We start from the raw sequence: 57,671 nt of genomic DNA, 5'->3' as shown, positions 1-57,671 counted from the left end.
TCGGCGCCCTCGTCGGCATCGGCGCCACGCGGCTGTGGTCCGTGCGCGAGCACACCGCGGCCCGCGTCACCCTCGCGCTGACCCTCGCCGGCAGCGCGCTGTGGGCCGTCGTGCTGCTCACCCGCTCGGCCGACTGGATGCCGTGGCTGCGCTACGTCGTGCTCGCCCTCGGCGTCGGCGGCGCCCTCGCGGTGCTGGCCGTCGACCGCCTCTCGCGGCGGGCCGCGGCCGCGGTCGCCGGCACCGGGCTCGTGGCCGTGCTGCTCGCGCCGGCGGCGTACTCGGTGCAGACCGCGGCGACGCCGCACTCGGGCTCGCTGCCCTCGGCCGGCCCCGCCGTCGCCGGCTCCCGCGGCTTCGGCCCGGGCGGCGCGGGCGGTCCCGGACGCGGCGGGTTCGGCGGCGGGTTCGGCGGGTTCCCCGGCGGTCCCGGGGCCCAGACCGGCACCGGCACGGCGCAGGGCCTGCCCGGCGGCGGGCCCGGCGCCACCGGCCAGGGCGGTACGGGCACGACCGGCCAGGGCATCCCGGGCGGGGGCCGTGCGGGCGGGCCGGGCGGCGGTGGGGGCGGGCTGCTCGAGGCGAGCACGCCCGGCGCGCAGATCACCGCGATGCTGCAGGCCGACGCCGGCTCCTACACCTGGGTCGCGGCGGCGGTCGGCGCCCAGACCGCGGCGGGCTACCAGCTCGCCTCGGGCGAGCCGGTGATGGCGCTCGGCGGCTTCAACGGCAGCGACCCGTCGCTGAGCCTGGCCGGGTTCCAGCAGTACGTCGCCGAGGGCCGGATCCACTACTTCATCGGCGGCGGGGGCTTCGGCGGCCAGAACGGCGGCTCGTCGGACTCCAGCCAGATCGCGAGCTGGGTGGCGGCGAACTTCACCGCCACGACCGTCGACGGGGTGACCGTGTACGACCTCACCTCACCGGTGACGGGGACCGGCGGCTGACCGGCTCCCCACGCGTCGCGGGGCGGACCGTCTCCCTCGGGTCCGCCCCGCGGTGCGCCGCGGGCCAGGCGCGATACTGCACGCCATGAACCGCCGCCGCGCCCGCGCCGCCGCCGCTCTCCTCGGCGTCGCGACGATGCTCGCGACGGCCGGGTGCGCCCCGTCCGGTCCCTCGGCCGCGACGCAGACGCCGATCCCGACGGCCTCGGCGTGGTGGCCGGCGCTGTTCGCGCAGGGCCATCCGGCCCAGGGGCTCGGCCCCGCGGCGGCGGCCTCGGCGTCCCCCTCGGCGACGGACCCGGCGGCCACCGACGCGGTGCAGAGGGCCCTGGCCCGCGTGGGCCTGCGGGCCGCCGACTTCGGCGACGGCGTGACCGTGGTGCTCGCGCAGGACGGTGCCTCCCTCTCCCAGCACTCGCTGGCCTACTGCTCGGCCACGTACCCCAGCGAGGACCAGCGGGTGGCGCGGCGCAAGGTCGAGGTGCGCACCAGCGACGGCCAGCGGGTGGGGGTGACGAGCGAGGTCGTGCTCTACCGCACGCCCGCGGAGGCCGCGGCGGCGCTGCACGAGCTCGAGCAGGCGGCGGCCTCCTGCCCCTCGCCCCGCACGGTCACGGTGTCCGGCGACCCGCTCACCGTGCGCCAGGTGCCGGCCACCGACGTGCCGGTGGAGGGCCTGGTGCCCTCCGACCGCCGCACCCTCGTGTCCAACTCCGTCACCGACCCGAAGGCCAACGCGACCTACCGCGTGGTGGGCGTCTACCAGGTGCGCGGCCGGGTGCTCGCCGACCTCATCGCCACGAGCGCGGGCACCGACTTCACCAGCGCCGAGCTCACCACGCTCGACGCGCTGGCGGCGGCGGTCGCCGGGCGGCTCGCCGCGCTCGGCAGCACCCTGACGGGCGCATCCTGACGCCTTCGTCGCGCCGGCCTCACGCTGCGTGACCGGCGTCCCACCCACACGGCGCAATCGCAGCCTCGCGGGATGACGCTCTGCGTGATCAGCCCGCACAATCAGGACGTGCGAGACACGGCCCCGGGCTGGCTGACGACCGTCGCGGAGCAGTACTCCGCGCGCGGTGCCGTCGACGACGCCCTGGTGCGCGCCGCGACCGCGGTCGAAGTGGGCGTCGTGAGCGTGTCGGCCGACGGCGGGGTCTGGTGGAGCGACGAGGCCTACCGCCTGCACGGGCGGCCCCGCTGGCGCCGGGTGCGACTGCTCGACGACGTCACGCTCGGCGTCGACCCCGCGTCCGCCGTCGACCTGCTCCAGGCCTACGCCGCGACGCTGACCGACCCCGACACCGACCTGCGCTACACCGTGACCGGTGCCCAGGGCGAGCGCCGCGAGCTCGTGCTGCGCGCCATCGGCGAGGGCGTGGCCCTGGTGCACCGCGCCGGCCGCGAAGCCCGGCCGGCGTCGGTCGTCGACGTGCGCGACGGCCGCCGAGGCCCGGCCGCACCGCCGGCCACCCCGGCACGCGCCTCCGAGGCCGCCCGCACCGGCCGGCCCACGCCGGAGCCCGCAGCCGGCAGGCCCACGGCCGCCGAGCCCGCCGTCGAGCCGACCGTCGCCGAGCCCACCGCCGTCGAGCCCACCGTCGCCGAGCCGTCCGGTGAGGTCGCGCCCGAGCCGGTCGCGCCCGACGCCGACGGGACCGCTGCGGGCGAGCCCGCCGTCGCCGAGGGCGAGCCGGACGCGGCGGACCTCGACCTGGCCGCGGCGGTGCTCTCGGCCACGCCGGACCTCGTGCTGCTCTACGACGTGGCCGCCCAGCAGCTGGTGAGCATGGCCGGCAACGACGACGACGCGCGGGCGCTCATCGAGCGGCTGCGCCACGGGGGCCACCTGTCCGACGACGTCCACCCCGACGACGTCGCGACGCTGGCCGCGTGGCGCGACGCGCTGGGCAGCCTGGAGCCCGACGAGGTGCGCCACGTCGACGTGCGCCTGCGCCACCCGGACGGCTGGCGCTGGACCGAGGTGCGCGGCTCGGAGTTCCGCCGCGACGCCGACGACCGTGCGACCGAGGTCGTCCTCATCGTGCGCGACGTGCACGAGCGGGTCTCGGCCGCCCACCGCGTCGCGGCCAGCGAACGCGCGTTCCGCGAGCTGTTCGCGTCGAGCCCGGTCGGGCTCGCCGTGCTCGACGAGTCGGGCCGCTTCACCGACGTCAACGACGCGTTCTGCGGGCTGGTGGGCCGCCCGCGCGACGCCGTGCTGGCCACGGTGTTCGAGGCGCTGCTGCACCCGGAGGACCGTGCCGCGGCGGTGATCTCGCGCGCGCGGCGCGTCACGGAGGGCGCCACCACGTCCTCCGCCGAGCGACGGCTGACCAAGGCCGACGGGTCCACGATCTGGGTGCGGCTGCGCACGACCGACCTCGACACCGACGACGAGCCGCGCACGCTGGTCTCGCTCGAGGACGTCACCGCGGCGAAGGACACCGAGGCGCGACTGCGCCACGACGCCCTTCACGACGAGCTCACCGGCCTGCCCAACCGGCGGCTCATCACCGACCGCCTCGAGCTCGCGCTCACGCGCGCCCGCCGCGCCCGCAGCCGCGTCGCCGTGTTCTTCATCGACCTCGACGACCTCAAGCGGGTCAACGACACCCACCCCTGGCAGCACCGCGCCGGCGACCTGCTCATCACCTCCGTCGCGTCGCGCCTGCGCGAGACGCTGCGCGAGGCCGACACCCTCGGTCGCCTCGGCGGCGACGAGTTCGTGGCGGTCTGCGAGGACGTCGGCGACGACGACGCCATCCGCGAGATCGGCGACCGCCTGCTCGCCGCGGTGTGCCGGCCGCTGTCCATCGGCACGGAGACCGTCCCGGTCGGGGTGAGCGTCGGCGTCGCCGTGACCGACGACGACGACGAGGCCGCCGAGCACCTGCTGCGCCGGGCCGACGCCGCGATGTACATGGCCAAGGCGGCCGGTGGGTCACGCGTCTCCCGTGCGGACGCCGGGCCGATCGACGTGCCGCAGCACCTCGACCTCGTCGGGGCGCTCGCCCGTCGCGAGCTGCGGCTGCACTACCAGCCTGTGGTGTCCTTGGGCTCCGGCGCCGTGCTCGGGCTCTCGGCCGCGCTGCGCTGGGACGACCCCGACCGCGGCCTCGTGCCCGCGCACGAGCTGCGCTCCGCCCTGGGCGCCGGCGCGAGCGCCCTGCCCGTCGTCCACTGGGCCATCGACACCGCCGTCACCGACGTGCGCACCGTCGCGCCGACCCGGGCCGAGCACGTGTCGATCTGGCTGTCGGTCCCCGGGCGCGCGGCCCTGGCAGCGAGCACCCGCGACGCCATCGCCGCCGCCATCGCGGGCGCGGACGGCTCGCGCACCGCCGACACCGCACCCTCGCTGGTGCTCGACGTGCACGAGGTGGACGTCGCGTCCCTGACCCGCCGGCAGGCCCTGCACCGCCATCTCGACGACCTGCTCGAGGTAGGCCCGCTCGCCCTCGGCGTCGAGCACTTCACCGCCGACCTCGTCCCCGTCGGCATGCTCCAGCTGCTCTCCGCGGCGTCGGTCACCTTCGACCCGGACCTGCTCGGCTCGGCCGGCGAGAACCACGCCACCGAGGAGCTGGTCCGCGCCCTGGTGTCCGCGGCCTCCGCCCTCGGCGTCATCACGATCGCGGCGGACGTCGACTCCCCCGAGCAGCTGGCGCTGGCCCGGTCCCTGGGGATCCACGCGGCGTTCGGCGACATCGCCGGGCCGGCGGCCCCGATGGACACCTACGCGGACCTGCTGCACGGCGGCCGTTGCGAGCTGCCCGGCGCGGAGCCGGCACCGGCCCGCGACGTCGTCGACGACGTGGCCGCCGGGTCCGCCGCCCGGTCCGCCGCCGGGTCCGCCGCCCGGCCGGCGCCGGGGACCGAGCTGCGGCCCGGGCCGGACGAGGGCCCCAGCGACGAGGACATCTGGGCCGCCCTGTTCGACGTGCGGCGCACCAGCGCGCCGGACGAGCCCACCGCGCCCGCCGCGGGCGAGGAGCCGCACGACGAGCCGGTCGTCGCCCTCGAGCCCTACCCGGACATCCCGCCGGAGCCCCGGGCGCCGCACGACGCCGACGCTCCCCTGCCGCCCGCGCCGCCGCTGTGGCCCACCGCCGAGGCCGAGCCGGCACCGCTCGCCGAGGCCGGCTCCGCGCCGGCCGCCGAGGCGGTCGCGCTCTCCGAGCTGCCGCCCGTCGCGGACCTCGACGACGACGTCGCGCCCGGGACGCCCGACCAGCCCGAGGCACCCGAGGCGCCCGAGGCGGTCGAGCAGCAGGAGCAGCCCGGACCGGTCGACCGGGCGGGGCCGGTGCCGCTGCTCGAGATCGACCTGCGCGAGGGGTCCGTGCGCGTGGCGGGCACCGACGAGCCGGTGACCCCGCCCGCGGCCCCGGCGTCCGGCGGCCCCATCGGCGACTCCCTGGCGCGCGAGCTCGGGATCGACGTCGGCCCGGTCGACCGTCCGTCGATCGCCGACGACGTGGCCCGCGAGCTCGGCGTGTGGCTGCCCCCGCCGCGCTCGCTGGCCGAGCAGGTGGCCCGCGAGCTCGACATCGAGCTCCCCGACGACGAGTGACGACGGGCGCTCAGTCGTAGCCGAGCTCGTGCAGGCGGTCGTCGTCGATGCCGAAGTGGTGGGCGATCTCGTGCACCACGGTCACGTGCACCTCGTCGACCACGTCGTCCTCCGTGTCGCACAGCGCCAGGATGGGGAGCCGGTAGATCGAGATCCGGTCCGGGAGGGCGCCGGCGTACCAGCTCCCGCGCTCGGTGAGCGGGATGCCCTCGTAGAGCCCGAGCAGGTCGCCGCCGGGCGAGTCGTCCTCCACGACGAACACCACGTTGTCGACGAGGCGGGCCAGCTCGTCGGGGATCTCGTCGAGGGCCTGCGCGACGAGGTCCTCGAACTGCTCCCGCGGGATGTCGAGCACGGTGGCATCCTGGCAGGAGCACCACCCGAGCAGCGGGCGGCGTCCGGCGCCGTTTTGTTGCCGGGGCCGGACGTCCCGTATGCTCTCCCGGTCCCCCGACGGGCGACGTCGGACAGGCCTGCACGACCGGCCCCCATCGTCTAGTGGCCCAGGACACCGCCCTTTCACGGCGGCAGCACGGGTTCGAATCCCGTTGGGGGTACGCACGACAGCACCACGCAAGGCCCCGTAGCGCAGTTGGTTAGCGCGCCGCCCTGTCACGGCGGAGGTCGCCGGTTCGAGCCCGGTCGGGGTCGCTCGCACGAAGGGGCGCCGCTCTCGCGGCGCCCCTTCGTCGTTGCCGGGCACCCGAGGGAGGTCGGTGCCCGGAGCCTGTGCCCGGCGGCTGAGCCGGGCGCCGGGTCATCCCGGGGACGCGTCGCGCAGCACGGCGTAGGCCTCGCGCACCTGCGGGGTCGGCTCGGCCCGCACCCACGTGCCCGCCGTGGCCGGCCAGGCCGGCGCCTCGCCGTGGCGGGCGAGCAGCGTCTGCGCGGCCTGACGGGCCGCGCCGTCGGCGACGTACTCGCCGGGCTCGGCGACGAGCACGGGACGGCCGAGCACCGCGGGTGCCACGGCGGCCACCGCCGCCGAGCGCGCCGCGCCGCCGATGAGGATCACGCGCTCCACCGGGACGTCCTGGGCCACCAGCGCGTCGACGGCGTCGGCGAGCCCGCAGAGCATCCCCTCCACCGCCGCCCGGGCCAGGTTCTCCGGCGTCCCGTTCGACACGGTGAGCCCGGCCAGGACCCCCGTGGCGTCCGGGCGGTTCGGCGTCCGCTCCCCGGCCAGGTACGGCAGCAGGGTGAGCCCGCCCGCGCCCGGCTCGGCCGCGAGCGCGAGGGCGTCGAAGGCCTCGGTGCCGGTCCCGGTCATCCGCCGGGCGACGTCGAGCACCTGGGCGGCGTTGAGCGTGCACACGAGCGGCAGGAACCGTCCAGTCGCGTCGGCGAAGCCGGCGACGAGCCCCGAGGCGTCGTGCGTGGCGACGTCCGACACCGCGAACGCCGTGCCTGAGGTGCCCAGGGACACCACGACGTCGCCGGGGCGGGCGTCGAGGCCGAGCGCAGCGGCCATGTTGTCGCCCGTGCCCGGGGCGAGCAGCGCGTCCGGCGCGGCACCCCAGTGCGGGGCGACCTGCCCGACCTCCTCCGTCGGCCCGGCGACCCGCGGGACCCCCAGGGTGCGGCCGAAGGCGCGCACCAGCAGGTCGTCCTGGTAGGCGCCCGACGTCGGCGACCAGTAGCCCGTGCCGCTGGCGTCGCCCCGGTCCGTGGTCAGCTCGTCGCCGCCGCGCAGCAGCCGGGTGAGCCAGTCGTGCGGCAGGCACACCGACGCCGCCCGCTCGGCTCCGTGCGCGTCGTGCTCGGCGACCCAGCGCAGCTTCGACACGGTGATCGCCGCGACCGGCACCGTGCCGGTGACGCGGGCCCACGTGTCGGCACCGAGCTCGGTCACGAGGTCGGCGGCGGCGCCGGCCGAGCGGGTGTCGTTCCACAGCAGCGCCGGGCGCACGACGGCGCCGAACTCGTCGAGCAGCACCATCCCGTGCTGCTGCCCGCCGACCGCGAGCGCGGCGACGTCCTCGAGGCCGCCGGCGTCGGCGAGCGCCGCGCGCAGCGCGTGCGCCCACGCGGCGGGGTCCACCTCGGTGCCGTCCGGGTGCGGCGCCCGGCCGGAGCGCACCAGCTCCCCCGTACGCGCGTCGCGGACGACCACCTTGCACGACTGGGTCGAGGAGTCGACCCCGGCGACGAGCAGGCGCGCCACGGTCAGGCCGTGCCGAGCAGGTGCTCGAGCGCGAGCTGGTCGAGCTGGGCGTAGTGGTAGCCGCGCTGCCCGGCGGCCTCGACGTCGAACGTCGCGTCGACGTCGGCAGCGAGGTCGTCGTAGGTCTCGCCCTCGGCGAGGGTGGCCACGCCGGTGCCGGGCACGCGCGAGGCCTCCAGTGCGTCCTGCACGCGCGGGTCGGCGCGGAAGGCCTTCGCCCGCTCGCGCAGCACGATGTAGGTGCGCATGTTCGCCGCGGCCGACGCCCACACGCCGGTGATGTCCTCGGTGCGCATCGGCTTGTAGTCGAAGTGCCGCGGGCCCTCGTAGCCGGCGCTCTCGAGGAGGTCGACGAGGAAGAACGCGTTGATGAGGTCGCCGTGGCCGAAGACGAGGTCCTGGTCGTACTTCGGGCCGTGCTGGCCGTTGAGGTCGATGTGGAAGAGCTTGCCGTGCCACAGCGCCTGCGCGATGCCGTGCATGAAGTTGAGCCCGGCCATCTGCTCGTGGCCCACCTCGGGGTTGAGGCCCACCATCTCCGAGTGCTCGAGCTCGTTGATGAACGCCAGCGCGTGGCCGATCGTCGGCAGCAGGATGTCGCCGCGCGGCTCGTTGGGCTTGGGCTCGATGGCGAACCGGATGCCGTAGCCCTTGTCGATCACGTACTGGCAGAGGAGGTCGAGGCCCTCCTTGTAGCGGGAGAGCGCGTCGCGCACGTTCTTGCCGGCGTCGATCTCGGCGCCCTCGCGCCCGCCCCAGAACACGTAGGTGTGCGCACCGAGCTCGGCCGCGAGGTCGAGGTTGCGCATGATCTTGCGGACGGCGAAGCGCCGGATGTCGCGGTCGTTGCTGGTGAACGCGCCGTCCTTGAACACCGGGTGGGTGAAGGTGTTGGTGGTCATCATCGGCACCTGCATGCCGGTCTCGGCGAGCGCGTCCTTGAACCGCGCGATGACCTTCGCGCGCTCGTCGGCGTCGGCGCCGAACGGGATCAGGTCGTCGTCGTGGAAGGTGACGCCGTAGGCGCCGAGCTCGGCGAGCCGGTGCACCGACTCGACCGGGTCGAGCCAGGGCCGGGTGGCGTCGCCGAACGGGTCGCGGGCCTGCCAGCCCACGGTCCAGAGCCCGAAGGTGAACTTGTCGGCGGGTGACGGTGCCGGAAACGCGGTCATGGCGGGCTCCTGGTCCTCGATGCACTACTATTCGTTCAGCGCCCAAACATACTCGCCGGGGGTGGCCGTGTCGACAGGCTCCGGAGCCGCTCCGCTGCGTCCCGCGGGGCCGCTGCGCGACGAGCGCCCCCGTCCCACCGACCAGGCCGACGTGCGCCGCCACAACGCCGCGCTGGTGCTCGGCTCCGTTGTGGCCGACGGCCCGCTCAGCCGCGCGCGCGTGGCCGCCCGCACAGGGCTCACCCGGGCCACGGTCGGCAGCATCGTCGACGGCCTGCTCGACGCCGGGCTCGTGAGCGAGCGCGGCACGCGCGCCCCGAGCGGCGTCGGGCGGCCCGGCACCGACCTCGTCCTCAACCCGGACGGCGGCGCGGGGATCGGCCTGGAGGTCAACGTCGACGGCCTGGCCGCCGTGGTGGTGGACCTGGCCGGCGGCGTGCGCCACCGGGTCGCCCGCAGCGGCGACCAGCGCGACCGCGCCCCGAGCGCCGTGCTGCGCTCGGCCGCCCGCCTGGTCGACGACGCCATGGCGGCCGCCTACGACGAGGGCCTGCCGGTGCGCGGCATCGGCGTCGCCGTGCCGGGCCTGGTGGACCTGGGGGAGCAGACCCTGCGCCTGGCGCCGAACCTGGGCTGGACCGACGTCGCGGTGGTCGAGCGGCTGCGCGGCTACGCCGTCACCGCCTGGCCCGGCGCGGTGATCCTCGACAACGAGGCCAACCTCGCGGCGCTCGGCGAGCTGTGGTCCGGCGGCCACGGCGACGCCGACAGCTTCGTGCTCGTCAACGGCGACGTCGGCGTCGGCGCCGGCGTCGTGCTCGACGGCCGGCTGCACCGGGGCACCCGCGGCTTCGGCGGCGAGCTCGGTCACCTCACCGTGGCCCCGGACGGGCCGGAGTGCCGCTGCGGGGCGCGCGGCTGCCTCGAGCAGGTGGCCGGCCTGGACTGGATCCTGCGCCGCGCCGGGGTCCGCGAGGAGCCGGTCATCGGCGAGGACGCCGTCGGCCCCCTGCTCGCTCGGCTCGAGCGCGGCGACGAGCGGGCGGTGACGGCGCTGCGCGAGGCGGCGGAGTCGCTCGGCGTCGGCGTGGCCGCCCTGGTGAACCTCTTCGACGTCGACACCGTGGTGCTCGGCGGCGTGTTCGCCCCGCTGTTCCCGTGGCTGGAGGACGGGGTCGCCGAGGTGGTCGCGCGCCGCGTGCTCTCGGCCCGGTGGGCCCCGGTGCGGCTGGCCGCCTCCCGCCTGGGCCGCGACGCCGCGGTCGTCGGGGCCGCCCAGGCCCCCCTGCGCGCCGTCCTCTCCGATCCGCTCGCCCTCGCCTGACCAGATGGGGATTTGGGGGTGGCCGACGTGGCTGGGCTAGGATCTGCGGGCCGCTGCGGCGGCGACGGCCAGGTAGCTCAGTTGGTACGAGCGTCCGACTGAAAATCGGAAGGTCGGCGGTTCGACCCCGCCCCTGGCCACCACATCACTGCAGGTCAGAGGCCTGATGAACGTCGAGAGGCCCGGGTCATCGACCCGGGCCTCTCACAATCTCTCACAAAGACATCTGCGGCGCCCCGTCGTCCCGACGCAGGATGCGGTCCAGGGTGTTCATAGCCGCGACCGCATCGTCGTGCCGCGTATGGGCGTAGATCCGCTGCGTGATGATGGGGTCGTGCCCATGGATGCTCGCCACGACGTGCACGGGAATCCCGGCGTTGAGCATCAGAGTCACGCTCGTGTGGCGGAGGTCGTGCAGACGAACGCGACGAAGGCCGGCCCCGCTCGCCAATCGGTGGAAGACGCTGGAGTAGGTCTCCGGCCGAGGTGGTCGCCCCGACGCGTCGGCACATACGAAGCCCAGGTCTTGGTAGTCCGTCCCCAGCCTCGCGCGATCGGCGGCCTGCTGGCGATTCGTCGCGACGAGGGCCTCCACCGCGAACGGGGCCAGCGGTACCAAGCGTCTCGATCGTGCGGACTTGGGCTCGCCCTCCACCACGCCGCCGCCATCTCGACCGAGCTGGACGCGCGACCTGCGCACGAGCACGTGCGGGAGGTCGCCGCTGAGCTGCACGTCGTCCCAGCGGATGCCCAGCACCTCTCCACGGCGAAGACCCGACAGGCTGAGCGCGTATGCGCCCGCCCACGGGTGATCGGCAACAGCGCGCAAGAACGTGGCCGCCTCCTCGGGCGTCCACGCCTGCATCTCCTGCGCCGGCTGCGGGAGCAGGTCCACCATCGCCGCAGGACTACGCACGACAAGGCCCTCGCGGACAGCCGCCTTGAAGACCTGGCGCAGCACACCGAGGGTGAGGTTCACCGTTCGGCTCGCGGCCGGACGCGGTTCGCTGCGCATGTCAGCGACCAGCGCGACGAGATCGGCCTTCGACACTTGATCGAGCCGCCGGTGCCCGAACTTGCGCAGGGCCCGATCCAGGGCGACCGAGTAGCCCTCGAGCGTCTTGGGCCGGACCGCATGCTTGCGCGACGTCAGCCACAGTTGCGCGTACTCGGCGAGGGTCATGTCCACTTTGCCGACATAGGCGCCGGTGCTGATTAGTACTCGCGTCGACGCGACGAAGTTGCGCGCCTCCTTCATCGTGTCGAACGTGCGCGTGAGCTGTCGACGGTGACCGTCGACGTCGATGCCGGCGTCGACGACGCACCGCCATCGGACCCTGCCATCGCGCAGCGTCACCTTGCGGACGGAGTCCTTGGCGGTCCGGCTCACGAGCTACTCCTGGTAGGCACTTCTGATGAGTCGACAGGCTTCAACACCACGGGCCCCAGGTCGTGCAGACGCTGCCAGTGGTCCCATTGCGGGCGTCTCTCCGCGCGCGCCCGACGGACCGGGAAGGTGCGAGTGCACTCGCCAGCGCCCCAGGCCGGCCATCACTGTTGTGGCCGGTCCCCCCTCAGCAGCCGGAGGAGCGGCGCACTTGGGATCTTGATGAGTTTCCCGATCCTCAGTACCTCCGTGGGCCAGTCACCGCGGCGCACGAGCTCGTAGGCCAATGATCGGCCGATGCCCAGCACGCGGGCGGCCTCCGGGACGTCAAGCAGCGCCGGCAACCCAGCCATTTCCTCGTGGTCCATCTTCATCCCGTCCGTTGGGTTCCACCGCCTGCTGCGATGGCGTCACCGGGAGGTGTGCAGAAGTGCGACGCGACACGACGGTCGACGCGATCGCGGATAGCGACGCCGAGAGACTGGACTCCAGCTCCCCAAGCGGTTGGCGGTGGCGTGCGACTGCAGTCGAGGAACGAGCTCGCGAGAGGCCCGACCGGCAAGGCGGCGCGGACGCCACTCAGCCATTTCACAGCCACCGTTGCGTACCGTTCGGCCATGTTCCGTGATTGGTGCAGCACGATCGGCGCGGGGCTGGCGTGGTAGCCCCACCCGGGGCGAGGCTGCGCTCGACCCTCGCCGCGACTCTCGTCGTCGCAACAGCCCTGACGATCGGGGCAATCGGCATGGTGTGGATCCTGCGTGCGTCGCTGAGCCAGACGGTCCGGGACTCGGCGCAGCAGCGTGCCAGTGACGTGGCGACGTCGGTGGCGGCGGAGGGAGCCGCCCGCGATGCGATCGTCGTCGGCAACCTCAGCGAACGCTCCGTCGTCCAGGTTCTCGACTCCCGAGGGAGCGTGTTGATCTCCAGTCCCGAGATAGACGGCGAGCCCGCACTGACCTCGGCCCGCCCGGCACCTGGAACTGTCGAAGTCTCCACCCAGAGCGTCCCGGTGGCCGACCAGGAGTTGTTCGTCGTCGTGTCGCGCGGAGTTCACACGCCAACCGGCGATGCGATCGTGGTCGTTGCGCAATCGCTTGGCACGGTGGTTGCCAGCGTCACCACGGTCGAACGCCTTCTTGCCTTCGGATTCCCCGTCGTCCTGCTGGTCGTGGCCGCGTCGGTGTACTTCGTCGTGGGCAAAACCCTCCGCCCAGTCGAGGAGATCCGTCGGCGGGTCGCTGCGATCGGCGCGACGGACCTTGACATGCGAGTCCCGGTGCCGGCTGCCGACGATGAGGTAGGTCGGCTCGCGCTCACAATGAACAGCATGCTGGATCGGTTGCAGGACTCCCAGGCCACGCAGCGACGGTTCGTCGCTGATGCCAGCCACGAGTTGCGCAGCCCCCTGGCGGCCATTCGAGCGACCGTCGAGGTGGGTCTGGAGCATCCCGGGTCGCAGCCATGGGCCGATACAGCCCCTGCGGTTCTGGCCGAGACCGATCGGCTCAGTACCCTGGTGGACGACCTGCTGCTGCTCGCGCGCTCGGACGAGATCGACAGCCGCCAGGATCATCATGATGTCGATCTCGACGACCTCATGATCATGGAGGCAGATCGCCTTGCGCGGCTGGGAGACATCGACGTCTCCGTCGACGTAGCGCCCGCGCGTGTATCCGGCGATCGTCAGCAGCTCGAACGCCTGGTGCGCAACCTGTGCGACAACGCCGCCCGCTACGCGACGTCATCGGTCGCTCTCTCGGTCGGAATCGAGGGCGCGTGGGCTGTCTTGGTCGTGCAGGACGACGGGCCGGGGGTACCGGTCGGGGACCGAGACCGCGTCTTTGACCGGTTCGTGCGCCTGGATCCGGCGCGGGACCGCCTCTCCGGTGGCGCAGGGCTGGGTCTGGCGATTGTCTTCGAGGTGGCGCACGCCCACGGCGGAACGGTAGCTGTGGAGGATTCGACCAGCGGCGCACGGTTCGTCGTCCGCCTCCCGGCTCAGGAAGCATGACGTCGTCGTGGTCGGTGCAGCCAACTGCAACGGTGCGGCCACCGCGGCCTACTGTCCCGACTACCCTCCGCTTTCTGAGAGCCTGTAGCCCACGCCGCGCACCGTCTCGATGGCCTGCCGGTCGAAGGGCGCGTCGATCTTGCGGCGCAGGTAGCCGATGTAGACCTCGACGACGTTGGAATCTCCCTCGTAGTTCTCGTCCCATACGGCAGCGAGGATTTCGCTCTTGGTGACGACGTCGCCCTTGCGTCGGAGAAGGAAGTGCAGGAGCCCGAACTCTCGGGGCGTCAACGCAATCTCTTGGTCTGCTCGAAGCACGTGGCGACGCGCCGGGTCCAGAGAGAGATCCCCGGCCTGCAGGACGACCGGTCGCTCAGGTGCACCACGACGTAGCAGCGCGCGCAGGCGCGCCACCAGCACAACGAAGGAGAACGGCTTCGTCAGGTAGTCATCGGCTCCCAGGTCGAACGCGTCCGCTTCGTCATGCTCGCCGTCCTTGGCCGTGAGCATGAGGACGGGCGTCCAGATCTCCTCGTCGCGGAGTCTCTGACAAATCCGGTAGCCGTTAAGCTTGGGCAGCATGATGTCTAGGACGATGACGTCGTAGCTGCCTTCACAGGCCATCCAGAGTCCCTGCTCGCCGTCCCTGGCCACCTCGACTTGGAAGCCCTCGGCCGCCAGACCGCGCTGCACGGCGTCGACGAGCCTGGGTTCGTCGTCGACCAGCAGGACCTTCACCTCACCACTGTCTCTCATCCCGCCTGAGACGACGCTGAGTTGCGGTATGCGGCTGCATCACTCGCTCGACGCTCACTCGTGCGCCTCGCGACGATCCCGTCCGCAGTGCCGGTTCTCGCCACGGACCCAGGAGTATCAAGGCCCCCGTGGCGGCCAGCACCGCGGCCAGGCCGACAAGGTAGAGCGGGCTGGCCGCCTCCCCGAGCTCGTGACCTGATCGTGCCTGAGGAGCGAGGGCGCCAGCGATGACCGCCGTGGCCATCGCCGCCCACCAGCCCCACCCTGAGATCAAGGCGGCAATCGGAACACCCACTCGCGACCGTGTAGCCGCAGCGGCAGTTGCCTCGTCGGCCTCGCGCCCGCGTACCAGTGCCGCGTGCCAGATCACCGCGAGCAGGACACCGCCGACGGCGTCGCTGGGGCGATGCCACCCCGCTGCCACAGTGCCTGCGGCGACGAGGCTCACCCAGGCGACGAGGGGCCCCCACCACCGGCGCGCGAGCTTCGGGCCCAACGTGGATGCCAGGGCGAGAGCGAACCCGGTGGCGATGGTGGCGTGCCCGCTCGGGAACGACCCGCCGGCAACGACCAGCCCCAGCGGCGAGGTGCCTGATGCGGTCGGCAGGAAGTGCTTGAGCAGCTCGGCGGACACGACGGCACCGACCACGGCGGTCGCCATGCGCAACGCGGGCCCAAGCCCTTGCCGTCGATACGTTCGCCCGCAGACCACGAGTAGACCCGCGGACAGGGTCAAGATCGTGATCGTCGACAAGGCAAGGCGCTCCATGACGATCAACCTGGTTCCGCTGTCCAACCGGCCGGCGAACGCCGAACGATCCACCGACGCGAGGCGGGGGACGAAGGTGATGAGCGCGTAGAGCACGACGAGAGCGACAGCCGAGATCGACACGGTCGCGCGTCGCGACATGGACGTCATGACCCCAGCCTGCGCACTGCTCCTGTGGTGACGCTGAGGATCCGCCGTCACGGGCGCCTCGCGTGCGTCGTGGCTGCGGGACTCCCGAACCATGACGGGGAATTGGGGCTTCTCATGCGCTCTCATGCCCACCACAGCCGCCGCAGGACAGCGTGTCTCCAGTCCTCGACACCCCCGTTCGCGGACCATCACCTCACCCCAGGAGTCGTCATGAAGCTCACCAAGAAGGGCGTCGCCGGAACTGTCGGCGCCGCCGCCCTGCTCGCCAGCGTGGGTCTCGGCCTGGGCTCCGTCGCCCAGGCCGCCCCGGCCACCTCGACGAAGCCGCCGGTCGCCGCGCCGGCCGTTGCCGCGGTCAGCTCGACTGCGGCGGACGCCGAGACCGCCGACTCGGCGAAGGACACCGACACACTCCAGCAGGGCGACCAGACGACCCCGGACACCGGTTCTTCCGCCGAGACCGCGGCCGGCACCGAGTCGACGACGGAGTCCGCCGCCGGCACCGAGACGGCGTCCGAGACCGGCCCGTCTGACGGGAACGACGGAGGCCACGCCGACGCCCCCGGCGTCGACATTAACCACGAGGGCGGCGCCAGCGAGAAGTAGGTCGCACCCGGACGGGACGCCGCTGTGAGGCGACGTCCCGTCCGGCATGTTCACACAGCCGTCGCGTTGCCGCGTCCTCACGTGTGCCCGGTTCCCGTCGAACCCAAGCACGGTGCTCCCGATCCTGGGGGAAACCTTCATCGCGAGCGACTGTCGTGCCGCGCAGCCTTCGCGCGCAGCTGCACGCTGCGAGTCGCGATCCGGTGTCCGCCGCACCCGGCGTCATCGTGGCTGGGGTCCTCGAGGCTCGTAGGCTGGACTCGTGGCCCGCATCCTGCTGATCGAGGACGACGACACGATCGGTGCCGCGCTCGAATCTGCCCTGGGCGCGAGCGGGTACCAGGTCCGTTGGCATCGCTCCGGCGGCAGCGGCCTGATCGAGGCCCGCGAAGCCGGGGCCGACCTGGTACTCCTCGATCTTGGACTGCCCGATCGCGATGGCATCGACGTGTGCCGCGAGCTCAGGAGCCGCCAGCCGACTGCGGTGATCGTGATCCTGACGGCACGCCAGGACGAGATGGACGTGATCTCCGGGTTGGACGCCGGCGCGGACGACTACCTCACGAAGCCGTTCAAGGTCAGCGAGGTGCTGGCCCGCATTCGTGCCCACTTGCGGCGGTCCAACACTGCGTTGTCTGTACCCGCTCAGCCCGCGGAACTCCGACTGGGCTCCCTGGTCATCGACGTCGCCTCGCGTCGGGTTCACGTGGCCCAGGTCGAGGTGGGGCTCCGTGCGCGTGAGCTTGACCTGCTGCTGCGACTCGCGACCGACGCGGGCGTCGCGGTGAGCCGCGAGACGCTGATGAGCGACGTGTGGGACGAGCACTGGTTCGGCTCGACCAAGACCCTCGACGTTCACATGGTCGCACTGCGGCGCAAGCTCTCCGACGCGGCAGCCCTCGCAGGTGCCGAAGCGATAGCCGCGCTCCCCGCAGTGACAACGCTGCGCGGGCACGGCTACCGCCTCGATCCTCCAACGGACACCTGAGGATCAGAGTCCTCGCAGCGCTTCCACCGCCGGGCGGCGCGACCGCTGAGCAGCCATGAGGGCCGCAGCACCGATGGCAAGAGCCGCCACGAGAACCGTCGTCGCCAGATACGGCCACGGCACCGACAGCTTCTCCGGCGGCGGGTCGAAGACACCGGTGAGCACGGTCACGAGCATCTGGGAGAGCAGCCATCCGCTCACCGCTCCCGCTGCGATCCCGCCGACAACCACGATCACCGCCTCGCTGAGAACGAGCCCCCGCAGCTGCCGCCCCGTCGCACCCAGCACGCTGGCGATCGCGAAGGTGCGACGGCGTTCGGCGAGCCCGAGCGCCAGGACGAGACCGCCGGCGGCTGCGGCCAGTACGAGCGCGAACCCGAGCTCGACGCGTGTGAGACCGGCGAGGTCGACCGAGGTCAGGCTGGACCCGATCGCCGAGCGGGTCGATCCGATGTCGGTCACATGTGCCGCAGCGCCGAGCTTGTCCTGAAGAGCTGTCGCGATTGCGGCGGTGTTCTGACCCCCGGTGTCGACGAGGAACGCTCCGACGGCGTTGCTTCCGGTGGCCTTGGCGATGTAGTCGGCGTTGGCGATGAAGAAGCTGTCGTGCGGTGCGGTCGGGAACTCCTTGGCGATGCCGGCATAGTGGAACGGCACGGTGATGAGCTTCTTGGTCTGCCCGTCCTGCAGGCGGAGCCGGATGAGGTCGCCCGGCGAGAGCTGGAAGTCCTTGACCGTTTCGTCGCTGACCAGAATCGCGTCGGGCTGCGCGGCGAGGCGACCGATGAGCTGCGCAGCTGTTCCGCCCTGGAAGTACGCGTCCTGCAGTGATGTCGCGGCACCGATCGTGGCCGGTCGGACGCCGTAGAGGTCTTGCAGGTCGGCACCGACGTAGGCGAAGCGGTGCTGCAGCGGTTCCACGCTGATCACACCCGGGACCGACGCGATGGCGGCCGCCCCGTCCGGCCCTACGTTGGAGCCTGGGGACTGGGTCACCGCGATGTCGGCGCCGTTGGTAAGCCGGGCGTCGACCTCCGCCTGCGCCTTGTAGGTGGCGTTGAAGGTGGCCGTCGAGGCGGCGAAGGAGACCGCGAGAGCCACCAGTACGACCGCGCGCGCCACGATGGTTCGCTGCCGGGAGAGCCCGGCGGCGGTCGTCGAGGACAGGTTGCCCGTCAGCGGCCGGATCGCGCGGGCGACGACCGGTCGACCTCGCCCCAGGACGACGTAGGCGATGCGCCAGGCCAGCAGGGCGACGCCGATCCACAGCAGAGCCGGGCCGAGGAAGGCCCAGTAGCTGACCGAGATCGTGGCGACCCCTTCCGGGGCGAGCACGAGGCTGTAGCCGGCCTGGCTGGTGATCGCGAACATCACGGCGGCGCCCGCGAGCATGATGATGTCGAGGCCGAAGCGCATCCAGCGAGGTGCCCGTTCCCGGTGCACCCGCGCCCGGGCACCCGTCACGGTGCTCTCGCGGAAGTCCCGCACCGTCGGGACCAGGACGGCGACCACGGCGATGAGGAGACCCACGACGAACGCGCCGACAGTCCAACTCAAGGCACTCGTGGTGGAGGCCCCGAATCCCGAGGCGCCGAAGGCAAACCGGCCGATCGCCGCGGCCACACCAAGCCCCACGATGCCACCGACCACGCCGACGAGCAGCGCCTCGACCGCCGCGAGGCGCACGACCTGGCGCACGCTCATTCCGCGGGCACGCAGCAACGCCTGCTCGCGTCGCCGGCGCACGGCTCCGGCACCCGCGATCGCGGCGGTCAGGATCCCGGCCAGGATCGCGCCGGGGAGTCCCAGGAAGAGGAACAGGACCTGGGAGTACAGGGAGTCCTTGCGCGCCCCGTCCAGTGATGCGGCGAGGTTATCGCCCACCAGTCCGGAACCCGCGAGCGTGGCCTCGAGGTTGTGCGCGGCCGCCGTCACCGCGATGTAGGCCTCGGCCGGGTCGGGCGGCAGGTCGTGGGTGTGTGCGACATGGACCTGAGTCGTCACGAGGTCCGGTCGCGTCGCGGACAGCGGGGCCATCGTCGACGCGAACGTGGACGCGGGCATGAGCATCACGTTGTCCGGTGGCGCGGCGGGCTGGGACTGCGGGGGGGCACCAACCTTCTGGAACAGGGAGTCCGCGTAGGGGAGATCGACCACGCCCGCGACCGTCACAGTCACCGAGGGGAGGCCGGCACGCGCGACCGTGACCTTGTCGCCAGGGGCCACGTGCAGGTTCGACGCCGTCTGCTGCGCGACCAGGACGCCGTCCGGGGACCCCGACAGCGTGCGGATCTCACCTGGAAACACGGTGCGGTAGTCCGCGGGGAGCCCGAGAACGACACCGACACCGGTGTTCTGCTGGGTGCCGCCCGTGGTGGCGGTGAAGCCGTCTGTCGTGGCGAACTGGACCGGGAGCGCCGCCGTCACTCCGTCGGCGCGACGGGTCGCGGCAAGGACAGCGGCCGGGTCTGTACCGCTGGCGGCCTGCACCTGCCAGTCGACGACGACGCCTGACGCTGCGCGGGCGGTCATGGTGGCCTTGGAGGCCGCGAGGAACGCCCCCAATGAGGCCAACAGGGCAACCGCGACCGCGATCCCGGACGCGGTCGCGATCAGGGCTCCGCGGCGTCGTCGCAGGAGTCCGCGCAGCCAGGTACCGGTCATCGGGTCACTCCTCGATCGTGCGGGGTGGACGAGTCGGTCGTGGACAGCACGCCGTCCCTGATCCGCCACTGCGTGGTCAGCCGGTCGGAGACCGCCGGGTCGTGGGTGCTGATCACCACGGCGGCGCCGAGCAGGTCGCCCGCCCCGAGCAGGACGTCGATCACGTGCACGCCGGTTGCTCGGTCGAGCTGACCGGTGGGTTCGTCGGCGAGGATGAGCACCGGGCGGGTGGCCATGGCTCGTGCGATGGCCACCCGCTGGGCCTGGCCGCCGGAGAGCTCGTCGGGGAGCTTGCTGGCGAGATCGTCGATCTCCAAGGTGTCCAGTGCGTCCATCGCCAGCTCGTGCGCGACCCGATCCGCTGTCCCAGCCAGGACGAGGGGAAGGGCGACGTTCTCGGCGACGTCGAGGGTGGGGATGAGGCTCGGCCCTTGGAAGACGACGCCGACGAGCCCGGGCCGACCGAGCGGGTCCTCCCCCAGCGCCGGCCAGGTCACCGAACCGGTGGTCGGTCGCTCGAGTCCGGCCATGAGGTGCAACAAGGTGGACTTCCCCGACCCCGAGGGGCCGGTGATGGTCAGCCTCGCCCCGGTAGCTACCTGGCAGGTCGCGCCGTGGATCGCGACGACCGCCGTCGACCCCGTTCCATAGGTCAGCGCGACATCATGCATCTCGATCAGCGTTCCGGGCGTGGCGGCGCGGCCCGGCGTCGCTGCGGTGACGGCCGAGGGAGCACTTGCTTGTGCGTTCATGAGACGACCTGTCCGTCGGAGAGGGTGACGACGCGGTCGGCGATCGCCACCACGTCGGGGCTGTGCGTGACCAGCAGGACGCCGCACCCGGCGTTGGCGCGGGTGCGCAGGAGCGCGAGGAGCCGCTGCTCGGTCTCGCCGTCGAGCTCGCCGGTCGGCTCGTCAGCGAGGAGCACCGTGGGGTCGTTGGCCAGCGCGACCGCCAGTCCGGCTCGGGCAGCCTCCCCACCCGAGAGCTGGGAGGGGTATGCCTCGGCCCGTGCACCCAACCCCACCCGGTCGATCACGACCGTGGGGTCGGGTGCTTCTCCGGTACTCAATCGTTGCGCCAGTGCGACGTTCTCACTGACGGTGAGGTGCTCGATGAGGTTGCCGACCTGGAACAGCACACCGACTGATCGTGCGCGCACAGCGGCCCGTTCGGCTTCGGAGCGGTGGCTGATCCGTTCCCCGTCGATCCACACCGTGCCACCGGCAGGTTCGTCCAACCCGGCGAGGCAGCCGAGCAGGGTGGATTTGCCCGAGCCGGACGGCCCGACGACGGCCACGATCTCACCGGACTGCACGGTCAACGAGACGCCGCGCAGAGCCAGGGTCTCCTCTTCGCCGGCGCGGAAGAACCGGTAGAGATCCCGTGCCTCCAACGCGGCATGCACTGTGCCGGTCACGGGGTCCACCGGAAGGAATCGCTGACCTTCGCCCACGGATCAACGTTGTCGGCGCTCTGCGGGCCGGACAGGCTCAAGGTCACGAGCTGGCCGTTTTTCCAGAAGAGGAAGGACTCGACGGCGTCGCGGACGACCTTGCCGGTGACTGGGTTGGCGGGCGAGTCAGCGAGGTAGGTGATGAGCACGCCTGACCCTCCGGCTCGGGTGAACGGCGCGACCTTGACCAGCTGGAACTTCGGCACGCTGGAGGCAAGCGCCGGCACCTGCGTCGCCGTCGCCGACGTGGCGGTCGGGGCGCTCGGCGCCGACGACTCCACCACAGTGATGGCGTTGAGCTTGTCGGTGAACGACGCCGAGGCCCCGCCTGATGTGCGCGCCCAGCCCTCCGGAACCTCGACGGTGTAGTGCCCACTCACACCTTGGTAGGTCACGTAAGCCTGGTTGTCGGGGATGTCGCCGGGCGGGTTGCTCTCCGTCACCGCGGGGGAGGGCGCGGCTGAGGTGGGAGGCGCTGATGACGTGCTCCCCGACGTGGTCGGTGCGGGACTTGTCGCGGATCCCGACGGAGTGCTCGTCACCGCTACGGGTGCGGGCGCTGTCGTCCCGCAGGCGGCCAGCGTCAGGCCCAGCACTCCTAACGCGATCGTGGTGCCAACGCGAGGTCGGGCCATGGAGTCCTCCGAGGTTGTGAGGGTGTGCGTCTGTCACGCTAGGGACGTGCTGGCTAACGCTCGGATCGCGCATGGCAAGCGGACGGTTAACGCTGCGTCGCCGTTCAGGGAGCCTGCATGAGACGACGCATCGTGCGGGTTGCACTGGCCAGCGCGGTCCTTGCGGTTGCCCTGTTCGCACTGCCGCTGGGCATCGCCGTCCAACGCATCTACCTCGGTGACGCGCAGGTCGCCCTCGAGCGCACGGCGCTAAGAACGGCGATCGGCATCGGCCCGGACTTCGCCGGTCGCGACCCGGCCGAATTGCCCGATCCAGGTGCCGGGGAGCAGCTCGGCCTCTACGACCCGCGTGGGCTGCGCATCAGCGGCTCCGGACCGGATCGAGCCGACCCTGCTACGGCGACGGCGCTCGGCGGTGGTGTGGGCCAGGACTTGTCCGGCGGCTGGATCATCGTTTCGGTGCCGGTGTCATCAGCCGAGCAGGTCGTCGGCGCAGTCCGCACCGCGGCGCCGATCGCCGAGGTATGGCGGCGCACCGCGCTCACCTGGGCTGCGATGGTCCTTGCCGCGGCGCTGGCGATCGGCATCGCGATCCTCGCCGCACGGGTGCTGGCCCGACGGGTGAACCGTCCCCTGGAGGAGTTCGCGTTGACCGCTCACCGGCTCGGTGACGGCGACTTCGATGTTCGAACCACACCCACCGGCATGCCGGAGATCGACGACGCCGGCAACTCGCTCAACGCCACAGCGGAGCGGATCGGTGACCTCGTGCGCCGCGAGCAGCAGATCGCCGCCAACGCCTCGCACCAGCTGCGAACCCCGCTCAGTGGACTTCGCGCCTCGCTGGAATCCGCGCTGTCCGACCCTTCCGCCGATCTGACCACGGCAGCTCGGACTGCCATCAGGGCTGCGGACCAGTTGGAGCTGACGATCGCGGAACTCATCGATCTGACACGTGGAAACAGCCCCCCCAACGTGGCTGTCGAGGTGACGGCCGTGCTTGACGCCGCCGTCTTGCGCTGGGGTCCACCGCTCGCTGCCGCTGGTCGTCCATTGCGCCTCCGGTTGACGGAAGGCTGTCCACCCGTTCGGTTCACCGAATCGGCGCTGCGCCAGATCCTCGACGTCCTCCTCGACAATGCGCTTCGACATGGTGCGGGAGCCGTGACTATGACAGCCCGTCCTGTAGGCGGGGCCATCGCCATCGACGTCCGTGACGACGGACACGGCATCCCCTTCGATCTGGACGTCTTTGCCCGCGGCGTCTCCCACGGCGGCGGCAGCGGCATTGGGCTAGCACTGGCGCGCGGTCTCGCCGAAGACGGTGGTGGCCGACTTCGGCTCAGCCAACGGGAGCCCACCACTCAGTTCACCCTTCTGCTGCCCCCTGTCGATCAGTAGAGCAACAAGAATGGGTCTTCGCTAGATCGTCGACGAGCGCATCGACACGGCCGTCGACAGCCCGAACCACCGTGACATCGCGTAGCTGCCACCACTGCGGTCTTGCCAACGTTGAAATCCTGAGAATGCGCTGCAGTTGAAACTGTGACGCATCGCGCGCAGTCGCGAAACAGCGATCATGCGCGACCGTCAACACCTGGGGGCCTTGTTGACCACGTCCATGTCAGGAGCCCCCATGAGCGAGCCGGCGCCGCCGGTCGTGCTCATCGACATCAGCGACGCACCCTGGCCTCGGAGCTCGCCGCCGGTTGACCCTGTTCGCGCTCATCGTCGCGACGCCACGGGAACCTCGTATCCACGAAACCTCGATCGACGTCGTCGTGACGGACAGCCGGCGCACCGACCCAAGGCGAAGCAACACCATCGGCGGAAGAGTTCCGTTGCTCGCCGTTCGGTTTGACGGCAGTCCACCAAAGCGCATCGACCCGCTGTGCGGCGGAGTGGACCAAGTGGTCACCATGACCGCAGCGGCCGATGAGATCGTTGAGGTGGTGATGGCCCTGTTGCGTAGACGGGGCCGAGCGTGAGGCCGCCCTAGTCTCCGGGTCATGGACCGGTGCTCAGCAGCCGATCAGGCGCGCTCCTGGACCGGGCCACGCCTCACCTGCGGATGGCCTCGCCACGAACAACACAGAGCACATCCATCCAGGGATACGACCTTTGCGGGACGGCTTGAGCTCCGTGCGGGCTGATCGGGCCGGGACCGCCGGTCCTCGCGCGTCGCCCATGCGTGCGAGCTACCGCTGGAGCGGTGGGGCTCGTGGCTGCTTGGCTCTCCGAACTCACCAACGGGGACGCCGCCGCGTAGCGGCACTGGCGGTCCAGGCCATCGCGAGCAAAGCGAGCCCGAGTACGCCGATCCGGGCGCGCAGCGGCACGCCGCCCGTGGGCTTGTCGTCGAAGTCGAGGAGTGCGGCGCAGACGGCGAGAACCCCCGGGACTGCGAGCATCCACACCGTCCACGCCGGGACGCCGCCCCTCGTTGCACCGCTCGTGCGCATCCTCGAGGTCCTTCCCGTATCGGATCGTGATCGCCGGCTCCAAGCGTCGCACGGATTCGGACGGGCTCGAGCGCGCGATCTGCCACGACCGGGACGCACACACGAGGTTGGATCGGTTTCTCAGTGCCCTCATAAGTACGAGTCACTGGGTCCTCAGGTAGGCGCTGCGGTGGAATCCTAGAATCACCGCACTGTCTGCCGGGCGGGACACGTCCGGGCACGCTTCCCTCGTCGTCTCCGGGTGCTGGCGTTCGTGGACGACTCTCCGGGAGGGGACTGTGGTGGACGCCAGCTGGTATCTGGACGTGAACGACTTCGCGGTGCGCACTCCGTGGCTGCACGGGGTCCTCACCGTCTACGCCGTCTACGGGGTAGCCGTCTTCGCGGTCCTGGTCGCCATTGGGTGGTGGCTCGCACGGTCGCAGGACGACCCGGCTCGTGGTGTCGCAGCGGCGCTGTGGGCCGGAGCCGGCACCGTGGTCGCGGTCGGTATCAACCAGCTCATCGGTGGGGTCGTGGCCCGGCCTCGGCCCTATCTCACCCTGCACGGCGTCGAGGTTCTGGTCGTGAAGAGCAGCGACTACTCGTTCCCGTCCGATCACGCCGTCACCGCAGGCGCCGCGGCAGCGGGGCTGTGGATCATCGGCCGGTACGCGGGGCCGCGGACTCGCGGCCTGGCGGTCACAGGAACGGTGCTGGCCGTGCTGCTGGCATTCGCTCGGGTCTACGTGGGCGCCCACTACCCCGGCGACGTCGTCGCCGGACTTCTCGTCGGTGCGATGATCTCCGTTCTCGGGTGGCTTGCCGTCGGACGACTGCTCACCGCACTGGTGACTCGCTTGGCCGGCTACCGGTCCTTCCGCCCCCTGGTCGTCGCGCACCCCTCCCCCAACGCATGACGCGCCGACACCCGCCGGCCAACCGGTCAAGAGGCGCCTTCGCGAATTGCGAATCGTCGCCCGCCCTGCCCCAACTCAAGGGTCAACCACAGGACTGCCGATGACGCCTGAGCGCGACCGGGTGCCCTATGCGTTCACCCACGACGACACCGCCCCCATTCCGGTCGTGTGCGGCCCCGTCACCACGCCGCGGCACCCGCGCAGCAAGGTCCCGGAGATCACCGCGTTCTTCTGGATCATCAAGATCCTCACCACCGGGATGGGTGAGACGGCATCCGACTTCCTGGTCCACGCCATCGGCCCGCTGATATCCCTGCCGCTGGGGTTCGCCGGGTTCGCAGTCTCGTTCGTCATTCAGATGCGTTCACGGACCTACGTCGCGTGGAAGTACTGGCTCGCGGTCGCGATGGTGAGCGTCTTCGGCACGATGGCAGCGGACGTCCTCCACGTAGGGATCGGGATCCCCTACCTCGTGTCGACCACCGCGTTCACTGTTGCGCTTGCGGTCATCCTCTGGCAGTGGCGGTCCCACGAGGGCACCCTGTCGATTCACAGCATCCACACCAAGCCCCGCGAGCTGTTCTACTGGGGCACGGTCCTGGCCAGCTTCGCGCTAGGCACCGCCGCAGGGGACATGACGGCCGTCACCTTCGGCTGGGGCTACCTCACTTCCGGGATCGTGTTCTCGGTGCTGTTCGCGATCCCGCTGGTCGCTCAATCCCGTTTCGGCGCCGCGGAGATCACGACGTTCTGGACCGCCTACATCATCACCCGGCCGCTGGGCGCGTCCTACGCGGACTGGCTGGCGCTGCCACCCTCGCGTGGCGGCATCGGCCTCGGCACCGGTCTCGTCACCGTGCTGTGGAGCCTGGCGATCGCCGCCCTCGTCACCTACCTCGCCCTCACCCGCCGCGACGTCGAGACCGACCAGCGCCCAAGGTGATCAGCGGAGCACGCCCCGGGAACCGCTCCCGCTCACCCGTCCGATGCAGCCGCCCCGGTGACCGACACCAGCCCCGGCAACTACGCATCCAACCGTAGCTGCTCCGCGGCCACTTCACCCATCACCACGACAGTCGACCCGTCCACCGGCACCGAGACACTCACGATGTCCTCGAACACCGGCAGATCCCACAGGCGTGAACGAGCGAGCTCGCAGACCGACACCACCTGATCAACAGGAACTCGAGTCAGCTCCGCCCACGAGCTGCATCCCATCGCCGCACTCATGACGCACCCGCTGTCCCTCAGCGAGTCCGCCCCAACACCCGAGATCGGATACACGTCTGGCTCCACGGAGCTTTCGTCGGTGGCTGACTCGATCTCGGCCGTCTCGCGAGCACACCTCCCTAGGTGAACTCGTGGTTCGAGCAGGGATCGGCAGCACCGTCAGTGGTGCGGACGTGATGTCGATAGCGCGCCTGTCGGCGGGCGCGGGCTACCAGTACCTGGTTCGTCATACGGCGTGCGGCGACGTGCCGCGTGATCCAGCCAAGCCGTTGACGGCGTACTACGCGGAGTCCGGCTACCCGCCGGGCACCTGGTGGGGCGCCGGCCTCGAGGGCCTGGGCGACGAAGAGCACCGCGTGCTGGCGGGGTCTGTCGTCACTGAGGACGCGATGGCCCGCCTGTTCGGCGCCGGCCACGATCCGGCGACGGACACCCCGCTCGGCCGCCCCTACCCCGTGTTCCGCAGCTCGAGCCAGCGGATCGCCGACGCCGTCGCCGCCCTGCCCGCGGACCTGGAGGACGGACAGCGGGCCGCCGCGGTCGACGCCGTCCGCCGTTCGGAGTCCGGACGGCGGACGCGGGGTGCGGTAGCGGGGTTCGACCTGACCTTCTCCGCCCGCAAGTCCGCCTCCGTCCTGTGGGGCCTCTCGGACGCCGCGACCCAGGCGGTCGTCCTCGAGGCGCACCGGGCGGCGGTCCGCGACACCCTCGCCCTGATCGAAGACCGGGCGATCTTCACCCGAGTCGGTGCCCGGTCCTGCGCACAGGTCCCCACGAAGGGGATGGTCGCGGCGGTGTTCGACCACTGGGACACCCGCCTCGGCGACCCCGACCTGCACTCCCACGTCGTGATCGCCAACAAGGTCCAGGGCCTGGACGGGCAGTGGCGGTCGCTGGACTCCCGCGCCCTGCACCACGCCGCGGTCGCGTTCTCCGAGGTCTACGACAACCTCCTCGCCGACCGCCTCGAAACGGTGCTCCCGGTGCGTTGGTCGCTGCGGGACCGCGGACCACGACGCTCGCCCGGGTTCGAGATCGACGGCGTCCCCGACTGGGTCTTGAAGGAGTTCTCCCTGAGGACCCGCGGGATCGACGCCGGCATGACTGGCGCTGTCGCGGAGTTCCGCGCCCGGAACGGGCGCGCACCCTCACCGGTGGAGACCACCCGGCTGCGACAGAAGCTCACCCTCGCCACCCGACCGGCCAAGACCGTTCACGCGCTGGCCGAGCTGGTCGCCTGGTGGCGGGTGCGCGCCGCGGCCCTGATCGCCGACCTGCCCGAGCACGTGACCGGACCGCTCCTGCCGATCCTGGCCCGGCTCGGCGAGGCCGGCGAGCACCGCAACCTCACCCGCCGACGCCAGGCCGAGCGGATGCTCGAGGGAGTGTCGGAGACCGACCGGCTCCGGCTCTGGTCCGCCGAGGTGCCGCCGCCGCGGGGCATCTACGCCGGGGACATCCACCCACGCATCCCCTTCGGCGGGGAACCAGCCATGACCGGCGCCGACGCCGTCCGCCTGCTCAACAAGTACGAGATCAAACCCGGCCTCCGCAGGACCGAACCCCACCGGTCCGCCCGCGCCTGGGCCGACGCCGAGATCCCCGACCCGGTGATCGCCGACCTCGCCGCGACCACCCTGACCGCCGTCCTGGACCGGCGCTCGACCTGGACCCGGTGGAACCTGCTCGCCGAAGCCGCCCGCGCCACCCGCCCGATCCGCTGCGCCACCACCACCGACCGGCACGCCCTGCACGACCGCATCGTGGCCGCCGCGCTCGACCAGTGCATCAGCCTCGAGACGCCGGAGGTGTTCACCGTCCCCGCCGCCTTCCTCACCCCCGACGGCGTGTCCGTGTTCACCCGCCCCGGCCAGGACCTCTACACCCACCCTGCCATCCTCGACGCCGAAGCCCGCCTCCTCGCCGCCCTCGACGACCTCACCGCCCCCTCCATCGCGCCGTCCGCCGTCTCGCTCGTCGGCTCGTCCGTCGGCTCGGACCCGTCCGTCGGCCAGTCCGCCGCCTCGTCGTCGCCCGTGGAACCGTCCGTCATCTCGTCCGCCGCGATCGGCCCTCCGCCGCGGCACGCGGGCGACAGCTCCGGAGTCAAGCTGGCAGCGGACCAGGCGAACGCCGTCGTCGCGATCGCGACGTCCGGGCGCCGCGTCGACGTCCTGGTCGGCCCAGCCGGCACCGGCAAGACCACCACCCTCGCCGCGTTGCGCAGTACGTGGGAGGCGCAGTTCGGGCGTGGGTCGGTCGTCGGGCTCGCTCCCTCCGCGACGGCCGCAGCCGAGCTGTCCGCGAGACTCGGGATCGGGTGCGAGAACACCGCGAAATGGCTGCACGAGACCACCGGCCCCGGCGGACAGGAACGCCAACGCCACCTCGACCACCTCCGCGACTCCGAACTGGCCTGCCGACGGACCGGGGACACCAGCGCCGCCAACCGCGTCGCCCGCGGCATCGCCGAGGTCCGGCGCACCGCTTCGGCCTGGACACTGGAACCCGGGCAGCTCCTCATCGTCGACGAGGCCTCCCTGGCCGGAACCCTCACCCTCGACGACCTCACCACCCAGGCCACCGCCGCCGCGGCGAAGGTGCTGCTCGTCGGGGACCACCACCAGCTGTCCGCCGTCGACGCCGGCGGCGCGTTCGGCCTCCTCGCCGCCACAGCGCAGGCCCGCGAGCTCACCTCGCTGTGGCGGTTCACCCACCGCTGGGAGGCCCACGCCACCCGACGCCTGCGCCACGGCGACCCATCCGTCCTCGACGTCTACGAGTCGCAGCGGCGCATCACAGCGGGCACGAGCGACGAGGTCCTCGACGCCGCCTACGACGCCTGGACCCACGACCAGGCGGCGGACGCGTCGACCCTGCTGCTCGCGGCGGACACCGACACCGTCAGCCAGCTGAACGAACGCGCCCACCAGGACCGGCTCGCGGCCGGATGCGTCGACCCCACCACCGAGGTCCCGGCTGCCGACGGCGTCTCGGTCGGAGTAGGCGACGTCGTGCTCACCCGCCGCAACGACCGACGCCTGCTGACCACCGGGGGGCAGCACGTCCGCAACGGCGACAGGTGGACCATCACCGCCACCCACCCCGACGGCGCCGTCACCGCCGTCCGCGACGAGACGGGTCGCGAGGTCGGGAGAGGCGAGGAGCGGGTCCTGCTGCCGGCGACGTATGTCCGCGACCATCTCGAGCTCGGCTACGCCACCACCATCCACCGCGCTCAAGGCGTCACCGTCGACCACGCCCACGTCCTGGTAACCCCCGGCATGAGCCGCGAAGCCCTCTACGTCGCGATGACCCGCGGCAGCGACTCAAACCGGCTCTACGTCCCCCTCGACACCCCCGACCACGGTCACGACGAGATCCCCGACCCCGGACGACCCGACCCCACCGCCCTGGACGTCCTGGCCGGGATCATCGCTCACAGGGACCGCGAACGCTCCGCCACCGAGACCCTCCGCGACAACCAGAACGCCACCACCAAGCCGTCGCGGCTGCTGCCCATCCGCGACTCCCTGCAAGCCGGCACCCCCTGGGCCGTCGACACCCCCGACCTCCTCCAGAACCCTGCCTCCACACCGGAGATCGACGTGGAGGTCGACGCGGCCATCATCGAGATCGACGCCCTCCTCCACCCCGGCCGGCCCGAGCCGAAGGCGAAACGCGACACCAGCCCCCTGCGGCGCATGTACCTCCAGAGCCTCGAGATGGACCCCCACGAGCTCGAACGCGCCCTCATCGGCGACTCGCCCACGCCGGACGCAGACGACGACTACTACCTCCGCATCTGACGGCGTCTCGTCCACAGGCAACGGCTGCCACGGGTCGACAGACCGCGCCGCAACATGCGACCCCTACGGATTCGATGGAGTCTCAAGCGGTCCTGTTCGGACACACATCGGCGGACTTTTCGAAGATTGGTCGTGTTTAGTGGATCTGCCTAAAGCTCGGCGCGGTGCCACTGCCCGCGGCCGAGTCGAGCGTGCCGGGTCGCGACCGTCGGGAGCCGGCCCAGGGATACAGCAGGGTCCGAGGGCGAGGCGACCGACCTCTCACGATTTCTCACAAAAGACCCGGCAGACACCCGCAGGCACGAACACGGAGCATCACATGAACCGACTCTGACCTGCAACGATGCTCCAAAGCGTCATCAGCAAACACCGGTTGATGGCTCTGAAAATCGGAAGGTCGGCGGTTCGACCCCGCCCCTGGCCACCTCCGGCACCACCCCTCCAGCACTGCGAAGGCCCGGGCGCGCGCCCGGGCCTTCGTGCTGAGCCCGGTCGTGGGAGGGTGCCGCTCGTGCGGGCAGTGGTGTGGGAGTCCTACGGCGCGACGCCGACGGTGCGCGAGGTGCCCGAGCCGGAGTGCCCGGAGGACGCCGTCGTCGTGGAGGTCGCGGCCACCGGCGTGTGCCGGTCCGACTGGCACGCCTGGCAGGGCCACGACCCCGTGCCGTCGCTGCCCTGGGTGCCGGGGCACGAGCTCGCCGGCACGGTCGTCGCGGCGGGCGCCGGCGTGCGGCGCTGGCGCGGGGGCGAACGGGTCACCACGCCGTTCGCCTGCGGGTGCGGCCGGTGCCCGGTGTGCGCCGCCGGCGACGCCCAGGTGTGCGCGCAGCAGACCCAGCCCGGCTTCACCCACTGGGGCTCGTTCGCCGAGCGGGTGGTGGTCCGCGCCGCCGACACCAACCTCGTGGCCCTGCCCGACGACGTGTCCTTCGTCGACGCCGCCCCGCTCGGCTGCCGGTTCGCCACGGCCTACCGCGCCGTCGCCCACCAGGGCCGCGTCGCCGACGGCGAGTGGCTCGCGGTGCACGGCTGCGGCGGCGTGGGCCTGTCCGCGGTGATGACCGGGGTCGCGCGCGGGGCGCGCGTGGTCGCCGTCGACGTCTCCCCCGCGGCCCTGGACGCGGCCCGGTCGCTCGGCGCGGAGGCGGTCGTGCAGGTCGACCCGTCGTGGACGCCGCAGCAGGTCGGCGATGCCGTCCGCGACGCGACCCACGGGGGCGCGCACGTGTCGGTCGACGCGCTGGGCGGCACCGCCGCGATGTCGGCGTCGGTCGCGTCCCTGCGCCGCCGGGGCCGCCACGTGCAGGTGGGGCTCATGCTCGGCGCCGACTCCGTGGCCCCCGCGCCGATGGGCCGCGTGATCGCCGAGGAGCTCGTCCTGGTCGGCAGCCACGGCATGGCCGCCCGCGACTACCCGGCGATGCTCGACCTCGTCGCCTCCGGCGCGCTCGACGTCCACCGCCTGGTGGGCCGCGTCGTCGCGCTGGACGACGCGCCGGCCGCGCTCGTCGCGATGGGCGGGCCGCCGGTGGGCGCCGGCATCACCGTGGTCGACCTCTCGCTCTGACGGTGCGGGGCCGCAGGTCGGCCACGCGGGCGGCCAGCGCCTCGGCGTCGTGCGGCGCGCGGCCGCGGCTGTCGTTGTCGAAGTACACGACGACGTCGTGCCCCGCGGCCGCCAGCTCGCGGCACCGCTCGGCCCAGCGGTCGAGGCTGCGCGAGGCGTAGCCGCTGGCGTAGAGCTCGGTGTGCCCGTGCAGGCGTACGTAGGCCAGCGGGCTCGTCGCGACGTCGATGAGCGGCCAGCGCGGCGAGTCGGACACGACGCAGGCGACGCCGTGCTCGCGCAGCAGGTCCGGGAAGCGGTCGTCGGCGAAGGACGGGTGCCGGGCCTCGACGGCGTGGCGCAGCGAGCGCTCGCCGTGCCGCTCGTGGTCGCTGCGCTCCGGCGGCAGCGAGGCCCGCTCGCCCAGCCGGGCGGCCTGCGCGCTGGTCGCGGGCAGCAGCGTGAGGAAGTCCCGCAGGAGGCCGGCGTCGAAGGGCATCGACGCCGGCAGCTGCCACAGGAAGGGGCCCAGCTTGCCCGCGAGGCCCAGCACCCCGGAGGCGAAGAACGTGGCGAGCGGCAGCTCGACGTCGTGCAGCCGCCGCAGGTGGGTGATGTACCGGCTGCCCTTCACCGCGAAGGTGAAGCCGGCCGGGGTCTCCTCGTGCCAGCGGGCGAAGCTGCTCGGCAGCTGCAGGGAGTAGAAGGTGCCGTTGAGCTCCACCGAGTCCAGCCGAGCGGCGAGGAACGGCAGGCGCCGCGCGGCCGCGAGCCCGGCCGGGTAGTAGTCGCCGCGCCAGCCGTCGTACTGCCAGCCCGACGTCCCCACCCGCACCGAGCCCTGAGGGCCGCCCGGGGACCCCGCTCGCCGTGCCGTCATCCGTCCGGTCACCTCGCCGACGCCGGTCCTCCCGGCTCCCGAGCCTGCCCCGGGCCGGCGCCGAGGGGCGGGCGGCGCCGTCGGCGTCCGCGCTGCGGTGCCGGCTCAGCCGGCGGGGCCGAGCAGGGTCGAGTCGACCTCGACGCCGGCCTCGCCCGCGGCGACGGAGGCCACGAGCGCGTCGCCGGCGGCCTCGAGGTCGCGAACCCCCATCGGGGCCAGGCCGTCGAGGATGAACAGCACCGACGTCGTGCCGGCGGTGAGGCGGGTGCGCACGCACTGGCGCCAGTTCCAGCGCCGGCACGTCACCCCGGCGTCGTCGCGCCAGACCACCTCGCCCGGCTCCGGCGCGGTGACGACGGGCTCGCCGTCCGCGACGGTGTCGAAGGGCTCGTCCCCCGTGGCGCGCACCAGCCCGGGCGGGCCGACGTACCGGTCGAGGTCCTCGCCGCCGACGGGCAGCAGGTGCTCGACGGACACCGCGTTGTACAGGTCGGTGAGCCGGTCGACCCGCGGCAGGCCGGCGTCGACCCGCCGCAGCAGCGCCTCGACGCTGCTGCGCGCCTGCCGCGGTCGCACGCCGAAGGACGCGAACGCCTCGCGCCAGGCCGCGATCTCCGGCAGCGTCTCGGGCGCCGACCCCGCGAGCCGCTCGCGCGCGGCCTGCTCGGCCCGGTGCAGGGCAGCGTCGCTGACGGCGTCCGTGGGCCCGCCGCGCACCCCGCGCACCACGAGGAGCAGCGCCAGGTAGTCCGGGCGCAGCGCATGGACGTCCGCCGCCACGGCGGCGTCCAGCAGCGACGGGGGCTCGGGCTCGGGCACGCGACCTCCTCGACGGCGGCGCCGCCTGCCGAGCACCCTACGGACGCCGCACCGCCGGCGCCCGCGGCGTGGGGTCGACGAACACGTGGCGCACGTCGGGGAAGCGCTCCTGAACCCGGTCGTCGACGTCGTCGGCCAGCCGGGCCACCCGCTCTCCCGGCACGTCCGCACCGACCGTCACCCGCGCGGCGAGCAGCACGTTGCCGGGGCCGAGCTGAAGGCTCATGAGCTCGACGACGCCGACCACCCCCGGAGTCCCCACGATCTCGCGCTCGATGGCGGCGAGGTCGTCGGCCGGCAGCGACCGCCCGATGAGCCCCTCCTGGTTCTGCCGCCCCAGCACCACCGCGACCACGGCCAGCAGCACGCCGATGGCCAGCGACGCCACGGCGTCGAAGACCGTGGTGCCCAGCCAGCGGTCGAGCAGCAGACCGGACGCCGCGAGCACCACGCCGACGACGGCGGCGCCGTCCTCGAAGGCCACGGCCCGCACGGTCGGCTCGAGCTCGTCGAGCTCGGGCAGCTCCTCGCCGTCGCGCTGCGACCGGATCTGCCACAGCGCGCGCACCAGCGAGGCGCCCTCCAGCACCAGCGCCACGGCCAGCACCCCGAGGGCGACGCCGATGTCGCGCTCGGGGGTCGGCGACACCAGCCCCCGGACGCCCTGGAGCACCGAGAACCCCGCGCCCAGCACGAAGATCGACACCGCGGCCAGCAGCGACCAGAAGTAGCGCTCCATGCCGTAGCCGAAGGGGTGCTCACCGTCGGCGGGCTTGCCGCTACGGCGCAGGGCGGCGAGCAGGAACACCTCGTTGAGGGTGTCGGCCATCGAGTGCGCGGCCTCGGACAGCATGGCCGCCGAGCCGCTCAGCAGGCCGGCCACGAGCTTGGCCACGGCGATGAGCAGGTTGGCCGAGCCGGCGACGAGGACGGTGGCGAAGGACTCCCGGTGCTCCCGGGCGCGGGGTGCGGGCACGGCCGACGCCGTACCCGGTCGACGCTGCCGCGAACGTGTCCCGCACCACCGCTCGCCCAGGCCCGCCGGACGGCGGACCGGAACGCGGGCACCGGCCCGAATCTGCGCCGGCGGCCGTTTCGCCCCGGGGCGCACGGGTAGCGCGCGCGACGTCCATCCGCACGCGAGACAGGGAGATCACATGGCCGTCACCGCCTTCCAGGACCTGCCCGTCGCCGACCGCGACCTCGAGTGGGACGGCAGCGCCGCCGAGAAGCGGGTGCGCGAGTGGGCCGACGCCCAGGACGACCCCAACGCGAAGTACCGCGACGCCCACGTGTGGTACGACGCCGACAGCAAGGACAACTTCACCGCGTACAAGCTGCTCATCGCCGACGTCGTCGACGGCAGGCTGCGCGCGGTCCCCCGCGGGGTGATGGCCGCCGGCAACGTCATGCAGGGCGGCCGCGGCGGGGTCGACCTGCCGGAGAAGGACGTCCCGCGCGTGAAGAGCCACCTGGCCAAGTACTACGAGAAGTTCGGCGAGACCGCGCCCTGGGACCGCTGAGCCCGGGCGCGGGAGGGCTCCGGCCTAGGGTGACCGGCGTCGGCGTCGCCGGGACGCCGGCCGAGGAGGCCCGCCATGGCCGGAGCGCTCGACTCGCCGGCTCGACCCGAGACGGTCTTCACCTACGCCGCGCCGCCGCTCGTCTACGGCCGCGGCGCGGTCGCCGAGATCCCGTTCGCGCTGCGGCACGCGGGCCGCGTGCTCGTGGTGACCGACGCCGGCGTCGCCGCCACCGGTGCCCCCGAGCGGGTCGCCGAGGCGCTGCGCGCCGCGGGCCACGAGGTCGCGACGTACGCCGGCGTGCACGTGGAGCCCACCGACGCCTCGCTGCGCGACGCCGTGGAGCAGGCGCGCGCCACCGGGCCCTGGGACGCGCTCGTCGCCGTGGGCGGCGGCTCGAGCATCGACACGGCGAAGGCCGTCGCGCTGCTCACCGCCAACCCGGGCGACCTGCTCGACTACGTCAACGCGCCGATCGGCGGCGGCCGGGCCCCGGAGCACCCGCTGCCCCCGCTCGTGGCGGTGCCGACGACGACCGGAACCGGCGCGGAGAGCACCACGGTGTGCGTCCTCGACGTCCTCGACCGCCACGTCAAGACCGGCATCAGCCATGCCGCGCTGCGGCCCTCGCTGGCCGTCGTCGACCCGGACCTCACCGCGTCGCAGCCGCCCATGGTCACGGCGAGCTCCGGCCTCGACGTGCTCTGCCACGCGCTGGAGTCCTACACCGCGCGCCCCTACACGGCCTTCGAGGCCAAGCGCCCCGAGCAGCGGGTGCCCTACTGCGGCGCCAACCCGGTGTCGGACCTGTGGGCCGAGAAGGCGCTCGGGCTCATGAGCGAGTCGTTTGTGCGCGCGGTCACCGACGGGTCGGACGCCGAGGCCCGCGCGGGCATGGCGCTGGCCGCCACGCTCGCCGGGATGGGCTTCGGCAACGCCGGCGTGCACGTCCCGCACGCGGACGCGTACCCCATCGCAGGCCGGGCCCGCGACTACCGGCCCGACGGATACCCGGACGGCGAGGCGCTGGTGCCGCACGGGATCGCGGTGTCGCTCACCGCCCCCGCGGCCTTCCGGCTCACGTTCCCCGCCTCGCCCGAGCGGCACCTGCGCGCGGCCCGCCTGCTCGACCCGCGGGCGGACGCCGAGCACCCGCAGGACGTGCTGCCCGGCGTCCTGCGGCGCATCGTCGAGGCGGTCGGCGTGCCCGGCCGGCTGCACGACGTGGGGTTCACCGCCGCCGACGTGCCCGACCTCGTCGACGGCGCGCTGGCCCAGCAGCGCCTGCTCGCCCTGGCCCCGGTGGCCCTGACCCCCGACGACCTCGCCGAGGTCTTCCGCGCATCCCTGTGAGGCGAGCATGACCCCAGCCCCGGACCTCGACCGCGGCGCGTTCGCGGTCGTCTCCGTGCTGCCGACCCGGTGGGCCGACAACGACCACTACGGCCACCTCAACAACGCGCGCTACTTCGAGTACCTCGACACCGCCGTCAACAGCTGGCTGCTCGGCGTGCTCGGCCGCGACATCCGCGACGAGCCCTCGATCGCGCTCGTGGCCAGCGTGGGGTGCGAGTTCTACGCCGACACCAGCTTCCCCGACGTGCTCGAGATCGGGCTCGCGATGGAGCGGGTGGGCCGCTCGAGCCTCACGTACCGCATCGCCGTGTTCCGCCAGGGCTCGCCGCAGCTGCGCGCCCTGGGCCGCTACGTGCACGTCTACGTCGACCGCACCACCCGGCGCCCGGCCCCCGTCCCGCCGGAGATCCGCGCCGCCGCCCAGGCCCTGCCGGTCCTGCCGGCCCGGCCCGGCGACCCCGCCTGAGGCCGCGCCGCCCGCCCGCCCGGACCCGCCCCGCCCCGGAGCGCTCCCACGGCCGTCCGCGGCCGCAGCCGCCCCCCGACCGCGGCACGGATCCTTGCCAACCCGGGACCGACGTACTACAAATGGCGAAGTGAGTCGAGCCTTTCCTTCCTGGCCCGGCCGGGCGCCGGCGCCCGCGCGGGGGTGTCCGTGACGCCCGCCGACGGCCGCCCCCTCGCCGGGCTGGCCGGGATCGTCACCGGCGGCGGCAAGGGCCTCGGCCGCGCCTTCGCGCTGCACCTGGCCGCGGCGGGCGCCAGCGTCGTGGTCAACAACCGCAACCGCGAGGTCGACGCCGAGGGCCGCGGCCCGGCCGACCACGTCGTGGCCGAGATCCTCGCCTCCGGCGGTACAGCGGTGGCCGAGCACAGCGACGTCGCCGCACCGGACGCGGCCCAGGCGATGCTCGACGCCGCGCTGTCGGCCTTCGGCCGCATCGACTTCCTCGTCACGAGCGCCGGCGTCAGCAGCCCGGAGATGTTCCACAAGACCACGGCCGAGCGGTTCGACACGGTCACCGGCATCAACATCGGCGGCAGCGCGCACGTGGCGAGGCTGTGCTCCCAGCGCATGCGCGAGGCGGGCTCGGGCCGCATCGTGCTCGTCGCCTCCACCGCCGGCCTGCACGGGGAGCCCACGGCGTCGGCCTACTCCGCGAGCAAGGGCGCGGTCATCGCGCTCGGCCGCGCGATCGCGGTCGAGGGCGAGCGGCGCGGCGTGCTCACCAACGTGCTCCTCCCCTACGCCACCACGCAGATGACCGACACCGGCATGGACCAGCGCTACCGCGACGCGATGACCGCCGAGGCGGTCGCGCCCGTCGTCACGGCGCTCGTCGACCCGCGCTGCCGGCTCAACGGCCAGGTGCTCGTGGCCGGCGGCGGCGGCCTGCGCGCGGCGAGCGCGGTCGAGTGGGGCACGGTGGCGCTGCCCGGCGACGCGCTCGACCCGGACGGGCTCGCCGCCCTCGTGGCGCAGAGCCGCGCCGGAGCGGCCCACGAGTACCCGGACGCGCTGGCGGGGTTCCTCGACTTCGCCGCCGAGGTGGCCGGCGCATGACCGACACCACCGGATCGCTGCAGATCACGTCCGTCGCCGGCCTGCTCGGCTCGCTGGAGCTCGAGCGCGTCGACGACGGGCGGTTCCGCGCGCACCCGGTGCCGATGAACATGCACCACGTGTTCGGCGGGCAGGTGCTCGGGCAGGGCCTCGTCGCCGCGGCGCGCACCGTCGAGGGCCCCAAGACGGCGAACTCGCTGCACGCCTACTTCCTGCGCGCCGGCGACCCCGACCTCCCCATCGAGTACGCCGTCGGCACGGTGCGCGACGGGCGCCGCATGTCCACGCGCTCGGTGTCCGCGCTCCAGGCGGGCCGCGAGATCGCCACGGTCATCTGCTCGTTCGCCGACACCGAGGGCACCATCACCCACGCCGCGCCGCGGCCCGAGGTGGCCGCGCCCGAGGACACGCCCACCCTCGCCGACAACGCCGAGGCGTGGGGCGGGCTGCACGAGGTGTGGTCGGGCTTCCAGGCCGTCGAGGTGCGCATGGCGCCCAGCGCGCAGGCTCCGGAGGGCGGCGGCCTGCCCGCCGCGCCGGACCTCATCTGGATGCGCGTCCGCGAGGCGCTGCCGGACGACGACCTGCTCCACCGCGCACTGCTCGCCTACCTCAGCGACATCACGCTGCTCGCCGCGGCCCTCGTGGCTCACGGCGTCCCGATCGGCATGGAGCGCCGCGGCTCGCGGCTGTGGGACGGCGTCTCGCTCGACCACGCGCTGTGGTTCCACCGGCCGGCCCGCACGGACTCCTGGACCCTGTTCGTGCAGGAGTCGCCGGTCGCCCACGGCGGACGCGCGCTCAGCCGCGCCTCGATCTACTCCCACGACGGCGAGTTCGTCGCCTCGAGCGCGCAGGAGGGGCTGATCACCGACCTGCGCGCGTGACACCACCGGCACGACACCCCGACACGGACGGAGAGGATGGGATGCGGCTCTTCCCCGAGGACCGCGTGGACGAGTTCCTCCGCGACGGCTGGTGGTCCGGCCTGACCTGGCTCGGCCACGTCGCCGAGCACGTGCAGCAGAAGCCGGACGTCGTCGCCTTGGTCGACGCGCCCAACCGCACGTCGTTCACCGACGGCGAGCCCCGCCGGCTCACGTGGACCGACGTCGACACGGAGACCGACCGGCTGGCCCGCTCCCTCTACCGGGCGGGTGTGCGGCAGGGCGACATCGTGGGCGTCCAGCTGCCCAACACCGTCGAGCTGGCGCTGGCCTACCTCGCGATCATCCGGCTCGGTGCCGCGGCCTCGCCGTTCCCGATCCAGTACGCGCGCCACGAGCTCACGCAGATGGGCACGATGGCCGGGTTCAGCGCGTTCCTCACCACCACGCGGGCGGCGCGCAACCGGCTCGCCGAGCAGGCCCTCGGGCTCGTCGGCGCCGTGCCCACCCTGCGCACGGTGCTGACCTTCGGCGACGACGTCCCGCAGGGCGCGGTCGCGCTCGACCAGGACCTCGCCGACGACGCCCTCGACGCGGAGTTCCGCGCCTACGCCGACGGCCTCGACCTGCACCCCAACGACCTCGTCACCCTGTGCTGGACGTCGGGCACCGAGGGGACGCCCAAGGGCGTCCCCCGCGCGCACGGCGACTGGGAGGCGATCGCCAGCGCCACCATCGCCGAGCCGCGCCTGGTCGCCGACGACGTGCTGCTCAACCTGTTCCCGATGGTCAACGCGGGCGGCATGGGCGGCATGTTCGTGCCGTGGGTGGTGCTCGGCGCACGCCTCGTGCAGCACCACCCGTTCGACCTCGAGACGTTCCTCACCCAGATCGAGACCGAGCGCGTCACCTACACCTGCGCGCCGCCCGCGGTGCTCGACAGCCTCGTGGCCAACGGCGAGCTCATGCGGCAGCGCGACTTCTCGTCGCTGCGCGCCGTGGGCTCGGGCTCGGCGCCGATGTCCGGCTGGATGATCGAGGGCTGGGAGCGCGGCCACGGCGTCGAGGTGCTCAACCTCTTCGGCTCCAACGAGGGCCTGTGCCTGTTCGGCTGCCCCGACACCGTGCCCGACCCGGCCGACCGCGGCCACCTCTTCCCGCGGCCGGGCGATCCCGGCTTCGCCTGGCGGGCGCGCATCGGCCGCGAGTCGCAGTCCCGCCTGGTCGACGTCGAGACGGGCGAGGACATCCACGAGCCCCACCGGCCGGGTGAGCTGCGCGTGCGCTCGGCGGCCCTGTTCGCCGGCTACTGGGGCGACGCGCCGTCCCCGTTCGACGAGCAGGGCTTCTTCCGCACGGGCGACATCTTCGAGTTCGCCGACGAGGGCGCGCACACGCTCGTGTACGTCGACCGGGCCAAGGACCTCATCAGCCGCGGCGGCTACAAGGTGTCCGCCGCGGAGATCGAGGCGCTGCTCATCGCCCACGACGACGTCGTCGAGGTGGCGCTGGTGGGCATGCCCGACGAGCGCCTCGGCGAGCGCCCGTGCGCGTTCGTCGTCCCGCGCGACCCCGCATCACCGCCCACGCTGGACGACCTCGTCCAGCTGCTCCAGGACAAGGAGGTGGCCCGCTTCAAATGGCCTGAGCGGCTCGTGATCGTGGAGGCGCTGCCGCGCAACCCGATCGGCAAGGTGCTCAAGCGCGACCTGCGCCAGCGGTTGCGCGAGGAGACGACGAGTCCTCAGCCGGTGCCGTGAGGCCCACACGTCGGGACGGCCGCGACCGCGTCCCGACGGGCGAGGACACCGCGACGACTGCCGGCGTGACCCGGGGTCGTCGCGGCCCGCGGGGCGGGACGCGACGTGCCGTCCGTCGTCCGCCGTGCGCCTGCGCGCGCCCCGCGAGCGTTGTGAACACGGTGTCACGCGATGTCCTCATTTCGCTTGCGCCGCAACCGAAATCAGATCGTTGCCGTTTCAACTCCGCCACTGCCGGGGATCCGGAGCGATCGCTCCGCCGAGACACATTCCGGTTCGCCACCAATCTCGTTCAATCCGTTGACCCGGGGCGTACCGTCCTATAGACATTGCCGCGCTGCTAACTGAAGCAACAACCGCGTTTCGAGCGAGACCAGCCGGGAGCTGCCAGGTGCTTGAGGTCACAGACGTCGTGCTGCGGTTCGGCGGGATCACCGCCCTCGACCGGATCAGCTTCCGCGTCGAGGACCGCCAGATCTGCGGGCTCATCGGGCCCAACGGCGCCGGCAAGACGTCGCTGTTCAACTGCATCACGCGCATCTACAGGCCGGACTCCGGCCAGATCACCTTCGACGGCACGGACCTGCTCTCCAAGCGGCGCGACCAGGTCGTGGGCGCCGGCGTCGCGCGCACGTTCCAGAACCTCGCGCTGTTCCCCACGCAGACCGTGCTCGACAACACGATGCTCGGGGCGCACTCCCGCAGCACCCCGCACCTGTTCCCGTCGCTGGTCAGCTGGCCCACCAACTACCGCGCCCGGCGCCGTCTCACCGACGAGGCGTGGGCGATCCTCGCGGACCTCGAGCTCACCGACGTCGCCCTGCGCCCCGCCCACGGCCTTCCGTTCGGCACCCTCAAGCGCGTCGAGCTCGCCCGCGCCCTGATGGGGCACCCGCGCCTCCTGCTGCTCGACGAGCCCGCCGGCGGCCTCACCCACTCCGAGGTGGCCGAGCTCGGCTCGCTCGTGGTCCGCCTGCGCGACGAGTACGGCTTCAGCGTCCTGCTGGTCGAGCACCACATGGGCCTGGTCATGGGCATCTCCGACCACGTGGTCGCCATGGACTTCGGCCGCAAGATCGCCGACGGCGACCCCGAAGAGGTCCAGCGCTCGCCCGAGGTCGTCAACGCCTACCTGGGCCGGGCCGCATGACCGCCTCCGACCCCGCCGTGCAGGACTCCGCGGCCACCACCTCGGGCCCGGGCCACGAGGGCGCGCTGCTCGACGTGCTGGGCCTGCGCGCCGGCTACGGCGCCGCCAACGTGCTGCACGGCATCGACCTGTACGTCGACCCCGGCGAGGTCGTCGTCGTCCTCGGCGCCAACGGCGCGGGCAAGTCCACGCTGCTCAGCGCGATCGCGGGCCTGATCCCGCACACCGGCGACATCCGGGTGCAGGGCCGGTCCGTGGGGCGGGCGCGGCCGGACCAGATGCTCGGCCACGGCGTCGGCCTCGTCCCGCAGGGCCGCGGCACGCTCACCGCGATGACCGTCCGCGACAACCTGCGCGTCGGCGCCGTGACCCGCTCCTCCAAGAAGGAGATCGCGGAGGACGTCGAGCGGATGTTCCAGATCTTCCCGCCGCTCGCCGACCGGCGTAACCAGGTCTCCGGCACGCTCTCCGGCGGCGAGCAGCAGATGCTCGCGATCGCCCGCGCGCTGATGGCCCGGCCGCGCCTCCTGCTGTGCGACGAGGTGAGCCTGGGCCTCGCGCCGGTCATCGTGCAGGACCTCTTCCGCGTGCTGCGCGACATCAACCGGGAGTTCGGCACCGCACTGCTGCTCGTGGAGCAGAACGCCGAGCTCGCGCTCGACATCGCCTCCCGCGTGTACCTCCTCGAGGTCGGGTCGGTCGTCGACTCGGGCCCTGCGGAGACCTTCCGCAACAACGACGCCATCCGACGCGCCTACCTCGGCTACTGACAAGGGACCAGGGACGCAACAGTGGAGATCTTCCTCGACCGCACGTTCTCCGGCCTCACGGCCGGAGCCATCTACGTGCTCGTGGCGCTCGCCCTCGTGGTGGTGTTCCGCAGCTCAGGCACGATCAACTTCGCCCAGGGCGAGTTCGCGCTGTTCACCTGCTTCATCGCGTGGTGGCTCACCACCAAGGGCTGGCCGCTGCTGCTCGCCATGGCTGTCTGCATCGCCGTCGGCTTCGTGATGGGGGTGCTCACCGAGCGCTTCCTCATCAGACCCGTCGCGAAACGCAGCGAGTCAGCCGTGCTCATCGTGGCCCTGGGCCTGTTCATCGGCCTCAACGGCGCCGACGGCTGGATCTGGGGCCCGGCCGACAAGCTCTTCCCGCGGCTGCTCCCCTCGGGCGGCGACAGCTACTTCCTCGTCGCCGGCTCGCGGCTGCACTACGACACCATCGGGATCGTCCTCCTCATGATCGTGGTGGTCGCGCTGCTCAACCTGCTGCTCAACCGGACGTCGCTGGGCCTGAAGATGCGCGCCGTCGCCACCAACCCCGAGTCCGCCTCGCTGTCGGGCGTCCGCGTGGGGCGCGTGCTCAGCCTGAGCTGGGGCCTGTCGGCCGCCATCGGCTCCTTCGCCGGCGTGCTGCTCGTACCGGTCCTGCCCCCCAACCAGCTCAACCTCAGCGGGTTCTTCCCGATCCTGATCTTCGCGTCCGCGGCCGCGCTGCTCGGGGGCCTCGACAGCATCAAGGGCGCTGTGGTGGGCGGCCTGATCTTCGGCATCGGGGCGTCCCTGCTCAACGGGTACGCCACCTTCCTCGGCGGCACGCTCCAGCTCACCGTCGCCTTCACGATCATCGTGCTGGTGCTCGTCGCCCGGCCCACCGGCTTGTTCGGCTCGCGACGCGTGGAGCGCGTATGAGCACCGCGGAGGCTCGTGCCGCGCGCCGGCCCTGGGTGATCCGGCGCAACTCCCGCACCCACCTCGGCCTCATCGGCCTGGGCGGGGTGCTCGTCGTCCTCGCCATGATCTGGGGCGCGGGGCTGCCGGCCTTCGACCAGGGCCAGGTCACGCGCGTGCTGATCTACTCGATCGCCATCGCCGGCCTCAACGTCTCCACCGGCTACACGGGCATGATCTCGGTGGGCCACTCGGCCTTCTTCGGCCTCGGCGCGTACACCACCGGCATCCTCGTGGTGCAGTTCGGCTGGAACGCGACGTACACGCTGCCCGTGGCGATCGTCGTGTGCTTCCTCACCGGCCTGGTCGTGGGCCTGCCGGCGCTGCGCATCCGCGGCCTCTACTTCGCGATGGTCACCCTCGCGTTCGGCGTGGCCTTCCCCGAGGTGATCGACCGCTTCCCGGACCTCACCGGCGGCTCGAGCGGCCTCACCATCCGGCGCACGATGCTGCGCCCGCCCGAGTGGACCGGGCTGGGTCTCAACCAGAAGTCGCTGTGGCTCTACTGGCTGTCCGCGATCCTGCTCGTGCTCGTGATGATCGTGCTCAAGAGCCTGCTGCGCAGCCGCTACGGGCTCGCCCTCGTCGCCGTGCGCGACAACGAGATCGCCGCGGCGGCGTCCGGCGTGAACCTCGCCGTGGTCAAGACCGTCTCGTTCGGGCTCTCGGGCGGCCTCACCGGCCTGGCCGGCGGGCTGTTCGCCATGTTCCTCGGCAGCCTCGTCGCGGACGACTCGTTCACCCTGCTCAGCGCGATCGTGCTGCTCACGGGGCTCATGATCGGCGGCCAGGCGACCTACCTGGGCCCGATCGTGGGCGGCCTCGTCGTGGTGTACCTGCCCTACTACACCTCGGACCTCGGCCAGGGCCAGGTGTCCGCGGTGCTGTTCGGGGCGGCGCTCATCGCGATCATCTTCATCGTCCCCGAGGGGATCGTCGGCGGCGTGCTGAAGCTCGGCCGACGCTTCGTGCGGGTGCTGCCCGCTCCCCCGGACCTCCCGACCACCGGCGCGGCGCCCGACTCGGGCTCCGCCAGTCCCCCAGAACCGCACGCCGCGTCCGCGGCAGCCTCGCCGACCCATGCCGGCAGAACGGAGGATGCCTGACTGCGCAGCGACGGCTCGCCCGGAGCCGCCCCGGCCCCCCTCTTCCCTATCTCGCACCACCCCCTCACGAGAGGCAGAACCCGATGGCCCACCGCAAGCCCGGTCGACGGCTGGTTCTCCCCACCGCCGGCCTCGCCGCCGCCGCGCTGCTGCTCGCAGCGTGCGGCTCCAGCAGCTCCACCACTCCGAGCGAGAGCTCCTCCGACACAGGAGCGGCGAGCAGCAGCTCGGCTGCGTCCGACCAGTTCCAGGTCAACCTGAACGACTGCACCGACCCGGCCGCGCCGACGCAGAAGGTCACGGACACGTGGACCATCGGCTACAGCGCACCGCTCTCCGGCCCCGTGGCCGGCGTCGTCGGGCTCTACTTCGACGGCTGGAAGGCCCGCATCAAGGCGGCCAACGACGCCGGCGGCATCAACGGCGTGAAGATCGACGTCCAGTACAAGGACGACGCGTTCACGCCCGACCGTGCCAAGACCAACGCGACGGAGTTCATCCAGAGCGACCACGTCGACTCGCTGATCACCTTCGGCAGCGGCCCGGTCGGGGCCATCGCCGACGACCAGAACGCCGCGTGCGTCCCGCTGCTCTACCCGAGCTCCTCGGTGGCGCAGTACCGCGACATCTCGCAGTACCCCTGGACCGTCCAGTTCCTGCCCAACGCGGACCTCGAGGCCAAGTACGACGTCTCGCTGATCCAGTCGAAGTTCCCCAACGGCGCCAACGTCGGCATCGCGGAGAACCAGACGGCGTCCGGCAAGGGCTACTCGGAGGCGTTCCAGAACGCCGCCAAGGGCACCAACGTCACCGTCGGCACGATCGCCCCGTCGACCGACCCCAACGCGGCGGCGACGGCGCTGAAGGCGGCCAACCCGGACGTCGTCTACATCGCGGGCATCACCAACGACTGCGGTCCCGACGTCCAGGCCATGGCCCGGGTGGGCTTCACGCCCAAGCTGGTCATCGCGCCGAGCAACTGCGCCGACCAGACCGGCTGGATCGCGGCCGGCAAGGCCGCCAACGGCGTCATCGTGCCGACCTGGAGCAAGAACCCGGCCGACCCGAGCCTCGCCTCCGACGCCGGGGTCAAGGAGTACCTCTCCGAGGTGACCACCAGCGACTCCGGCAACACGATCACCATCGCGGGCTGGATCGCCGCCGACATGACGATCAACACCCTCCAGCAGGCCGCTGACTCCGCCAACGGCCTCACCCAGGAGAGCGTCATCCAGGCAGCACGCAACCAGAACTACCCCTGCCCGATGTTCATCGACGGCATCACGTGGCTGAGCACGCCCACGGCGATGACCGGATTCTCCGGATTCCAGACCCAGGTGTGGAACGCGTCGAAGAAGATGTTCGACCTGGAAGGCAACGTGATCCCGATCGCCTAGGCCAGGCACCACGAGCGGACGGCCGGCCGTCGGGAACGACGGTCGGCCGTCCGCTCGGCACGTACCAGGACGGATCGAGGAGGGAGTCGAGATGCCGGGACGCAAGATGCACCCGCAGGAGCGGATCGCGGAGTACACGGGGAAGGGCTGGTGGGCCGACGAGACGGTCCAGCAGGTCATCGCCGACCGGGTGGCCGAGTACGGCCCGGAGCTCGCCGCCGTCGACCCCCCCAACAAGCGCGACCTGGTCGACCTCGACGAGCTCCGGCTGACCTGGGACGACCTGGCCGCCGAGAGCGAGCGCCTCGCGGCCGTGCTGCGCGCCCACGACATCGGTGAGGGCGACGTCCTCGCCGTCCAGCTGCCCAACATCGTCGAGCTGATCCTGGTTTACTTCGCCGCCTGGCGCGTGCGGGCGATCGTCTCTCCTCTGCCGGTGCAGTACCGGCGCCACGAGGTCACCGAGCTGGGCAACATCGGCCGGATCAAGGCGTTCCTCACCGCCGACCGCGTGGGCCACCGCGAGATGGCCGCCGAGGTCGTGGCGGAGCGAGCGGGCATCCCGTCGCTGCGCACGGTGCTGCACTACGGCCCCACCGAGGTCGAGGGCTCCGTGCGCCTGGCCGACGCGCTGGCGGCCGTGGGCGAGGCCGAGCTGGCCGAGGTGGCGGCGTACGCCGAGGCCCACCCGGTGGACCCCAACGACTGCATCACCATCTGCTGGACCTCCGGCACCGAGAGCCGGCCCAAGGGCGTCCCGCGGGCGCACTACGAGTGGCTGGCGATGAGCTGGGACACCGTCTACTCGCCGGACCTCCAGCACGACTCGCGCGTGCTCAACCCGTTCCCCATGGTGAACATGGCCAGCATCAACGGCATGTTCCTGCCCTGGCTGCGCACCGGCTGCGTGATGGTGCAGCACCATCCGTTCGACCTCAAGGTGTTCCTCACGCAGATCGCGCAGGAGCGCGTCACCTACACGGTGGCGCCGCCGGCGGTCCTCGCGCTGCTGCTCCAGAACGAGGACATCCTCGCCAACGCCGACATCTCCAGCCTCACGGGCATCGGCTCCGGCTCCGTGCCGCTCCAGGAGTGGATGGTGCGCGGCTGGTACGAGCGGCACGGGATCTCGATCATCAACTTCTTCGGCTCCAACGAGGGCATCAGCCTCATGACCGACGTGAAGCTGATGACCGACCCCGCCCAGCGGGCGCGCTACTTCCCGCGCTACGGCGGCGGCCGCGAGTGGAGCTTCCCGGCCTCCCGCACCACCTCCGTGCGGCTGGTCGACCCGGACACCGGCGAGGAGATCGACGAGCCCGGCCGCCCCGGCGAGCTGCGGCTCAAGGGCCCGAGCCTGTTCGCGGGGTACGTCGACGGTGAGAGCATGGCGAGCCCCTTCGACGAGCAGGGCTACCTCAAGACCGGCGACGTCTTCGTGATCGACGGCCCGAACAACGAGTTCCTGCGCTACGTCGACCGGGCCAAGGACCTCATCATCCGCGGCGGCATGAACATCGCCCCGGCCGAGCTCGAGCAGCTCATCGCCGGCCACCCCGACGTCGCCGAGGTGGCCGTCGTCGGCTACCCGGACGACGTGCTCGGCGAGCGCGTGTGCGCGGTGGTGGCCCCCAAGCCCGGCCGCACCGTCACCCTCGAGAGCGTCGTGGCGCACCTGACCGCGCAGGACATCGCCTCCTACAAGCTGCCCGAGCGGCTCGAGGTGCGCGAGGCCCTGCCGCGCAACCCCGTGGGCAAGGTCCTCAAGCGCCAGCTGCGCGACGACGTGCGGGCCGAGGCAGGACCGGTCCGCGACTGACGCCGCACGCACGAGGCCCCGCGCACCGGTCCGGGTGCGCGGGGCCTCGTGCGTGACTCAACCGACCTGGCGGCTCGCGCCCTCCCAGTACGGCGCCCGCAGCTCGCGCTTGAGCACCTTGCCGGACGGGTTGCGGGGCAGCTCGGGCACGAACTCCACCGAGGTGGGGCACTTGTAGTGGGCCATGCGCTCGCGGCCGAACGCGATGATGTCCTCCGCCGTGGCACCGGGGCGGGCCACCACGAAGGCCAGCCCGGTCTCGCCCCACTTCTCCGAGGGGACCCCCACCACCGCGACGTCGAGCACGTCCGGGTGCGCGGCGAGGACGCTCTCGACCTCGGCCGGGTACACGTTCTCCCCGCCGGTCACGATCATGTCCTTGATCCGGTCGCGGATGTACAGGAAGCCCTCGTCGTCCATCACGCCCATGTCGCCCGTGCGGAAGAAGCCGTCGTCGGTGAACGCGTCGGCGGTCGCCTCCGGCCGCTGCCAGTAGCCGCGCGTGACGCTGGGACCGCGCACGACGACCTCGCCGCTGCCGCCCGGCTCGAGCCGTCGTCCGGTGGCCACGTCGCGGATCTCGATCTCGATCCCCTCGATGGCCCGGCCGGCCGAGCTCAGCCGGCTCAGGTCGCCGTCGAGGCGGTGCTGCTCGGGGCCGAGCACCGTGGTGACGCCGACCGTCTCGGACAGCCCGTAGGACTGGAACAGGTCCGCGCCGAACGTGGCCACCGACGCGCGCAGCAGCGGCTCGGAGATCGGCGACCCGCCGTAGACCACCTGCCGCAGCGCGGAGTAGTCCGCCGAGCGCGAGTCCGGGTCCTGCGTGAGCACCTGCATCACGGCCGGGACCATCGCGGTGTGCGTCACGCGCAGGTCGACGATCTGCTGGAGCATCGAGGCCGCCGTGGGCTCGCGCGACTGCACGATCGTGCCGCCCTTGGTGAGCGTGATGAGGGCCCAGCCGCCGCCGGCCACGTGGTAGTACGGCACCGGTACCAGGCTGCGGGAGTCGGGCCCGACGTCGAAGACCGCGCCGAACGCCTGCACCGACCACGCGAGCTGGTCCGCGCCGATGAGCACGCCCTTGGGCCGGCCGGTGGTGCCCGAGCTGTAGATGATCTGCGCGAGCTCGTCGCCCCGCGCGTCGCGGCCGGGGTCGAGGTCGGCGGCGTCCCCGACCCACTCCTCGTAGGCCGTGGCACCGGCGCCCTCGCCCCCGGTGACCACCACCGGGACGCCCGAGCCGGCCAGCAGCGGCGCGTAGGGGGCGCCGGCCACCACCAGCACGGCGCCCGAGTCCTCGAGGGCCCAGGCCAGCTCGTGCGTCGTCAGCCGGAAGTTCAGCGGCACCAGCACCGCCCCGGCCTTGAGCGCCCCGAGGAAGACCTCCCAGTACTCCGTGGAGTTGCGGTCGACGAAGGCCACCCGGTCGCCGCGCGCGACGCCGGCCCGGACGAGCGCCTGCGCCACCCGGTTGGAGGCGCGGTCGAGCTCGGCGAACGTGGCCGGACGGCCGTCCCCGAGGATCGCGGGGGCGGAGGGGTCGACGGCGATCCCCCGTCGGACCAGCTCTGCGACGGACATCGACGGTCCTCCTCGGTGCCGGGGCCGGCCCGTGCCGGTCCCTGGGGTGGCGCTGGGCGGCGTCAGAGCACGCGGACGCCGGGGCCGCCCGCGTACAGGCGGTCGACGTCGGCGGCGCGGTTCTTCAGCGCGATCGACTGGTTGATGGTCCCCTTGTCGGACACCTCGCCGATCTCGGGGTCGGGCGGTGCCACGAGGACGGCGACGCGGGCGATCCGCTCCGCGGTGCCTCCGTCGGAGTCCGCCGCGCGGATCCGGTCGCAGATCCAGTCCAGCACGCGGGGGTCCTCGGCGAGCTGGGCCGGCGTGCCCTCGACGCCGATCTCGGCGGCGCAGCCGTTCGGGTTCACCCACACCAGCACGCCGACCTCGTCGCGGCCCTCGCCGCAGATGACGGCGTCGAGCACCACCGGCGTGGTGCTGGCGACGAGCTGCGCGCGCAGGCGGCCGCCGGGCACGAAGGTGCCCGTGAGCAGCTTGAACTCCTCGGCCGTGCGGCCGGCGAAGACCAGCCCGAGCTCGGGGCGGCTGCGGTCGACGAAGGTGAGGGTGTCACCGCTGCGGTAGAACCCCTCCTCGTCGAAGACGGCCGCGGACGAGGTCGGGTTGTCGAGGTAGCCCGACATCACGCAGTCGCCGCGGAAGCGCACCTCGTAGCGCTCGTCGTCGACCGGGAGGAGCTTGACCTCGACCCCGGGCACCGGCAGCCCGACGCCCACCTGGGTGGTCGGCCAGGAGATGGACATGACACCGGCCGTCGTCTCCGTGGCGCCGTAGCCGGTGGTGAACATGACGCGCTCGCCGAGCACCTCCTCGGCCATGCGCTGGAACCGGTCGTACACCGGCTGGGGCAGCCCGGCGCCGCCGAACAGGCACAGCTGGAGGTGCTCGAAGAACCGCGCGCGCAGCTCGGCGTCGGCCTCCACGGCGTCGCACAGCATGGCGAACGCCGCCGGCACGTTGGCGAAGAACAGCGGCTGCACCTCGGCGAGGTTGCGCAGGGTGGCGGCGAACAGGTCGGGCGTGGGCCGGCCGTCGTCGAGGTAGAAGGTGCCGCCGTTGATGAGCGAGCCCATGAGCACGCTGGCACCGGCCACGTGGCTCCACGGCATCCAGTCGAGCGTGCGCACGCCCCAGCCGGAGGCGGCCGCGAGCACCTCGGTGGCGCCGGTCATGAGGGTGCACCACATCCGGTGGGTCTGGACCACGATCTTGGGCAGGCCGGTCGACCCCGAGGTGAGCATGTAGCGCAGGGGGGTGGCGGGGTCGAGCGCCGCGATCGCGGCGTCCGGGTCCGCGACGGTGGGGTGCGAGAGGACGTCGTCCCAGGCGACGGCGCCCGGCCAGTGCTCGGCGTCGCGGCACACGACGGTGACGTCCGGGTCGAGCACGGCCGTGAGCGCGCCCGCCACGGGTGCCACGTGCTCGGCGAACACGATCGTGGGGTGCAGGACGTCCACGACGTGCGCGAGCCGGCCGTAGCGCCCGCTCGGCGACAGGGCGTACTGCGCGCTGACGGGGCAGATGGGGACGCCGGCGGCGGAGGCGCCGAACATCAGCTCGGCGTGGGCGACGGAGTTGCCGGTGACGATGAGGATCCGCTCCTCGCGCCCCTCGACGGGCGCCCGCGAGGCGAGCCACCCGGCGATGCGGTCGGCGGTGTCCTTCATCGCCCCGTAGGTGACCGTGTCCCAGTCGCCCGAGGCGCCGCGCGCGCACACGAACGGCTTGTCCGGGTGCTCCGCCGCCCGGTCCACGAGGATCTGCGCCAGGGTCGGCGGCGGGGTGCTGGCGAGCTGGCCCGTGCTCAGCACCAGGACGCCGTCGGGGCGCTCCTCGACGGAGAGCCGTACCGGGGGGAACAGGTGCGTCGCGCGGAAGCGGGGAGCGGTCTGCGGGGTGCCCGTGGACACGTCGGCTGCTCCTTCAGACGAGGACGAACCGGAGACCGGGGAGCTCGGGCGCCTGGGCGGCGGCACCCGCGGGGGTGTCGGCACGACGCAGGTGCACGGTCCACTCGGCCGACGGCCCGCCCTCGACGAAGCGCACCCAGCAGCCGCCCAGGTCGACCACGGGCTCGCTGCCGGGCTCGCCGAGGTCGAGCAGGCTGTGCCACTGCGCCGCAGTGGCGGCCGGGTCGGCCACCGGCACCTCGACGCCGACGATGTCGCTCACGGTCGCGTCCGGCTCGGGCCCGGGGTTGATGTCGTCCCAGAACCAGGCCTGCGGGTCGGCGATGCCGTCGAGCTCGAGGAGCAGCCCGACGTCCTGCGGGTGCAGCTGGATGATCCGGTGCCCGAGCGCCTCGGTGTCGATCGGCACGCGGACGCCGGCGGCGAGCGCGCGAGCCTTGACCGCGTCGGGGTCGGGGTGCTGGACGGACAGGACGTAGCCGCCGCGACCGCCGATGCGGGTGATCCAGCGGTGCACCGCGGCCTCGGGCCCGGTCGGTGCGACGAACTCGAGGTAGCGCTCCCCGGACACCGGCATGGTCGCGTCGTCCATGTGCAGCTCGTGCAGCTCGGGGTCGGCGAAGCCGGCGCCGAGGCCGAACGCCTTGCGCACCGCGGTCAGGTCGGAGTCGTGCTCGGTGGTGGCGATGACCACCTGGCGCAGCTTGGCCCAGCTCGGCGCAGCGTTCGACCCGGTCATGCGTTCTCCTTCGTCCGTGGTGCAGGCGGTGCCGCGGGCGAGACCGGCGGCGGGATCAGAGCGCGACGGCGGCTGCCGGGTCGTCGGCGACGCCCCAGCCGGGGATGTCCGAGCCGGGCGCCCAGGTGGAGTGCGTGCCGCTCGAGACGCGCTCGGGCAGCTGCACGCGGGCGACCGGGCCGTCCGCGATGCTCCTCGCGTCGAACACGAGGCACTCGGACAGGTCGCGGTTCATGTCGCTGACGATCGTGACGAGGTAGCCGTCGTCCTCGCTCTGCGAGCCGACTCGCGGGGCCATCGCCGTCTCGCTTGCGTAGACGCCCTCCGGGAGCGAGAACTTCTCCTCGCGACCGGTCTCGGCGTCGTGCTTGACGATGCCGTTGAACAGGAACCAGCCGGGCAGCGCGGTGGCCGAGTAGCTGTAGCGGTGCCGACGCCCGGCGTGGCGGCCGTTGAGCATGCCGAACTCGCTCACGGTGTCGGTGAGCGACTCCTCCTTGGTGAGGCCGGTCGCGAGGTTGAGGCGCCAGCGGTGCAGCTTGGGGCCGAGGCGGTCGTTGTCGAGGAAGCGGAACATCCGCTGGTAGAGCGTGCCGCCGCCGGCCGGGGGCTCCGGGTTCTCCTGGAAGTAGCCGTCGAGCACGATCTCGTCGCCGTCCTCGTAGGCGTTCACGAAGTGCAGCACGTACGTGGGGTCGGCCTCGAACCAGCGGATGTCCTCGGTGCTGCCGTAGCGCGGGATGACGGCGAAGCGGGCCGGGATGTCCGGGTAGAAGCGCGCGGCGTACTTGCCGGCCGCGAGCGCCTCGGGCGACCAGAACAGCGGCATGTCGTTGAGGATCGTGTAGTTCTCCGTGAACGCCATGTCGTGCGGCAGCCGCGGTCCGGGCAGCGGCACGTCGACGTAGTGCACGAGGTTGTCGTCCGGGTCGACGACGCCGTAGTGCATGTATGGCGCCTCGGTGGAGTAGTTGAAGAACAGCAGGTCGCCGGTGTGCTCGTCGAGCTTCGGGTGGGCGGAGACCCCGACGTCGCTGGGGAACTTGCCGTTCCAGGTCGCCTTGCCCAGCGTCTCCAGGGTGGTGGGGTTGAGCCGGTAGAGGTCGCCGCACTGGTAGAAGCTGGTGAGCGCCACGCCGTTGTGCACGATGACGTCGGTGCTGGAGGAGTCCTTGAGGCGCCCGCGCGCGCCCCAGCCCGTCTGGGTGGGGGACTTCGCCGGGTCCTCGGCCAGGCCGGCCCACAGGGCGTGCCCCGCCTCCTGCTCGGCGACGAACCCGTCGGTGCGCACGAACCGGTTGCGGTAGAAGGCCTTCCCGTCGCGGAAGCCGACGACGTGCACCATGCCGTCGCCGTCGAACGGGTGGTAGACCTCGAGCGCGGGGTGCACCGGGTTCTCGGTGTTGCGCAGGTAGACGCCGTCGAGGTCGGCCGGCAGCTCGCCGATGACGTCGAGGTCGTCGGCCTTGCGCTCGACCTGCTGCGGCCGCCAGGGGCCGGTGCGGTAGGGGTGGTCGTCGTCCGCGGGGATGGTCGTGAGCGCGCGGCCCAGGATCTCGATCTCCACCGTGTTCCTCCCAGTGTGCGGAGCGCGGCTCAGGCCGCGGGGTCTGCGCCGATCACGAAGCTCGCGCTGGTGGTGGTGCTGCCGCCGATGTTGAGCGTCGCGACGGTGCGCGCCCCCTCGACCTGGTAGTCGCCGGCCTGGCCGGTGACCTGCTTGTAGGCGTCGAGCACCATGCGGACGCCGGTGGCGCCGACCGGGTGGCCGCCGCCGATGAGGCCGCCGCTCGGGTTGACGGGGAGCCGGCCGCCGATCTCGATGTCGCCGCCCTCGAGCGCCTTCCAGCTGTCGCCGGGACCGGTGATGCCGAAGTGGTCGATGGCGGCGTACTCGCTCATGGAGAAGCAGTCGTGCGTCTCGATCGCGTCGAGCTGGTCGACGTCGCCGATGCCGGCGCGGTCGAACGCGTCGACGATGGTCTGCCGCACGTGCGGGAGCACGTAGGGCTCGGACGCGGACTGCTCGAGCTTCTGCGACAGCGAGAGCCCCACCGTGCGGTGCCCCCAGCCGAGCACCCGCGCCTTGCGTCGTCCGGGCAGCCCGCCGTGCTCGCGCAGGTAGCGGTCGCTCACCACGACGATCCCGGCCGCGCCGTCGGTCATCGCGCTGCAGTCGGTGCGGCGCACGCGGCCCTCGACGACCGGGTTGGCCTCGTCGTCGTCGGTGAAGCTGGCGTCGCTGAAGCTCCAGCCGCGGGTCTGGGCGTTGGGGTTGCGCTTGGCGTTGCGCACGTTGAGCTCGGCGATCGCGTGCACGTAGCGGTCGTCGATGCCGTAGCGGCGGTCGTACTCGTCGGTGAGCCGGTCGAACATGTGCGGCCACATGAAGGTGGCCGTCTCGCCCTCGTGGCCGATCCACGCCGCCGCGCCGAGGTAGCGCGCGCCCGTCTCGCCGTCGACCGTCTTCTCGATCTCGGCGCCGAGCACGAGGGCGACGTCGTAGCGGCCCGCCTCGATCTCGGCGGTGGCCGCGAGCAGGGCCATGGAGCCGGAGGCGCAGGCGGCCTCGTGGCGCACGGCCGGGAGGCCCCACAGCGCGGGGTCGACCGTGGCGGGCATGCCGCCGAGCTGGCCCTGGCCGGTGAAGAGCTGGCCGAAGGCGTTGCCGACGTGCACGACCTGGATCTCGGCCGCCGGCACGCCGGCGGACTCGAGCGTGTGCGCGACGGTCTCCTCGAAGAGGCCGTCGAAGCCGGTGCCCTCGCGGACGGTGTTGCGGGCGAAGTCCGTCTGGTACCCGCCGACGACCCAGCTGCCCGGACGCTCCATCGGCTGCTCCTTCGGTGTGCGGGGTTCCATTACTACAACAAACAGAGTGTGCCGTCAACGGACGGGTCCGGGTCCCGGGCGGTGCTCGTGGTCGATCCCTGTGCGGCGCGGCGCTAGCATCGCCCCCGACTCGGCGGATGGGCGGTGGCGTGGACCTCGTGACGGAGCGATCCGACAGTCGCGTCACCCTGCTCCCGGCCGGTGGCCCGAACTCGATCGCCGCCAGCATCGGGATCGTGGGCGACGAGTGGACGCTCTGGATCGTCGAGATGGCGCTCCAGCAGGGCTTCACCCAGTACAACGAGTGGCTGCGGGCCGGTCCGATCTCGAGCTCCGTGCTCACCGCGCGCCTCGCGAGGCTGGTCGAGGCCGACGTCTTCGAGCGGGCGCCGTACAACTCCCGGCCGCCCCGCAACGACTACCACCTCACCACCCGCGGCCGGCAGCTGTGGCCGATCCTCATCAGCATGTGGGCCTGGGAGGAGACCTGGGTCGACGACCCGGACAACCGCCTCCCGCAGATGCGGCACACCGAGTGCGGCCAGGTCTTCTCCCCGGTGCACGTGTGCGCCGCCTGCGACAAGCCCACGACCATCCACGACGTCCGCGCCGCCTTCGGGCCCAGCGGGTCGTGGCCGCGCAGCATCCCCGCCGCGTCCACCCGCCGCCGCTCGCACTCCGGCACCCGCCCGCCCGAGCTCGTCGAGCAGACCATGGCGCTCATCGGCAACCGGTGGTCGACCGCGATGATCGGCGCGGCCTTCATGGGCGCGCGCCGCTTCGGCGAGTTCGAGGCCTGGATGGGCGCACCGCCCACGATCGTCGCCGAGCGGCTCCGGACCTTCTGCGAGATCGGCGTCCTCACCCCGAGCCCCAACCCCACGCGGCCGGACTGGAGCATCTACGCCCTCACCGAGAAGGGCGGCTCCTTCTACCCGGTCACCGCGCTCGTGCTCGACTGGGGCGAGCGGTGGTTCCAGTCGCCCGAGGGGCCCGCGCTGCTCATGACGCACGTCGAGTGCGGGAACGCGTTCCACCCGAGGCTCCAGTGCAGCGCGTGCGGCCAGCGGCTGCGCGGCCACGCGGTGCAGGTGGTGCGGGCCGGCGACGCGGTGGCCGCCGTGCGCGGCGGCAACGGCCGCCCGCTGCGGCAGGGCTTCCAGGGCCCGCGCAAGCGGCGCACCCCCGGCGGCTGAACCGCCCCGACCCCGGGGTGTGGACCGGGGCGGGTGGGCGCGGTATACAAGGCAGCACCGCTAACTGAAGTGCGGGCGGGCACCGGCCCGCCGCGCACGGCCGCCGTGCACCGCCACCGCTCGGGAAGGGACCTCCATGCCCATCGACACCGCCGGATCCCTGCTCACCCGGGCGATCACGCGGGCCGGCGACCGCGTCGCGCTGCGCGGCGGCGGCCAGGTGCGCACCCACCGGCAGCTGCTCGAGAACGCCTCGCGGTTCGCCAACGCCCTGGCCGGTGCGGGGCTGCGGCCCGGGGACCACGTGGCGCTCATGGTGGCCGACCGGGTCGAGTCGGTGGAGGCCTACGTCGGCTGCCTGATCGGCGGCTTCCCCGCGATCCACGTCAACGACCGCTGGGCCCCCCGCGAGGTCGAGGCCGTCCTCGCCGAGGCCGACGCGCGAGCCTTCCTCTACACCGGCCACGTCGCCCCCAAGCTCGCCGGGCTCGCCGCGCTCGAGGACATCGGCGTCGTGGTCGCGGTCGGCGAGCGCGCCGACGGGCGCCACCTCGACTGGCAGACGCTGCTCGCGGCCGCCTCGACCTCGACGCCCGACGTGCCGCGCGGGCCGGACGACCTCACGATCGTCGGCTTCACGAGCGGCACCACGGGCACGCCCAAGGGCGTGATGCACACGCAGTACTCGATGCTGCGGATCCTCCAGCACATGCCGGTCCACTTCGACCTCCGGCCGCGCAGCCGGTGCGCGATGACGGGGACGCTGTCCTTCGTCGCCGGCATCTGGGGCGTGGTGCTGCCCCATCTCTTCCTGGGCGGCGAGCTGTCGTTCATGTCCGGGCTGCCGGCCGACGAGTGGTGCGCCCGGATGATCGAGGAGGGCTCGAACTTCACCTACGTGCCCACCCCGCTGGCCTCCGCGTTCGCCGAGGAGCTCGGCCGCCAGCCGCGCGTGCTGGACACCCTGCGCACGGCCATGCACTCGGGCTCCCAGATGCCCGCGCCGGTGGTCCAGCGCGTGGTGGAGGCCACCCGGGGCCGGTTCGCGACGGCGTACGGCATGACCGAGACCGGCTCCTCGGTGACCCGCACGGAGAGCGCGGACTGGGAGGCCGGGTGCGAGGCGGACGACGTCTTCGCCAGCTCCGGCCGGGCCGTGCACATCATGGACCTGACCATCGTCGACGCCGACGGCCGAGTCCTGCCGCCCGGTGAGCCGGGCGAGATCACGGTGGGCTCGGACACCATGTTCGCCGGCTACTACAAGCGCCCGGACGCCACCGCCGAGGCCGTCGTCGACGGCCGGCTGCGCACGGGCGACATCGGACGCCTCGACGAGGCCGGCTACCTCTACGTCACCGACCGGCTCAAGGACATGATCGTGTCCGGCGGCATGAACGTGTTCCCGGCCGAGGTCGAGGCGGCGCTGGTGGACCTCCCCGGCCTGGAGGAGATCGCGGTGTTCGGCGTGCCGGACGAGAAGTGGGGCGAGACGGTGGTGGCCGTGGCGCGCCGCTCGGACCCGTCCCTGGACGAGGCGGCCGTGATCGCCGCGGCCCGCGAGCGGATCGCGTCGTACAAGAAGCCCACGACCGTGCGCTTCGTGGACGACCCGCTCCCGCGCACGGCGAGCCTGAAGATCGACAAGCCCGAGCTGCGCCGGCGGTGGGGGTCCGACCCCCAGGCGTGAGCGGCCGCCCGCCCGCGGGTGGGTGCTAGCTGAGGCGTTCGAGGACCATGGCCATGCCCTGGCCGCCGCCGACGCACATGGTCTCGAGGCCGATCTGCTTGTCGTGGTGGGTCAGGGAGTGGATCAGGGTGGTGGTGATGCGGGCGCCGGTCATGCCGAAGGGGTG

At 72.6% G+C, this 57,671-nt stretch carries 47 protein-coding genes and 3 tRNA genes (1 of these 50 running past the window's edge); 29 read left to right on the top strand and 21 right to left on the bottom strand.

Annotated elements, in window-relative coordinates; genetic code table 11:
• The 3 genes from GC157_17080 to GC157_17070 form a co-directional block, all read left to right on the top strand.
• Nucleotides 1-947, top strand: partial view of a DUF2029 domain-containing protein gene (locus tag GC157_17080; GenBank protein ID MBI1379171.1) — the 3' portion only. Its footprint begins 1,249 nt before the window's first position; only the last 947 of its 2,196 coding nucleotides appear in the window; its start codon lies beyond the left edge, outside the window; it ends in the stop codon at nt 945-947.
• A gap of 85 nt (nt 948-1,032) precedes the next feature.
• The gene (locus tag GC157_17075) at nt 1,033-1,860 is read left to right on the top strand and encodes a hypothetical protein (protein MBI1379170.1); all 828 of its coding nucleotides are present in this window, start codon (nt 1,033-1,035) and stop codon (nt 1,858-1,860) included.
• 108 nt (nt 1,861-1,968) lie between these two features.
• Nucleotides 1,969-5,523: a diguanylate cyclase gene (locus GC157_17070; GenBank protein MBI1379169.1), complete on the top strand. Its 3,555-nt coding sequence runs from the start codon at nt 1,969-1,971 to the stop codon at nt 5,521-5,523.
• A 10-nt stretch (nt 5,524-5,533) separates the two neighbouring features.
• Here the strand turns inward: GC157_17070 and GC157_17065 are convergent, their stop codons facing one another.
• Nucleotides 5,534-5,911, bottom strand: a complete 378-nt coding sequence (locus GC157_17065) for a hypothetical protein (protein ID MBI1379168.1) — start codon at nt 5,909-5,911, stop codon at nt 5,534-5,536.
• Nucleotides 5,912-6,007: 96 nt separating this feature from the next.
• Between GC157_17065 and GC157_17060 the strand changes: the two genes are divergently transcribed.
• Nucleotides 6,008-6,080, top strand: a tRNA-Glu gene (locus tag GC157_17060).
• Between the two features lie 20 nt (nt 6,081-6,100).
• Nucleotides 6,101-6,174 (top strand) — tRNA-Asp (locus tag GC157_17055).
• Between the two features lie 106 nt (nt 6,175-6,280).
• Here GC157_17055 and xylB read toward each other — a convergent pair.
• A complete protein-coding gene (gene xylB, locus GC157_17050; GenBank protein ID MBI1379167.1) occupies nt 6,281-7,687 on the bottom strand; it encodes a xylulokinase in 1,407 nt (468 codons plus the stop codon).
• A 2-nt stretch (nt 7,688-7,689) separates the two neighbouring features.
• Nucleotides 7,690-8,859, bottom strand: coding sequence for a xylose isomerase (locus GC157_17045; GenBank protein ID MBI1379166.1), 1,170 nt, complete (start codon nt 8,857-8,859; stop codon nt 7,690-7,692).
• Between the two features lie 19 nt (nt 8,860-8,878).
• Here GC157_17045 and GC157_17040 point away from each other — a divergent pair, with 19 nt between their 5' ends.
• Together GC157_17040 and GC157_17035 are read left to right on the top strand one after the other, a co-directional pair.
• A complete protein-coding gene (locus GC157_17040; protein MBI1379165.1) occupies nt 8,879-10,183 on the top strand; it encodes an ROK family protein in 1,305 nt (434 codons plus the stop codon).
• Nucleotides 10,184-10,249: 66 nt separating this feature from the next.
• Nucleotides 10,250-10,326 (top strand) — tRNA-Phe (locus GC157_17035).
• A 71-nt stretch (nt 10,327-10,397) separates the two neighbouring features.
• Here GC157_17035 and GC157_17030 read toward each other — a convergent pair.
• Together GC157_17030 and GC157_17025 are read right to left on the bottom strand one after the other, a co-directional pair.
• Nucleotides 10,398-11,573: a tyrosine-type recombinase/integrase gene (locus GC157_17030; GenBank protein ID MBI1379164.1), complete on the bottom strand. Its 1,176-nt coding sequence runs from the start codon at nt 11,571-11,573 to the stop codon at nt 10,398-10,400.
• 161 nt (nt 11,574-11,734) lie between these two features.
• The gene (locus tag GC157_17025) at nt 11,735-11,944 is read right to left on the bottom strand and encodes a helix-turn-helix domain-containing protein (protein MBI1379163.1); all 210 of its coding nucleotides are present in this window, start codon (nt 11,942-11,944) and stop codon (nt 11,735-11,737) included.
• Nucleotides 11,945-12,315: 371 nt separating this feature from the next.
• Between GC157_17025 and GC157_17020 the strand changes: the two genes are divergently transcribed.
• Nucleotides 12,316-13,584 (top strand): HAMP domain-containing protein, encoded by a 1,269-nt coding sequence (locus tag GC157_17020; GenBank protein MBI1379162.1) that lies wholly within the window; start codon nt 12,316-12,318, stop codon nt 13,582-13,584.
• A gap of 60 nt (nt 13,585-13,644) precedes the next feature.
• Here the strand turns inward: GC157_17020 and GC157_17015 are convergent, their stop codons facing one another.
• Nucleotides 13,645-14,322, bottom strand: coding sequence for a response regulator (locus GC157_17015; protein ID MBI1379161.1), 678 nt, complete (start codon nt 14,320-14,322; stop codon nt 13,645-13,647).
• Nucleotide 14,323: 1 nt separating this feature from the next.
• On the bottom strand, nt 14,324-16,006 hold the full coding sequence (locus tag GC157_17010; GenBank protein MBI1379160.1) for a phosphatase PAP2 family protein: 1,683 nt from the start codon (nt 16,004-16,006) through the stop codon (nt 14,324-14,326).
• Between the two features lie 121 nt (nt 16,007-16,127).
• On the opposite strand from GC157_17010, the gene GC157_17005 reads away from it, so the two are divergent.
• Nucleotides 16,128-16,853 carry a response regulator gene (locus GC157_17005; protein ID MBI1379159.1) on the top strand — a complete coding sequence of 242 codons (726 nt, stop codon included), beginning with the start codon at nt 16,128-16,130 and terminating at the stop codon, nt 16,851-16,853.
• Nucleotides 16,854-16,856: 3 nt separating this feature from the next.
• Here the strand turns inward: GC157_17005 and GC157_17000 are convergent, their stop codons facing one another.
• From GC157_17000 to GC157_16985, 4 genes are read right to left on the bottom strand one after another with little or no spacing between them, the layout of a single operon-like run.
• Nucleotides 16,857-19,517, bottom strand: a complete 2,661-nt coding sequence (locus tag GC157_17000; protein ID MBI1379158.1) for an FtsX-like permease family protein — start codon at nt 19,515-19,517, stop codon at nt 16,857-16,859.
• Nucleotides 19,514-20,269, bottom strand: coding sequence for an ATP-binding cassette domain-containing protein (locus GC157_16995; GenBank protein ID MBI1379157.1), 756 nt, complete (start codon nt 20,267-20,269; stop codon nt 19,514-19,516). Before GC157_16995 ends, GC157_17000 begins: the two co-directional genes overlap by 4 nt.
• Nucleotides 20,266-20,946, bottom strand: coding sequence for an ATP-binding cassette domain-containing protein (locus GC157_16990; protein MBI1379156.1), 681 nt, complete (start codon nt 20,944-20,946; stop codon nt 20,266-20,268). The genes GC157_16995 and GC157_16990 overlap by 4 nt, the downstream gene beginning before the upstream one ends.
• Nucleotides 20,934-21,566: a hypothetical protein gene (locus GC157_16985; GenBank protein MBI1379155.1), complete on the bottom strand. Its 633-nt coding sequence runs from the start codon at nt 21,564-21,566 to the stop codon at nt 20,934-20,936. Before GC157_16985 ends, GC157_16990 begins: the two co-directional genes overlap by 13 nt.
• 159 nt (nt 21,567-21,725) lie before the next feature.
• Between GC157_16985 and GC157_16980 the strand changes: the two genes are divergently transcribed.
• From GC157_16980 to GC157_16965, 4 genes are all read left to right on the top strand, one after another.
• A complete protein-coding gene (locus GC157_16980; protein MBI1379154.1) occupies nt 21,726-23,009 on the top strand; it encodes a HAMP domain-containing protein in 1,284 nt (427 codons plus the stop codon).
• Between the two features lie 308 nt (nt 23,010-23,317).
• A complete protein-coding gene (locus GC157_16975; protein ID MBI1379153.1) occupies nt 23,318-23,596 on the top strand; it encodes a hypothetical protein in 279 nt (92 codons plus the stop codon).
• A 755-nt stretch (nt 23,597-24,351) separates the two neighbouring features.
• A complete protein-coding gene (locus GC157_16970) occupies nt 24,352-24,969 on the top strand; it encodes a phosphatase PAP2 family protein (GenBank protein ID MBI1379152.1) in 618 nt (205 codons plus the stop codon).
• A gap of 100 nt (nt 24,970-25,069) precedes the next feature.
• Complete coding sequence (locus tag GC157_16965; protein MBI1379151.1) at nt 25,070-25,912, top strand: hypothetical protein; 843 nt, start codon at nt 25,070-25,072, stop codon at nt 25,910-25,912.
• Nucleotides 25,913-25,992: 80 nt separating this feature from the next.
• Here GC157_16965 and GC157_16960 read toward each other — a convergent pair whose 3' ends face one another.
• Nucleotides 25,993-26,199 carry a hypothetical protein gene (locus GC157_16960; GenBank protein ID MBI1379150.1) on the bottom strand — a complete coding sequence of 69 codons (207 nt, stop codon included), beginning with the start codon at nt 26,197-26,199 and terminating at the stop codon, nt 25,993-25,995.
• Between the two features lie 176 nt (nt 26,200-26,375).
• On the opposite strand from GC157_16960, the gene GC157_16955 reads away from it, so the two are divergent.
• The gene (locus tag GC157_16955; protein ID MBI1379149.1) at nt 26,376-30,008 is read left to right on the top strand and encodes a relaxase domain-containing protein; all 3,633 of its coding nucleotides are present in this window, start codon (nt 26,376-26,378) and stop codon (nt 30,006-30,008) included.
• 511 nt (nt 30,009-30,519) lie between these two features.
• A complete protein-coding gene (locus tag GC157_16950) occupies nt 30,520-31,575 on the top strand; it encodes an alcohol dehydrogenase catalytic domain-containing protein (GenBank protein ID MBI1379148.1) in 1,056 nt (351 codons plus the stop codon).
• Here GC157_16950 and GC157_16945 read toward each other — a convergent pair.
• The 3 genes from GC157_16945 to GC157_16935 all read right to left on the bottom strand — a co-directional run bounded on the left by GC157_16945 (nt 31,550) and on the right by GC157_16935 (nt 34,232).
• Complete coding sequence (locus GC157_16945; protein MBI1379147.1) at nt 31,550-32,434, bottom strand: DUF72 domain-containing protein; 885 nt, start codon at nt 32,432-32,434, stop codon at nt 31,550-31,552. The two genes, GC157_16950 and GC157_16945, sit on opposite strands and share 26 nt — an antisense overlap.
• Nucleotides 32,435-32,539: 105 nt before the next feature.
• Nucleotides 32,540-33,256 (bottom strand): hypothetical protein, encoded by a 717-nt coding sequence (locus GC157_16940; GenBank protein ID MBI1379146.1) that lies wholly within the window; start codon nt 33,254-33,256, stop codon nt 32,540-32,542.
• Between the two features lie 37 nt (nt 33,257-33,293).
• The gene (locus GC157_16935; protein MBI1379145.1) at nt 33,294-34,232 is read right to left on the bottom strand and encodes a cation diffusion facilitator family transporter; all 939 of its coding nucleotides are present in this window, start codon (nt 34,230-34,232) and stop codon (nt 33,294-33,296) included.
• Between the two features lie 181 nt (nt 34,233-34,413).
• On the opposite strand from GC157_16935, the gene GC157_16930 reads away from it, so the two are divergent.
• The 12 genes from GC157_16930 (at nt 34,414) to GC157_16875 (ending at nt 47,548) form a co-directional block, all read left to right on the top strand.
• Nucleotides 34,414-34,779 (top strand): hypothetical protein, encoded by a 366-nt coding sequence (locus GC157_16930; protein MBI1379144.1) that lies wholly within the window; start codon nt 34,414-34,416, stop codon nt 34,777-34,779.
• 75 nt (nt 34,780-34,854) lie between these two features.
• The gene (locus tag GC157_16925; GenBank protein ID MBI1379143.1) at nt 34,855-36,132 is read left to right on the top strand and encodes an iron-containing alcohol dehydrogenase; all 1,278 of its coding nucleotides are present in this window, start codon (nt 34,855-34,857) and stop codon (nt 36,130-36,132) included.
• Between the two features lie 7 nt (nt 36,133-36,139).
• Entirely contained in the window at nt 36,140-36,601 is a 462-nt protein-coding gene (locus GC157_16920; GenBank protein MBI1379142.1) for an acyl-CoA thioesterase, read from the top strand.
• A gap of 189 nt (nt 36,602-36,790) precedes the next feature.
• Entirely contained in the window at nt 36,791-37,699 is a 909-nt protein-coding gene (locus GC157_16915) for an SDR family NAD(P)-dependent oxidoreductase (protein MBI1379141.1), read from the top strand.
• Nucleotides 37,696-38,586: an acyl-CoA thioesterase II gene (locus tag GC157_16910; GenBank protein ID MBI1379140.1), complete on the top strand. Its 891-nt coding sequence runs from the start codon at nt 37,696-37,698 to the stop codon at nt 38,584-38,586. The genes GC157_16915 and GC157_16910 overlap by 4 nt, the downstream gene beginning before the upstream one ends.
• 41 nt (nt 38,587-38,627) lie before the next feature.
• Nucleotides 38,628-40,346 carry an AMP-binding protein gene (locus GC157_16905; GenBank protein ID MBI1379139.1) on the top strand — a complete coding sequence of 573 codons (1,719 nt, stop codon included), beginning with the start codon at nt 38,628-38,630 and terminating at the stop codon, nt 40,344-40,346.
• Nucleotides 40,347-40,737: 391 nt separating this feature from the next.
• The gene (locus GC157_16900) at nt 40,738-41,496 is read left to right on the top strand and encodes an ATP-binding cassette domain-containing protein (GenBank protein ID MBI1379138.1); all 759 of its coding nucleotides are present in this window, start codon (nt 40,738-40,740) and stop codon (nt 41,494-41,496) included.
• The gene (locus GC157_16895; protein MBI1379137.1) at nt 41,493-42,266 is read left to right on the top strand and encodes an ATP-binding cassette domain-containing protein; all 774 of its coding nucleotides are present in this window, start codon (nt 41,493-41,495) and stop codon (nt 42,264-42,266) included. The genes GC157_16900 and GC157_16895 overlap by 4 nt, the downstream gene beginning before the upstream one ends.
• 21 nt (nt 42,267-42,287) lie before the next feature.
• Nucleotides 42,288-43,187 (top strand): branched-chain amino acid ABC transporter permease, encoded by a 900-nt coding sequence (locus GC157_16890; GenBank protein ID MBI1379136.1) that lies wholly within the window; start codon nt 42,288-42,290, stop codon nt 43,185-43,187.
• Nucleotides 43,184-44,332 carry a branched-chain amino acid ABC transporter permease gene (locus tag GC157_16885; protein MBI1379135.1) on the top strand — a complete coding sequence of 383 codons (1,149 nt, stop codon included), beginning with the start codon at nt 43,184-43,186 and terminating at the stop codon, nt 44,330-44,332. Before GC157_16890 ends, GC157_16885 begins: the two co-directional genes overlap by 4 nt.
• 83 nt (nt 44,333-44,415) lie before the next feature.
• Nucleotides 44,416-45,729 (top strand): ABC transporter substrate-binding protein, encoded by a 1,314-nt coding sequence (locus GC157_16880; protein ID MBI1379134.1) that lies wholly within the window; start codon nt 44,416-44,418, stop codon nt 45,727-45,729.
• 106 nt (nt 45,730-45,835) lie between these two features.
• Nucleotides 45,836-47,548, top strand: a complete 1,713-nt coding sequence (locus GC157_16875; GenBank protein ID MBI1379133.1) for an AMP-binding protein — start codon at nt 45,836-45,838, stop codon at nt 47,546-47,548.
• 57 nt (nt 47,549-47,605) lie between these two features.
• Here GC157_16875 and GC157_16870 read toward each other — a convergent pair whose 3' ends face one another.
• From GC157_16870 to GC157_16850, 5 genes are all read right to left on the bottom strand, one after another.
• Nucleotides 47,606-49,135, bottom strand: coding sequence for a long-chain-fatty-acid--CoA ligase (locus GC157_16870; protein MBI1379132.1), 1,530 nt, complete (start codon nt 49,133-49,135; stop codon nt 47,606-47,608).
• Between the two features lie 62 nt (nt 49,136-49,197).
• Entirely contained in the window at nt 49,198-51,261 is a 2,064-nt protein-coding gene (locus GC157_16865) for an AMP-binding protein (GenBank protein MBI1379131.1), read from the bottom strand.
• Nucleotides 51,062-51,787, bottom strand: coding sequence for a hypothetical protein (locus GC157_16860; protein MBI1379130.1), 726 nt, complete (start codon nt 51,785-51,787; stop codon nt 51,062-51,064). The genes GC157_16865 and GC157_16860 overlap by 200 nt, the downstream gene beginning before the upstream one ends.
• Before the next feature lie 55 nt (nt 51,788-51,842).
• A complete protein-coding gene (locus GC157_16855; GenBank protein MBI1379129.1) occupies nt 51,843-53,354 on the bottom strand; it encodes an apocarotenoid-15,15'-oxygenase in 1,512 nt (503 codons plus the stop codon).
• 29 nt (nt 53,355-53,383) lie between these two features.
• Nucleotides 53,384-54,619 carry a thiolase domain-containing protein gene (locus tag GC157_16850; protein MBI1379128.1) on the bottom strand — a complete coding sequence of 412 codons (1,236 nt, stop codon included), beginning with the start codon at nt 54,617-54,619 and terminating at the stop codon, nt 53,384-53,386.
• 137 nt (nt 54,620-54,756) lie between these two features.
• Between GC157_16850 and GC157_16845 the strand changes: the two genes are divergently transcribed.
• On the top strand, nt 54,757-55,815 hold the full coding sequence (locus GC157_16845) for a transcriptional regulator (GenBank protein ID MBI1379127.1): 1,059 nt from the start codon (nt 54,757-54,759) through the stop codon (nt 55,813-55,815).
• Between the two features lie 136 nt (nt 55,816-55,951).
• Nucleotides 55,952-57,505: an AMP-binding protein gene (locus tag GC157_16840; GenBank protein MBI1379126.1), complete on the top strand. Its 1,554-nt coding sequence runs from the start codon at nt 55,952-55,954 to the stop codon at nt 57,503-57,505.
• 25 nt (nt 57,506-57,530) lie between these two features.
• Here GC157_16840 and GC157_16835 read toward each other — a convergent pair.
• A partial coding sequence (locus GC157_16835) for an acetyl-CoA C-acyltransferase (protein MBI1379125.1) occupies nt 57,531-57,671 on the bottom strand: 141 nt, incomplete at its 5' end.

This window comes from Frankiales bacterium (assembly GCA_016125335.1).
Classification (GTDB): domain Bacteria; phylum Actinomycetota; class Actinomycetes; order S36-B12; family CAIYMF01; genus Longivirga.
This window is presented reverse-complemented; position numbering and strand designations above follow the sequence as displayed.

Bases quoted from the DNA above. Each gene is read 5' to 3' on its own strand.
- GC157_16945 (MBI1379147.1), bottom strand. From the start codon at position 32,434: ATGACGGCACGGCGAGCGGGGTCCCCGGGCGGCCCTCAGGGCTCGGTG.
- GC157_16860 (MBI1379130.1), bottom strand. From the start codon at position 51,787: ATGACCGGGTCGAACGCTGCGCCGAGCTGGGCCAAGCTGCGCCAGGTG.
- GC157_16925 (MBI1379143.1), top strand. From the start codon at position 34,855: ATGGCCGGAGCGCTCGACTCGCCGGCTCGACCCGAGACGGTCTTCACC.
- GC157_16880 (MBI1379134.1), top strand. From the start codon at position 44,416: ATGGCCCACCGCAAGCCCGGTCGACGGCTGGTTCTCCCCACCGCCGGC.
- GC157_16905 (MBI1379139.1), top strand. From the start codon at position 38,628: ATGCGGCTCTTCCCCGAGGACCGCGTGGACGAGTTCCTCCGCGACGGC.
- GC157_17025 (MBI1379163.1), bottom strand. From the start codon at position 11,944: ATGAAGATGGACCACGAGGAAATGGCTGGGTTGCCGGCGCTGCTTGAC.
- GC157_17000 (MBI1379158.1), bottom strand. From the start codon at position 19,517: ATGACCGGTACCTGGCTGCGCGGACTCCTGCGACGACGCCGCGGAGCC.
- GC157_16885 (MBI1379135.1), top strand. From the start codon at position 43,184: ATGAGCACCGCGGAGGCTCGTGCCGCGCGCCGGCCCTGGGTGATCCGG.
- GC157_16895 (MBI1379137.1), top strand. From the start codon at position 41,493: ATGACCGCCTCCGACCCCGCCGTGCAGGACTCCGCGGCCACCACCTCG.
- GC157_16930 (MBI1379144.1), top strand. From the start codon at position 34,414: ATGGCCGTCACCGCCTTCCAGGACCTGCCCGTCGCCGACCGCGACCTC.
- GC157_16920 (MBI1379142.1), top strand. From the start codon at position 36,140: ATGACCCCAGCCCCGGACCTCGACCGCGGCGCGTTCGCGGTCGTCTCC.
- GC157_16875 (MBI1379133.1), top strand. From the start codon at position 45,836: ATGCACCCGCAGGAGCGGATCGCGGAGTACACGGGGAAGGGCTGGTGG.
- GC157_16870 (MBI1379132.1), bottom strand. From the start codon at position 49,135: ATGTCCGTCGCAGAGCTGGTCCGACGGGGGATCGCCGTCGACCCCTCC.
- GC157_16980 (MBI1379154.1), top strand. From the start codon at position 21,726: ATGAGACGACGCATCGTGCGGGTTGCACTGGCCAGCGCGGTCCTTGCG.
- GC157_16955 (MBI1379149.1), top strand. From the start codon at position 26,376: ATGTCGATAGCGCGCCTGTCGGCGGGCGCGGGCTACCAGTACCTGGTT.
- GC157_17075 (MBI1379170.1), top strand. From the start codon at position 1,033: ATGAACCGCCGCCGCGCCCGCGCCGCCGCCGCTCTCCTCGGCGTCGCG.
- GC157_16850 (MBI1379128.1), bottom strand. From the start codon at position 54,619: ATGGAGCGTCCGGGCAGCTGGGTCGTCGGCGGGTACCAGACGGACTTC.
- GC157_16840 (MBI1379126.1), top strand. From the start codon at position 55,952: ATGCCCATCGACACCGCCGGATCCCTGCTCACCCGGGCGATCACGCGG.
- GC157_17020 (MBI1379162.1), top strand. From the start codon at position 12,316: ATGGTGTGGATCCTGCGTGCGTCGCTGAGCCAGACGGTCCGGGACTCG.
- GC157_17010 (MBI1379160.1), bottom strand. From the start codon at position 16,006: ATGAAGGTTTCCCCCAGGATCGGGAGCACCGTGCTTGGGTTCGACGGG.
- GC157_17040 (MBI1379165.1), top strand. From the start codon at position 8,879: ATGCACTACTATTCGTTCAGCGCCCAAACATACTCGCCGGGGGTGGCC.
- GC157_17045 (MBI1379166.1), bottom strand. From the start codon at position 8,859: ATGACCGCGTTTCCGGCACCGTCACCCGCCGACAAGTTCACCTTCGGG.
- GC157_16845 (MBI1379127.1), top strand. From the start codon at position 54,757: ATGGGCGGTGGCGTGGACCTCGTGACGGAGCGATCCGACAGTCGCGTC.
- GC157_16995 (MBI1379157.1), bottom strand. From the start codon at position 20,269: ATGAACGCACAAGCAAGTGCTCCCTCGGCCGTCACCGCAGCGACGCCG.
- GC157_16960 (MBI1379150.1), bottom strand. From the start codon at position 26,199: ATGAGTGCGGCGATGGGATGCAGCTCGTGGGCGGAGCTGACTCGAGTT.
- GC157_16965 (MBI1379151.1), top strand. From the start codon at position 25,070: ATGACGCCTGAGCGCGACCGGGTGCCCTATGCGTTCACCCACGACGAC.
- GC157_16910 (MBI1379140.1), top strand. From the start codon at position 37,696: ATGACCGACACCACCGGATCGCTGCAGATCACGTCCGTCGCCGGCCTG.